Annotated in this window: 57 protein-coding genes, 3 tRNA genes and 2 pseudogenes (2 of these 62 cut by a window edge); 32 read left to right on the top strand and 30 right to left on the bottom strand. The window is 62.7% G+C overall.

Going from position 1 to position 55,879, the window contains the following annotated elements; all coding sequences use genetic code 11:
- The 3 genes in view from sucD to pcrA are tightly spaced (at most 50 nt apart) and all read right to left on the bottom strand, a layout consistent with a single transcriptional unit that may run on beyond the window.
- Positions 1–597: the 5' portion of a succinate--CoA ligase subunit alpha gene (gene sucD, locus HGQ17_RS08185; protein ID WP_168887454.1), read on the bottom strand. 375 nt of this gene lie to the left of the window's left edge; 597 of the gene's 972 nt are visible here — the first part of the coding sequence; its start codon is at positions 595–597; its stop codon lies beyond the left edge, outside the window.
- A gap of 11 nt (positions 598–608) precedes the next feature.
- Positions 609–1,772: an ADP-forming succinate--CoA ligase subunit beta gene (gene sucC, locus HGQ17_RS08180; protein ID WP_168887453.1), complete on the bottom strand. Its 1,164-nt coding sequence runs from the start codon at positions 1,770–1,772 to the stop codon at positions 609–611.
- A 50-nt stretch (positions 1,773–1,822) separates the two neighbouring features.
- Positions 1,823–4,339: a DNA helicase PcrA gene (gene pcrA / locus HGQ17_RS08175; protein WP_168887452.1), complete on the bottom strand. Its 2,517-nt coding sequence runs from the start codon at positions 4,337–4,339 to the stop codon at positions 1,823–1,825.
- Positions 4,340–4,605: 266 nt separating this feature from the next.
- On the opposite strand from pcrA, the gene HGQ17_RS08170 reads away from it, so the two are divergent.
- The gene (locus HGQ17_RS08170) at positions 4,606–5,232 is read left to right on the top strand and encodes a hypothetical protein (RefSeq protein ID WP_168887451.1); all 627 of its coding nucleotides are present in this window, start codon (positions 4,606–4,608) and stop codon (positions 5,230–5,232) included.
- On the opposite strand, the gene HGQ17_RS08165 is transcribed toward HGQ17_RS08170, so the two are convergent.
- Both HGQ17_RS08165 and HGQ17_RS08160 read right to left on the bottom strand, forming a co-directional pair.
- Entirely contained in the window at positions 5,205–5,888 is a 684-nt protein-coding gene (locus tag HGQ17_RS08165; RefSeq protein ID WP_168887450.1) for a hypothetical protein, read from the bottom strand. The two genes, HGQ17_RS08170 and HGQ17_RS08165, sit on opposite strands and share 28 nt — an antisense overlap.
- Positions 5,889–5,894: 6 nt before the next feature.
- Complete coding sequence (locus HGQ17_RS08160) at positions 5,895–6,398, bottom strand: hypothetical protein (RefSeq protein ID WP_168887449.1); 504 nt, start codon at positions 6,396–6,398, stop codon at positions 5,895–5,897.
- A gap of 116 nt (positions 6,399–6,514) precedes the next feature.
- On the opposite strand from HGQ17_RS08160, the gene HGQ17_RS08155 reads away from it, so the two are divergent.
- A complete protein-coding gene (locus HGQ17_RS08155) occupies positions 6,515–7,441 on the top strand; it encodes an acetamidase/formamidase family protein (protein WP_168887448.1) in 927 nt (308 codons plus the stop codon).
- A gap of 3 nt (positions 7,442–7,444) precedes the next feature.
- Here the strand turns inward: HGQ17_RS08155 and HGQ17_RS08150 are convergent, their stop codons facing one another.
- Positions 7,445–7,924, bottom strand: a complete 480-nt coding sequence (locus HGQ17_RS08150; protein WP_168887447.1) for a hypothetical protein — start codon at positions 7,922–7,924, stop codon at positions 7,445–7,447.
- Positions 7,925–8,598: 674 nt separating this feature from the next.
- Here HGQ17_RS08150 and HGQ17_RS08145 point away from each other — a divergent pair.
- Together HGQ17_RS08145 and HGQ17_RS08140 are read left to right on the top strand one after the other, a co-directional pair.
- Positions 8,599–8,674, top strand: a tRNA-Arg gene (locus tag HGQ17_RS08145).
- Between the two features lie 34 nt (positions 8,675–8,708).
- Positions 8,709–9,149, top strand: coding sequence for a hypothetical protein (locus tag HGQ17_RS08140; protein WP_168887446.1), 441 nt, complete (start codon positions 8,709–8,711; stop codon positions 9,147–9,149).
- An 81-nt stretch (positions 9,150–9,230) separates the two neighbouring features.
- Here HGQ17_RS08140 and HGQ17_RS15880 read toward each other — a convergent pair.
- The 6 genes and pseudogenes from HGQ17_RS15880 to HGQ17_RS08105 form a co-directional block, all read right to left on the bottom strand.
- Positions 9,231–10,319: pseudogene (locus HGQ17_RS15880) on the bottom strand (recombinase family protein); the annotation flags it as partial.
- 186 nt (positions 10,320–10,505) lie between these two features.
- Positions 10,506–10,721: a hypothetical protein gene (locus HGQ17_RS08125; protein WP_168887445.1), complete on the bottom strand. Its 216-nt coding sequence runs from the start codon at positions 10,719–10,721 to the stop codon at positions 10,506–10,508.
- Entirely contained in the window at positions 10,721–11,332 is a 612-nt protein-coding gene (locus tag HGQ17_RS08120) for a hypothetical protein (protein WP_168887444.1), read from the bottom strand. Before HGQ17_RS08120 ends, HGQ17_RS08125 begins: the two co-directional genes overlap by 1 nt.
- Positions 11,333–11,353: 21 nt before the next feature.
- Positions 11,354–11,800 (bottom strand): single-stranded DNA-binding protein, encoded by a 447-nt coding sequence (locus HGQ17_RS08115; protein WP_168887443.1) that lies wholly within the window; start codon positions 11,798–11,800, stop codon positions 11,354–11,356.
- A 95-nt stretch (positions 11,801–11,895) separates the two neighbouring features.
- Positions 11,896–13,695, bottom strand: a pseudogene (locus HGQ17_RS08110) (type IV secretory system conjugative DNA transfer family protein).
- The gene (locus HGQ17_RS08105) at positions 13,692–14,267 is read right to left on the bottom strand and encodes a hypothetical protein (RefSeq protein WP_229503412.1); all 576 of its coding nucleotides are present in this window, start codon (positions 14,265–14,267) and stop codon (positions 13,692–13,694) included. The pseudogene HGQ17_RS08110 and the gene HGQ17_RS08105 overlap by 4 nt, the downstream one beginning before the upstream one ends.
- A 98-nt stretch (positions 14,268–14,365) precedes the next feature.
- Here HGQ17_RS08105 and cmtR point away from each other — a divergent pair, with 98 nt between their 5' ends.
- From cmtR to HGQ17_RS08055, 11 genes are all read left to right on the top strand, one after another.
- A complete protein-coding gene (gene cmtR / locus HGQ17_RS08100) occupies positions 14,366–14,728 on the top strand; it encodes a Cd(II)/Pb(II)-sensing metalloregulatory transcriptional regulator CmtR (RefSeq protein WP_168887442.1) in 363 nt (120 codons plus the stop codon).
- Complete coding sequence (locus tag HGQ17_RS08095; RefSeq protein WP_168887441.1) at positions 14,725–16,719, top strand: heavy metal translocating P-type ATPase; 1,995 nt, start codon at positions 14,725–14,727, stop codon at positions 16,717–16,719. Before cmtR ends, HGQ17_RS08095 begins: the two co-directional genes overlap by 4 nt.
- On the top strand, positions 16,716–16,898 hold the full coding sequence (locus tag HGQ17_RS15875; protein ID WP_211090534.1) for an FAD-dependent oxidoreductase: 183 nt from the start codon (positions 16,716–16,718) through the stop codon (positions 16,896–16,898). The genes HGQ17_RS08095 and HGQ17_RS15875 overlap by 4 nt, the downstream gene beginning before the upstream one ends.
- Before the next feature lie 9 nt (positions 16,899–16,907).
- Positions 16,908–17,780: a flavin-containing monooxygenase gene (locus HGQ17_RS15870; protein ID WP_407670765.1), complete on the top strand. Its 873-nt coding sequence runs from the start codon at positions 16,908–16,910 to the stop codon at positions 17,778–17,780.
- 131 nt (positions 17,781–17,911) lie between these two features.
- Positions 17,912–19,003, top strand: a complete 1,092-nt coding sequence (locus tag HGQ17_RS08085; RefSeq protein ID WP_168887440.1) for an IS630 family transposase — start codon at positions 17,912–17,914, stop codon at positions 19,001–19,003.
- A gap of 285 nt (positions 19,004–19,288) precedes the next feature.
- Positions 19,289–19,957, top strand: a complete 669-nt coding sequence (locus tag HGQ17_RS08080) for a winged helix-turn-helix domain-containing protein (RefSeq protein ID WP_456093930.1) — start codon at positions 19,289–19,291, stop codon at positions 19,955–19,957.
- Positions 19,958–20,052: 95 nt separating this feature from the next.
- Positions 20,053–21,072: a sensor histidine kinase gene (locus HGQ17_RS08075; RefSeq protein ID WP_324615222.1), complete on the top strand. Its 1,020-nt coding sequence runs from the start codon at positions 20,053–20,055 to the stop codon at positions 21,070–21,072.
- A 165-nt stretch (positions 21,073–21,237) separates the two neighbouring features.
- A complete protein-coding gene (locus HGQ17_RS08070; protein WP_168887437.1) occupies positions 21,238–22,332 on the top strand; it encodes a DUF418 domain-containing protein in 1,095 nt (364 codons plus the stop codon).
- A 151-nt stretch (positions 22,333–22,483) separates the two neighbouring features.
- Positions 22,484–23,131 carry a DUF305 domain-containing protein gene (locus HGQ17_RS08065; RefSeq protein WP_324615221.1) on the top strand — a complete coding sequence of 216 codons (648 nt, stop codon included), beginning with the start codon at positions 22,484–22,486 and terminating at the stop codon, positions 23,129–23,131.
- 303 nt (positions 23,132–23,434) lie between these two features.
- Positions 23,435–23,785, top strand: a complete 351-nt coding sequence (locus tag HGQ17_RS15060) for a CueP family metal-binding protein (RefSeq protein WP_211090532.1) — start codon at positions 23,435–23,437, stop codon at positions 23,783–23,785.
- 252 nt (positions 23,786–24,037) lie between these two features.
- A complete protein-coding gene (locus HGQ17_RS08055) occupies positions 24,038–24,451 on the top strand; it encodes a four-helix bundle copper-binding protein (RefSeq protein ID WP_168887435.1) in 414 nt (137 codons plus the stop codon).
- A 910-nt stretch (positions 24,452–25,361) separates the two neighbouring features.
- Here the strand turns inward: HGQ17_RS08055 and HGQ17_RS15285 are convergent.
- Positions 25,362–26,291 (bottom strand): helix-turn-helix domain-containing protein, encoded by a 930-nt coding sequence (locus HGQ17_RS15285; RefSeq protein WP_229503411.1) that lies wholly within the window; start codon positions 26,289–26,291, stop codon positions 25,362–25,364.
- Positions 26,292–26,394: 103 nt separating this feature from the next.
- Between HGQ17_RS15285 and HGQ17_RS08045 the strand changes: the two genes are divergently transcribed.
- From HGQ17_RS08045 to HGQ17_RS08030, 4 genes are all read left to right on the top strand, one after another.
- Positions 26,395–27,261 (top strand): alpha/beta fold hydrolase, encoded by an 867-nt coding sequence (locus HGQ17_RS08045; RefSeq protein WP_168887434.1) that lies wholly within the window; start codon positions 26,395–26,397, stop codon positions 27,259–27,261.
- A gap of 270 nt (positions 27,262–27,531) precedes the next feature.
- A complete protein-coding gene (locus HGQ17_RS08040; RefSeq protein WP_168887433.1) occupies positions 27,532–28,215 on the top strand; it encodes a C40 family peptidase in 684 nt (227 codons plus the stop codon).
- 199 nt (positions 28,216–28,414) lie between these two features.
- Positions 28,415–29,209 (top strand): MurR/RpiR family transcriptional regulator, encoded by a 795-nt coding sequence (locus HGQ17_RS08035; RefSeq protein ID WP_168887432.1) that lies wholly within the window; start codon positions 28,415–28,417, stop codon positions 29,207–29,209.
- Entirely contained in the window at positions 29,206–30,069 is an 864-nt protein-coding gene (locus tag HGQ17_RS08030) for a DMT family transporter (RefSeq protein ID WP_168887431.1), read from the top strand. The genes HGQ17_RS08035 and HGQ17_RS08030 overlap by 4 nt, the downstream gene beginning before the upstream one ends.
- Positions 30,070–30,093: 24 nt before the next feature.
- Here the strand turns inward: HGQ17_RS08030 and HGQ17_RS08025 are convergent, their stop codons facing one another.
- From HGQ17_RS08025 to HGQ17_RS07990, 7 genes are all read right to left on the bottom strand, one after another.
- Positions 30,094–30,954, bottom strand: a complete 861-nt coding sequence (locus tag HGQ17_RS08025) for a hypothetical protein (RefSeq protein WP_168887430.1) — start codon at positions 30,952–30,954, stop codon at positions 30,094–30,096.
- 169 nt (positions 30,955–31,123) lie between these two features.
- On the bottom strand, positions 31,124–31,804 hold the full coding sequence (locus tag HGQ17_RS08015) for a hypothetical protein (RefSeq protein WP_168887428.1): 681 nt from the start codon (positions 31,802–31,804) through the stop codon (positions 31,124–31,126).
- A 139-nt stretch (positions 31,805–31,943) separates the two neighbouring features.
- Entirely contained in the window at positions 31,944–32,147 is a 204-nt protein-coding gene (locus HGQ17_RS08010) for a cold-shock protein (RefSeq protein ID WP_168887427.1), read from the bottom strand.
- Between the two features lie 215 nt (positions 32,148–32,362).
- Complete coding sequence (locus HGQ17_RS08005; RefSeq protein WP_168887426.1) at positions 32,363–32,890, bottom strand: HNH endonuclease; 528 nt, start codon at positions 32,888–32,890, stop codon at positions 32,363–32,365.
- A gap of 152 nt (positions 32,891–33,042) precedes the next feature.
- On the bottom strand, positions 33,043–33,933 hold the full coding sequence (locus tag HGQ17_RS08000; protein ID WP_168887425.1) for a C40 family peptidase: 891 nt from the start codon (positions 33,931–33,933) through the stop codon (positions 33,043–33,045).
- A gap of 192 nt (positions 33,934–34,125) precedes the next feature.
- Complete coding sequence (locus tag HGQ17_RS07995) at positions 34,126–35,034, bottom strand: C40 family peptidase (RefSeq protein WP_168887424.1); 909 nt, start codon at positions 35,032–35,034, stop codon at positions 34,126–34,128.
- Between the two features lie 239 nt (positions 35,035–35,273).
- Complete coding sequence (locus HGQ17_RS07990) at positions 35,274–35,993, bottom strand: metal-dependent transcriptional regulator (RefSeq protein ID WP_168887423.1); 720 nt, start codon at positions 35,991–35,993, stop codon at positions 35,274–35,276.
- 152 nt (positions 35,994–36,145) lie between these two features.
- Between HGQ17_RS07990 and serC the strand changes: the two genes are divergently transcribed.
- A complete protein-coding gene (serC, locus tag HGQ17_RS07985; RefSeq protein ID WP_324615220.1) occupies positions 36,146–37,270 on the top strand; it encodes a phosphoserine transaminase in 1,125 nt (374 codons plus the stop codon).
- A gap of 6 nt (positions 37,271–37,276) precedes the next feature.
- Here the strand turns inward: serC and HGQ17_RS07980 are convergent, their stop codons facing one another.
- Complete coding sequence (locus HGQ17_RS07980) at positions 37,277–37,594, bottom strand: DUF3027 domain-containing protein (RefSeq protein WP_168887421.1); 318 nt, start codon at positions 37,592–37,594, stop codon at positions 37,277–37,279.
- A gap of 11 nt (positions 37,595–37,605) precedes the next feature.
- A complete protein-coding gene (locus HGQ17_RS07975; RefSeq protein ID WP_168887420.1) occupies positions 37,606–37,989 on the bottom strand; it encodes a cold-shock protein in 384 nt (127 codons plus the stop codon).
- 66 nt (positions 37,990–38,055) lie between these two features.
- Here HGQ17_RS07975 and HGQ17_RS07970 point away from each other — a divergent pair, with 66 nt between their 5' ends.
- The 3 genes from HGQ17_RS07970 to HGQ17_RS07960 are packed head-to-tail and all read left to right on the top strand — an operon-like array spanning position 38,056 to position 40,687.
- Positions 38,056–38,280, top strand: coding sequence for a hypothetical protein (locus tag HGQ17_RS07970; RefSeq protein WP_168887419.1), 225 nt, complete (start codon positions 38,056–38,058; stop codon positions 38,278–38,280).
- Positions 38,281–38,337: 57 nt separating this feature from the next.
- Complete coding sequence (locus HGQ17_RS07965) at positions 38,338–39,069, top strand: response regulator transcription factor (RefSeq protein WP_168887418.1); 732 nt, start codon at positions 38,338–38,340, stop codon at positions 39,067–39,069.
- A gap of 49 nt (positions 39,070–39,118) precedes the next feature.
- Positions 39,119–40,687: a sensor histidine kinase gene (locus tag HGQ17_RS07960; protein ID WP_168887417.1), complete on the top strand. Its 1,569-nt coding sequence runs from the start codon at positions 39,119–39,121 to the stop codon at positions 40,685–40,687.
- Positions 40,688–40,694: 7 nt separating this feature from the next.
- Here the strand turns inward: HGQ17_RS07960 and HGQ17_RS07955 are convergent, their stop codons facing one another.
- The 3 genes from HGQ17_RS07955 to HGQ17_RS07945 form a co-directional block, all read right to left on the bottom strand.
- Entirely contained in the window at positions 40,695–42,224 is a 1,530-nt protein-coding gene (locus HGQ17_RS07955; RefSeq protein ID WP_229503409.1) for a DHA2 family efflux MFS transporter permease subunit, read from the bottom strand.
- 330 nt (positions 42,225–42,554) lie between these two features.
- A tRNA-Thr gene (locus tag HGQ17_RS07950) sits at positions 42,555–42,630 on the bottom strand.
- A gap of 63 nt (positions 42,631–42,693) precedes the next feature.
- Positions 42,694–43,674, bottom strand: coding sequence for a thioredoxin domain-containing protein (locus HGQ17_RS07945; protein WP_168887416.1), 981 nt, complete (start codon positions 43,672–43,674; stop codon positions 42,694–42,696).
- Between the two features lie 150 nt (positions 43,675–43,824).
- Here HGQ17_RS07945 and HGQ17_RS07940 point away from each other — a divergent pair, with 150 nt between their 5' ends.
- Genes HGQ17_RS07940 through HGQ17_RS07930 form a run of 3 tightly spaced genes read left to right on the top strand, consistent with a single transcriptional unit; the run spans position 43,825 to position 47,444 of the window.
- Complete coding sequence (locus HGQ17_RS07940; RefSeq protein WP_168887415.1) at positions 43,825–45,333, top strand: alpha,alpha-trehalose-phosphate synthase (UDP-forming); 1,509 nt, start codon at positions 43,825–43,827, stop codon at positions 45,331–45,333.
- A gap of 7 nt (positions 45,334–45,340) precedes the next feature.
- Positions 45,341–46,108 (top strand): trehalose-phosphatase, encoded by a 768-nt coding sequence (otsB, locus tag HGQ17_RS07935; RefSeq protein WP_168887414.1) that lies wholly within the window; start codon positions 45,341–45,343, stop codon positions 46,106–46,108.
- 10 nt (positions 46,109–46,118) lie between these two features.
- Entirely contained in the window at positions 46,119–47,444 is a 1,326-nt protein-coding gene (locus HGQ17_RS07930; protein WP_168887413.1) for a DUF4032 domain-containing protein, read from the top strand.
- Positions 47,445–47,463: 19 nt separating this feature from the next.
- On the opposite strand, the gene HGQ17_RS07925 is transcribed toward HGQ17_RS07930, so the two are convergent.
- From HGQ17_RS07925 to HGQ17_RS07915, 3 genes are read right to left on the bottom strand one after another with little or no spacing between them, the layout of a single operon-like run.
- Positions 47,464–47,769, bottom strand: coding sequence for a type II toxin-antitoxin system RelE/ParE family toxin (locus tag HGQ17_RS07925; protein WP_168887412.1), 306 nt, complete (start codon positions 47,767–47,769; stop codon positions 47,464–47,466).
- A complete protein-coding gene (locus HGQ17_RS07920) occupies positions 47,766–48,017 on the bottom strand; it encodes a ribbon-helix-helix domain-containing protein (protein ID WP_168887411.1) in 252 nt (83 codons plus the stop codon). Before HGQ17_RS07920 ends, HGQ17_RS07925 begins: the two co-directional genes overlap by 4 nt.
- Positions 48,018–48,056: 39 nt before the next feature.
- Complete coding sequence (locus HGQ17_RS07915; protein ID WP_168887410.1) at positions 48,057–48,830, bottom strand: IclR family transcriptional regulator; 774 nt, start codon at positions 48,828–48,830, stop codon at positions 48,057–48,059.
- A 64-nt stretch (positions 48,831–48,894) separates the two neighbouring features.
- On the opposite strand from HGQ17_RS07915, the gene aceB reads away from it, so the two are divergent.
- Positions 48,895–50,499 (top strand): malate synthase A, encoded by a 1,605-nt coding sequence (gene aceB, locus HGQ17_RS07910; RefSeq protein ID WP_168887409.1) that lies wholly within the window; start codon positions 48,895–48,897, stop codon positions 50,497–50,499.
- 3 nt (positions 50,500–50,502) lie between these two features.
- Here aceB and HGQ17_RS07905 read toward each other — a convergent pair whose 3' ends face one another.
- Positions 50,503–51,105 (bottom strand): hypothetical protein, encoded by a 603-nt coding sequence (locus tag HGQ17_RS07905; protein WP_168887408.1) that lies wholly within the window; start codon positions 51,103–51,105, stop codon positions 50,503–50,505.
- A gap of 195 nt (positions 51,106–51,300) precedes the next feature.
- Between HGQ17_RS07905 and tenA the strand changes: the two genes are divergently transcribed.
- The 4 genes from tenA (at position 51,301) to HGQ17_RS07885 (ending at position 54,930) form a co-directional block, all read left to right on the top strand.
- Positions 51,301–51,966: a thiaminase II gene (tenA, locus tag HGQ17_RS07900; RefSeq protein ID WP_168887407.1), complete on the top strand. Its 666-nt coding sequence runs from the start codon at positions 51,301–51,303 to the stop codon at positions 51,964–51,966.
- A gap of 43 nt (positions 51,967–52,009) precedes the next feature.
- Entirely contained in the window at positions 52,010–52,663 is a 654-nt protein-coding gene (locus HGQ17_RS07895; RefSeq protein ID WP_168887406.1) for an SDR family oxidoreductase, read from the top strand.
- Between the two features lie 41 nt (positions 52,664–52,704).
- Positions 52,705–52,778, top strand: a tRNA-Val gene (locus tag HGQ17_RS07890).
- Between the two features lie 112 nt (positions 52,779–52,890).
- On the top strand, positions 52,891–54,930 hold the full coding sequence (locus tag HGQ17_RS07885; RefSeq protein ID WP_168887405.1) for a threonine/serine exporter family protein: 2,040 nt from the start codon (positions 52,891–52,893) through the stop codon (positions 54,928–54,930).
- A gap of 100 nt (positions 54,931–55,030) precedes the next feature.
- Here the strand turns inward: HGQ17_RS07885 and HGQ17_RS07880 are convergent, their stop codons facing one another.
- A complete protein-coding gene (locus tag HGQ17_RS07880; protein ID WP_168887404.1) occupies positions 55,031–55,723 on the bottom strand; it encodes a uracil-DNA glycosylase in 693 nt (230 codons plus the stop codon).
- A gap of 73 nt (positions 55,724–55,796) precedes the next feature.
- On the opposite strand from HGQ17_RS07880, the gene HGQ17_RS07875 reads away from it, so the two are divergent.
- Positions 55,797–55,879 carry the start of a LytR C-terminal domain-containing protein gene (locus tag HGQ17_RS07875; RefSeq protein WP_168887403.1) on the top strand. It continues 580 nt past the right edge of the window, so 83 of the gene's 663 nt are visible here — the first part of the coding sequence; the start codon lies at positions 55,797–55,799; the stop codon falls past the right edge of the window.

Raw genomic sequence — 55,879 nt, 5'->3', positions numbered from 1 at the left:
GCCGATGACGGGGTCGCCACCGATGCCGATGGAGGTGGAGAAGCCCAGGTCCCGCAGCTCGTACATCATCTGGTAGGTCAGGGTGCCGGACTTGGAGACCAGTCCGATCGGGCCCTTTCCGGTGATGTTCGCCGGGGTGATGCCAGCCAGCGCCTCACCGGGAGTGATGATGCCGGGGCAGTTGGGGCCGATGATCCGGGTGACGGGCTTACCGTCGGCGCTGGTCTTCTGCTGGGCGTAGTTGAAGAACTTAGCGGAGTCCTGGACCGGGATGCCCTCGGTGATGACCACCAGCAGGCCGATGCCGGCGTCGATGGCCTCGATGGCTGCATCCTTGGCGAACTTCGGGGGCACGAATGCCACCGAGACGTCTGCGCCGGTCTTCTCCATGGCCTCGGTGACCGAACCGAAGACGGGCAGCTCGACGTCGCCGCCGTTGGCGTCCTTATGAGCAACGGTGGTGCCGGCCTTGCGGGCGTTGACACCGCCGACGATGTTGGTACCAGCCTTGAGCATCAGTGCGGTGTGCTTGGTGCCCTCGCCGCCGGTGATGCCCTGGACGATGACTTTGGAGTCCTTGTTCAGGTAGATAGACATATGCGCAATCCTTACTTGTTGGCCAGCTCGGCGGCCTTATCGGCGCCGCCGTCCATCGTGTCAGCGGTGATGACCAGCGGGTGGTTGGCCTCCTGCAGGATGCGGCGGCCCTCCTCCACGTTGTTGCCGTCCAGGCGGACGATCAGAGGCTTGGTGGCGGTGTCGCCCAGGATCTCCAGGGCCTTCACGATGCCGTTGGCCACAGCGTCGCAGCTGGTGATGCCGCCGAAGACGTTGACGAACACGGAATTCACCTGGTCATCGCCGAGGATGACGTCGAGGCCATTGGCCATAACCTCTGCGGAGGCGCCACCGCCGATGTCGAGGAAGTTGGCCGACTTCACGCCGCCGTGGGCCTCACCGGCGTAGGCGACAACGTCCAGGGTGGACATGACCAGACCGGCACCGTTACCGATGATGCCGACCTGACCGTCAAGCTTCACGTAGTTGAGGTCATTGGCCTTGGCCTTGGCCTCCAGGGGGTCCTCGGCGGACTCATCGACCAGCTCAGCGTGACCTGGCTGACGGAACTCCGCGTTCTCGTCCACGGTGACCTTACCGTCGAGGGCGATGATCTTGCCCTCACCGGTCTTGACCAGCGGGTTGACCTCCACCAGGGTGGCGTCTTCCTTCTCGAAGGCGCCCCAGAGCTGCTGGAAGACATCGGCCAGTGCGGGGACCTCCTCGGCAGAGAATCCGGCCTGGGTGGCGATCTCTGCCGCAGCGGCGTCGTCGATTCCCTTATTGGGGTCGAAGTTGTACTTGACCAGCTTCTCCGGGGAGTCCACGGCCAGCTGCTCGATCTCTACGCCGCCCTCGCGGGAGCACATGGCCAGGTAGTTGCGGTTGGCCCGGTCCAGCAGGATGGAGAAGTAGTACTCCTCAGCGATGTCGGCACCCTGGGCGATCATCACCCGGTGCACGGTGTGGCCCTTGATGTCCATGCCGAGGATGGCCTGGGCGTGTTCAAAAGCCTCATCGGGGGTCTTGGCGAGCTTGACGCCGCCGGCCTTGCCGCGGCCGCCAACCTTCACCTGAGCCTTGACGACGACTACGCCGCCAATCTGCTCTGCTGCTGCTTTGGCTTCTTCGGGGGTGGTGGCCACGATGCCGGCGAGCACGGGTACTCCGTGTGCCTCAAACAGATCGCGCGCCTGGTACTCATACAGGTCCACGGGTGGTGTCCTTCTGCGTCGAAGTCAACTCTTTATAGCAAAGGGCGGCTTCAGCCGACCTTCTCCACTGGAGCATATCGCAGGAGAAGCCGCTTCTCGCTCCCGGCGAAGCTGACCTTTGCCACGGTTTTATCCCCGGTGCCTTCGACACCGATGACCTCGCCGCGGCCGAATTTTGCGTGTTGCACCTGGTCGCCGGGTTTCAGACTGGGGATCTCCCGGTCCGGGTTGACCTGTTTGCGCACAGGTGAGGTCTTCGGCGGGGTGAATGTTACGCCGCCGGCTGATCCGCCACCGGTCAGCGAGGGTTCCGAACCCCAGCCGGTGCCGGTGCTGCCGCGGAATCCCGCAGAGCGGAACGACGACGACGCCCCGGACTGCTCCACCAGTTCCTCAGGGATATCTGCCAGGAACTGACTCGGCGGGTTGTATTGGACCTGTCCCCAGAGGCTGCGGGACTCCGCCCGGGTGAGGTAGAGCCGCTGTTCTGCGCGGGTGAGGCCGACATAGGCCAGGCGGCGCTCCTCGGCCATCTGCTCGGTGTCTCCCATGGAGCGCTGGTGGGGGAAGACCCCGTGCTCCATGCCTGTGAGGAAGACCACAGGGAATTCGAGACCTTTGGCGGTGTGCAGGGTCATCAGGGTGACCTGTCCCTGTTCGGCGGCCAGCCGCTGGGATTCGGCATCCGGGGCATCCGGGATGGCGTCGGCATCGGCGATGAGGCTGACCTGTTCGAGGAAATCGGCCAGGGCCGGCGTCCCGGCATCCCCCGAAGCATCCTGCGGATCCTCCGGGTCCCCGCTGCCGGGGTTACCGGGAGCGCTTGCGCGCGCCTCGTACTCCTTGAGTACGGCCACCAGCTCGCCGAGGTTATCGGCCCGGGATTCATCCTGCAGGTCCTTGGATTCGCGCAGGGCGGCCATCATGCCGGACTGCTCCAGGACAGCCTCGAGCACCACGGAGGGTTTCTCAGTGGTGGCCAGGGCCGCGACGTCGTCCATCATCCGCACAAAGGATTCGCAGGCCTTCGCCGAGCGTGCGGCCAGTCCGCAGTCCTCGGTGCGGCGAAGCGCCTCAAAGAATGTAGTGCGGTCCCGGGCGGCGAGCGCGGCGATAGTGGTCTCGGCCTTCTCTCCGATTCCGCGTTTGGGTTCGTTGAGGATGCGGCGGAGGTTGACGTCGTCGTCGGGGTTGTTGATGACGTGCAGATAGGCCAGGGCGTCTTTGATCTCTTTGCGGTCGTAGAACCGGGTCCCGCCGATGACCCGGTAGGGGATGCCGCGGTTGATCAGCCGTTCCTCAAGGGAGCGGGACTGGGCGTTGGTGCGGTAGAAGACGGCGACGTCGGCGGGCCGGAGCCCAAAGTCGTCACCGAGTTTGTCGATAGTCCGGGCGATCCATTCGGCCTCATCGGATTCCGAGTGGGCGGTATGCACGGTGACCTTGGGGCCGGTTCCGTTCTCGGTCCAGAGGTTCTTCTCAGCCCGGGAGGGGTTTTGGCTGATCACCGCATTGGCCGCCGAGAGGATGTTCTGGGTGGAGCGGTAGTTCTGCTCCAGTTTGATGGTGGTGGCCTCGGGGTAGTCCCGCTCGAATTCGGTGATGTTGCGGATATCCGCACCACGGAAGGCGTAGATGGACTGATCAGAATCGCCCACCACGGTCAGCTGACCGGGAGGGGTGTCCACATCGGGGTGGTCAGGTCCGGTGAGCTGGCGGATCAGTCGGTACTGGGCGTGGTTGGTGTCCTGGTACTCATCGACGAGCACATGGCGGAACCGGCGCCGGTAGTTGTCCAGCACATTCGGAAAGGCATCGAACATGTAGACCGTCTCGGCCAGGAGGTCATCGAAGTCATAGGCGTTGGCCGCCCGCAGCCGGGTGGAGTACTCCCGGAAGATAGTGGAGACGGCTTCACTGAAGGGCTCATTGGGCGCCTTGGCGCTGTACTCCTCGGCGTCGATGAGCTCATTCTTCAGCGCAGAGATCTTATTGCGAATGGCTCGGGGGTTGAAGCGTTTGGGGTCCAGCTGGTGCTCTTTGGCCATCTGGGTGACCAGGCGCAGGGAGTCAGCGGAGTCGTAGATGGTGAAGCTGGATTTGCGGCCGATGGTAGCGGCCTCGGCGCGCAGAATCCGCACACAGGAGGAGTGGAAGGTGGAGATCCACATGCGTTCGGCGGTAGAGCCGATCAGCTGGCCGATACGCTCCTTCATCTCCCGGGCGGCCTTATTAGTGAAGGTGATGGCTAGGATCTCGTGCGGGCGGGCGTCACCACTGCGGATGAGATGGGCAATCCGCCGGGTGAGCACCGCAGTCTTTCCTGAGCCGGCACCTGCGACGATCAGCAGCGGGGCGCCGCTGTGCAGCACGGCCTGCTGCTGTTGGGGGTTGAGCCCCGCGGTGGAGCCCTCGTCACCCTGGGAGCCCGGGGTGTTCTGGATAGGTTCCTCCAGCACGGCGGCTCCGGCGTCATCCGGGGGCACAGCGCCCTCTTGGGCCATAGGAGGCGCCTTCCGCGTGGTGGTTCCGGCCCGCTCTGATGGTGGTGTGAAGAGGAATTCCATATCCCCTCCAGTCTACGGGGCGCACCCGACATCGCTCGCGGTTCTCCACAGAGGGCGGGGCAGGCCGGACACCACTCGCGGTTCTCCACAGAGCCCGAGGGCGCAGGGCCTCACCTGGTGGGTCCACTCCCCGATCGGGCTACCTCGCCCTCACTTTTCGTAGGGTTATTGAGAATTCGTAGCCTTATATGCCTACGAAAACCCGATAACCCCACGAAAAGTTGCCCCCGGCAGCGGAGGCTCCGGCATCTGGGAAGATAGTGCCCATGGCAAAACGGCGGAAGAAGAACCGGGGGAACCCTACGCGGAACCGGGATAAGAACCTCAGCGAGAAGTTCGCCAAACCGGAGCCTGAATCTCAGGGCTCGCCGCGGATTCTGGTCTACGCGCTGCTGGGGATCGCCCTGTTCATGGGGCTATATCTGCATGCCTATGCGATGCCGCAGCTCTCCCATTTCGCCGATGGCCTCTCTATGCCCGGGGCCCGGATCACAGGGTACGACGACGCCGATATCCTCGCCCTGCAGTCCGCTTTTGAGGATGAGGCCGCTGGCCAGCTGAACTTTCTGCATAAGACCGCCGGGATCGTCTTCCCGGTGATGTTCTTCCTCGCGGTCTGGGCGACGATGGGGCTGCTGGCCCGCGGTACCTGGCGGTGGGCGGTTGTCGCCACTGCAGGCGGATTCGCCTCCCTGGACATCACCGAGAACATCCTGATCGACGCAGTTCTGGGTCAGAATCCGCCGGAGACCTCGATGACGGCCATGGCGTCAATCTTCACCCAGGTCAGCTGGGCTCTCTTGGCGGTGATCTCGGTAGTGGTGGTCGTCGTCGTAGTGCGTGATTACATCATCTCCGGCCGGGCTCAGCGCCCGGACAGGACCGTGAACTGAAGGACCAGCAGTACTGAGACCGCGGCGATAATCCCGATTGTCACCAGCGGGGTGTTGTCCCGCAGGCGCTTGCCAGGCTGGCTGACCACCGGGAGGTTCTCCGCCCGGGTCGATCCCTGAGGAGGTCGCTGACCCTGCAGACCCTCAGGCGGCGGGGTTTCGTGATCTGAGATCGAGGGCACCGGCTCAGCGGGCTCTGGGGTTTCCGGTGCAGCCTCCGGGGGCTCCACGGGCTCCGACTCCACAGGACTCGAAGTATCAGGATCCTGGGCCAGTGGGTCCTGAGGCTGTGCTGCCATCCAGTGGGATTCGGCCTGAAACAGGGCGGCGGCGAGGTCGAAGGCCCATGTCCACAGCCGCGCATCGGTGCCGACGATCTCAGTGTTGCTGTAGGCCAGGATCCAGTCGTCAATGACCTCAATGTGGAACTGGCCCCGGTTGCGCTGGATCTGCCGCAGCACCTCCGGGGTGAAGATCGCGCGGGCCTCGTGTTCGGCACCCTCGGCGCAGTAGAGGTGGAAATCCCACTCAAATTCCTCCGGCAGCGCGATCCGGTCGCGGCGGGACATCCGCTGGGGCAGACCGGTGAATCCAAAGCCCGAGCGCTTATCCCGGGAGTCCAGCAGCATCTGGTGGGCCGGGCGCCCCAGCCTCACGGCGATCTAGCCCCAGCGGTGGGTGGTGCTGTCCCGGCCGCTCTGGGTCACGTATTGATAGTTGCCGAACTCCACCATGGGGGTGGTTTCAGTGTGCAGCCGGTGCCGCGAGACCCTGCTCTTGCCGTGGTGGAAGATCATTCCCGGCAGCGGTGGCACGATCTCAGCGGGGTCATAGGTGAGCCCATTGGCCTGGGCGAAGCGGAAGAGCCGGTAGTCCAGCACGGGGCTGTAGCGCTGATAGTTCAGCACTGAGAAGATAACAGCACCGACGACGACGGCGCCGGCTACTACCCATAACCCTGTGGAGTCGCCGGTTGCGGCCATGAACACCGCGAAGAGCGCGACAGCGGCCATGCCCATCACTTTGACCTCGAAGGAGCTTTCGTCACGGACGATGCCGCGGGCGTTGAGTGTTGCCCGGTATTCCTTGGCCTCGGCACGGTCCACCGGTTCGGTGGGGGGCCGAGTGTCCGGGACGTTATTCGGGGGAGTCTCCGCGCTGCTCATCACGCCTAACCTAGCGCAGGGTGCTGATGTGCTTTCAAGCGGCTCCACTCAGTAAGGAGCCCGCAGGGGGATAGTCTGGCCGGTGACACCTCAGCCCTGAACGGAAAGTGATCACCATGACTCATTACGAGGTTCCCCAGGTCTATAACCGGCTCTGGACCACCGAGCATGAACCGGTGCTGCATATCGGCAGCGGTGACACTCTGAGCTTCGATGTGCTCGATGCCGCCGATGGTCTCTACCGGGACTATGAGAATGGTGGCCCCCTGCCGGAACGGGATCCATCCCGAGCCTATCCGCTGCGCGGGCCGATCATGGTTGCTGATGCCCAGCCCGGCGATGTCCTGGAGATTGAGCCCCTGGAGTTCTCCACTATGGGCTGGGGGTGGACCGGTTTCCGTCCCGGGGCGGGGTTATTGCCCGAGGACTTCGCGGAGCCCTTCGTCTATAAATGGGATCTCACTGCTGGGGACACCGCGACATTCTTGGATGTGGCCGATATTGCGCTACGCCCCTTCCTCGGAGTTCTAGGCTGCACACCGGATACGAGGGAAGGGCTCGGGGTCATGCCGCCGGGTCATTTCGGCGGGAATATGGATATCCGGGATTCGACCGCCGGAACCAAGGTCTACCTGCCGGTGCAGGTTGAGGGTGCCCGGCTGATGTTCGGGGATCCCCATGCAGCCCAGGGTGATGGGGAGGTTTGTGTCTCTGCCATTGAGGCCCCGCTGGAGGGAACATTGAAAGTCAGCCTGCATAAGGATCGGCGAATCAGTGCTCCGCAGTTCCGGACTCCGGGGCCCCTGCGGTCAGGGATTGAGGATGCTGGTTATTACGCCACCACTGGTATCGGCCCGGATCTCATGGAAGCCTCCCGGGATGCTGTCCGCGCAATGATTGATTATCTTGTGGCTGAATACAAGTTGGAGCCGCGGCATGCCTATGTGCTCTGTTCGGTGGTGGTGGATCTGAAGATCAGTGAAGTTGTCGACGCCCCGAACTGGGTGGTCAGCGCCTACCTGCCGTTGTCAGTTATGCGATAGTCCTCACTCTGGACGTTGCCCATCGATACCGGGTGGTGCACCGATCCCGGTTCGCTCGAGGTCTAGGCCCAAGAAGTCTGCTACCTGCTGCGCCTCAGCCAGCATGAGCTGCCTACCGTGGAACGGGACACCTCGAACGTAGGCAAGGTGGACCCTTAACCCCCCGGGCAGATCCACAAAGAGGACGGACTCTAGCAGCAGGGCACCGTCGTCGTTGGTCTCTGAGGCGTGGAGGCCGAGCCGCTGGATCTCTGCGGTGGTGAAGGTTTCGCGGGACAACGGACGCCGTAATCCGCTGAAGGACCTCACCACATGGCGGCCCGTGCTGCTTAGGACGGCGTACCGCCTGCCTGCATTCTGTGAGTAGAAGAAGACAAAGCCGGCGGCCAACACCACCCCGAAGAGCAGGATCCATTCGCGAGTGACCAACGCTGCGCCGATGAACAGACCAGAGAGAATCAGAGAACCTAATGCGCCCGTCATACTGTAATACCCACTGGTCAACCTGAGGCAGTCCTTTTCCTGCTGGAGCTGGAGTGGGGAGGCTTTGTGCTGGCTCACGGCGCTCCCACTCCGGTGCGGTGGAGATCCCGTCCGAGGAATTGGGAGACCCTGTTCGACTCCTCCAGCATGAGTTGCTCGCTAGGGGCAGAGGCGGTCGTGGCTTCGGCGAGAGTTATCTGTTTGCCGTCTGAGAGTCCGGCCTAGAGGGTGGAGCGCAGCACCCGCGCCCCACGCCCCAGATCGACTTCATCAGTATGGAGACCGATGTGGTGGATGTCCTGGTGACGAAACTGTTCGACACGGGCTTGGTGCCTCATGCCGCGGGTCACTGTGGTGCATGCGGCCCTGCTCAACAGAGTGCGCCGGACCTCATTCCCCCGAACGAAGAGAATCGCTAGTCCTACACAGAACAGGGTTGGGATCATCACGAGCCATTCACCAGTAATGTATCCCGCTAGTGCAATGAATCCGCCTACCGCGAGGCTTATAGCGGCCGGGACGGCGGCTTTCCTGCCGCTGACCAGTTCAAAACTTTCTGATGTCTCACGCCAGTCCACTCCTGAACCCCGTGACTGGCGCCCAGCCCCTGTGGAACCCATAGACGTATTGAACCATTAAGATGGGAGAGGCACGTCCGGCTCTGCCGGACCCACGCCTCCGTAGCTCAGGGGATAGAGCACCGCTCTCCTAAAGCGGGTGTCGCAGGTTCGAATCCTGCCGGGGGCACCAGTTGGTCCTTGTTCAAACCTGCGACGTTCGCGGTTTGAACTCCACTCTGGTCTCCACCAGCCTGCTTGCGACGCAGCGCGGTGGACTGGACCTCCGGGTTGAACAAGATGTCGAAGGGCTCACCGGCCTCCCCGTCCACGGCATCGGCCTCTGGGATGTAGAGCTTATCGAAGAATGCCTGGTTGGCTGCGCGGCGCAGCGAGTCATCGATGCTCATGTAGATCGCGTGGCAGTCACCAGCCAGGGCCAGGCAGTCCTCCAGATGGGCCTGGGCCTGTTCGTACTCCAGGGTGCCGGCCTCGATCTGTGCTTCCAGGAACGCCAGGCGCTTAGCGATCCTCTCCTGCTCAGTCTTCAGCAGCTCCAGCGGCACGGCTCCGGCGTAGTGAGCTTGAAGGAGCTTGGTCCGCTCCGCGATCAGATCCTCCCGTTCTCGGGTGTAGGCCTCCTGCTGCTGCTTGGTGGTGGCCTGTAACCGATCGAACTCCGAGGTCACCAGCTCCCGCAGCGCGGTCACGATGTGCTCGGGTATCTGGACCTGCTTGTAGTAATCCTCGACCGCACGCTCCACATCCGGGATGTACATGGCCTTCTGCTCGCAGTTGGTGCGCTTGGAGTGCCGCCCGGCACACATGAAGTAGGGGTAGATCACGCCCTGGCGGTTCTTGGCTTTGGTCATGATCAGCCGGGACCCGCACTGGCCGCAGTACAGGCTACCTTTGAGATAGTGATCATGGACCTGGGTCTTCTCTCCCGAGGCCCGGTGGGAGGACAGCACTGCCTGGACCCGGTACCAAATCTCGGTGGGCACCAGCGGCTCGTGCATCCCTTCATAGACCGTGCCCCGGAAGGACACGTTGCCCTTGTAGTACGGGTTCGACAGCATCCGGTGCACCGCAGAAAGGGAAGGAGCCTTCTTCGGGCGCTTCGGTGTTGGCACCGTGGTCAGACCACGGTCGATGAGTTCATCACGCAGGCTGGCGGTGGAGTAGTTGCCGCTGGCGTAGGCCTCGAAGGCCCACTTCACGATGGGGGCTCGTTCTGGATCAAGGTCAACGGTGCGCATCTCCCGGCCCAGCTCATCCTTCTTCACCACGTTGAGGTAGCCCATAGGAGCCTTGCCGTTGGTGCCCCCGGTGAGGGCCTTCTGGCTCATTCCCTTGGAGACTTCATTGGCCAGGTTCCGCGAGTAGAACTCTGCAATGGAGGACATGATGCCGTGCAGCAACATCCCCGAGGGTGTCTCATCGATGTTCTCTGTGGCAGAGACCAGCAGAACACCCGCTTCCTGCAACGCTAAATGGATAGCGACATCGTCAGAGCGCTTCCGCGCCAGACGATCCACCTTGTGCACGATGCAGTAGGCCACCTGATGAGCCTTGATGTACTCGATCATCCGTATCAGCTCAGGCCGGTCGGCCTTGCGGGCGGACTCACCGGCATCCACGAACTCTTCTACGATGATGGCGTTCAGATCACGGGCCTTGCGAAGGTTGGCTTCCCGCTGAGCCGGGATCGAGAACCCCTCATCCCGGCCGCCCTTGGAGGCTTGCTCCTTGGTGGAGACTCGCAGGTAGGACACCGCCAGGGTGGTGGTCTGGCCCAGCTGTTGAAGACTAGAGATGTCGGGCGCTGTAGTGGTCATTGTCGTGTTTCCTTCCCCGATACGGGCGGGGCCAACACGAGCAGCACCATGGGATGCCGCTGGTGCGGTGCGACTCGTAAACGGGAAACACGACATCAACAGGCTGAGTGGAGCCTGTCGAAGTAAGCCCTATGGGCCAGACATGACTGCGCACCGACAACCGAACCGTGTCCGGCTGCTGGCTTCTTACATGTCAGATTCTACTCCGGGCTCCGTCTCCGCCTCTACCGTGGTGGCGGAGTCATCGCCAGTCTGCTCGCCAGTGTGGGTAGTGCGGGCGCGGTCCAGGGCCATGCCGATGAACACCTGGGCCAGCCGGTGCAGGTCCGGGGTCTCCCGCGGCTGGGCCTCCACCCGCAGGTCCCGCATCCGCTCAGGCAGACGGTCTGAGGTCTGGCTCATCACCGGCCCCCTGGGTGGTCATCGAGGTGGCGAAAGAACTCGTCCTCGGCTTGGCGTCGCTGTGCGACTTGGGCCATCACGAAGTCCACGAACTCGCTTTCGCGGTCTTCGATGGTGAGGTCTTCTACCGGTGGGGCAGGTGCTTCTCCGGGCCAGGAGGTCTGCCGGGTCGGTCGGTCCCTGTCCAGCCGTGTGCCCGAGGCTGCGACCCACTCCCGTAGCCGGGCTCTGGCGTCTGCGAAGTCCCGGTGCCACCCAATGGGCGCTGAGGCGTTCTGTTCGGGGTCGTAGGCCCCGAGCCAGTGCAGGTGCAGGGCGGAGAGTTCCCACACCAGTTCCGGGTGGTGGTGCCAGAACGGTGGGATCACACTGGCCGGCAGCCCGTAGGTCCGCCGCAACCAGTGGACCCACTTGTTCAGTTCCAGCCATTCGGCTTCCAGTTCATCGGCGAAGAGCAGGTTCCAATTGATCGGCTTCGGCGGTTCAGGAAGGTCACCGCCGGGGGTGAAACCTGGCTCGAAGCCGGGGTCCGGTTCGTCACAGGCCGCGTCATAGGTGTCAGGGGCGTCGTAGTCCTCCGGCCCCGGGTCGTGTGGGGTGTGCTGATTCATAGCTCTGGCTCCTGGCCGGTGTCAGAGGCTGAGGTTGGGCGGTTCGGACTGCGGGCTCTGCCGTTGGGGTGCCTCGAACCCTGCGGCGTCGCGTTCGACACTGCGGCGGGGCGTGCGCTCCACCTCGTAGCGGGTGCGGGCCATGTCATGACCGATCCGGCGGGCCACGAACTCCTCACCGGGAGCGGTCAGCCCGTTGGCGTCGGTGTACTCGTATGCGCGCACGTAGCCTTCGGCGATGATCTTGTCGCCCTTGGCCAGACGTTCATGGCCCTGTTCGGCGGCAGCTTTGAAGGCCACCAGGTTGTGGAAGGTGGTGTCCTTCTGCGTAAAAGACCCATCGGCCTCGCGCTGGTAGTGCTCCTTGCCCACCTTGACGAACAAGCGCGGGTCACCGTTTTCGGTGTAGCTCAGCTGCGGTGCTGAGGCGATGAAACCGGAGAATGACTGCTGGGTATGGATCGCCATGACCAGGGCTCCTTATCTGCCACGGCCACCGCCTGGTGCAGGTGGCCTCTGCCAGACAGGTGCACCCCGCCACCCGAGACACAGCCCCCGGCGGGTTAGGTGCCTGGGTGGTGTTGGAGCATGGCTTCGATCTGTTCCCGGTCGGCCTTCAACTCGGTGGCCTCGGGTCGTTGGGTCCAGCGGCGCAGGTCGGTGATGATCGGCGGTGCGGTCCGCAGCAGGGTGACTCCGGTGCCGAAGGGTAGGGTCCTGATCCGGTCTGGTGACAGCACCGAGACCCGGCGAACTGAGCGTTGGTTGGAGCGGGTGCCGTGATCCCCGATGGTGGTTGAATCGGTGTACTCGTCGCGTTCTCCGATGAGGGTGGAGAGGTCTTGGAGGTCCCGGGAGTTCGATGCCCCGCCGAGGATGATTTTGACGATCGCGGCATCCTAGATCGCCCCGGCCTGGTTCTCTGACCACTTCTCCCGCGCCTGTGCCAACGACTGAAGTACCGGCAGAGTGGTGATTCCGGTGCCGCCACCTTCAGCCATCAACGTCGGCAGACTGGGTAGGGGTGCGAGGTTGCCGATCTCATCCAGCGCCAGCAGCAGCGGCGGGTCCAACCGTGCGCCGGGCGATCGGGCGGCCATGCGCCGGGCGGTTTCGACCAGGTCTTCGACGAACGCGGCGACCAGGGAGGCTGAGGCTCCGGCTCCTGCGCCGGTGGCCAACAGGAACAGGCTGCCCCGGTCCTGGATGAACTGTTCGGGGTCAAAGTCCTCCCCAGCCCTGGGTGAGACCGCATCCAACACCCGAGGATCAGACAACGCTGACAGCGCCAGGGAGACGCCCTGCCAGATGGAATCCCGGGTCTTCGGGTCAGCTTCCAGCATCGAGGCCAGCGAGTCATCCCACCCGGTCGCCGCCCTCAGGGTGCTGGAGAGGATGGTCACCGCCTCGGCGGCGGCTGAGGGGTCCAGAGTCCAGCGGAATAGCTCAGCCGGTGACCGATGATCCAACGCAGCCGCATGAAGGAGCGATTGGAGGGCAGTACGGGTCTTGCCTTCCCAGAACCCGCCAGATTCGACCCCGCCAGCGGACATGCCAGTCGCTGAAGCCAGCCCGGTGGCCCGGATCATCGCCGTCAGCGGGTCCTCACACCCCCGGATGGGCGACCAACGCATCCCCGCAGGGATGCCCTCTGCCAGGTGTTGGGGGTCGAAGACCGCCACCGGGCCGACCTTCTCCCTCGCCCGCAACGTCGCGGTGAGGTTATCCGGCCGGGTAGATGTCGTCACTACTGCCCCGGGGGCATCCAGGATCGCATTGATGACCACATGCAGGCCCTAACCGGATCGGGATGGGCCGATCAGCAGAATCGAGTCCTCCACCGAAGCCCACACCTGCTTGCCCGCAGAGGTCCCCAGCAGGTAGCCCACATCCTCCACGCGGGGCTTGACCAGAGAAGGCCGCAGCGTCTCAGCCCGGCGTAGCAGTGCTTTTGGTGTGGCGACTTTGGCGACGTCGGCACTGGTGGCGGTGCCTGCCAGCCGATGGGGGTCATTCTGCTTCTGCTGCCCCCAGCGGCGCACCCGCACCCACACCCACACCCACGCACCCGCCCCGGCCAGCCCGGCGAGCATCAACCCGGCAATGATCCAGTAGGCCACCGGGTGTAGGCCCTCAGCTGCCAGCGCGTTGGCAGGATCACCAGGGCTGAAGAGAACCCCGAGCCCGGCAGCTGGACCAGCATCGGGCATCGCTGCGCCGGTGATCCAGGCGGCGACAGTGCCAGCGGCACGCAGGATCACTGCAATGCCTGCGGTGACCATGAGCAGGATGATCAGGGCGTTGGTGACTTCATCACCCATACCCCCGGCTTGGTGAGACCCCGGAGTGATGCCCCGGGTCATGGCAGCCGCCTCACCAGTGTGGTCCCCGAGGACCGGCCGAAGACCAGCACCTCAGCACCAGCACGCAAGGTCGTCTTCTGCCGCCGGGTCAGACGGGTCTCGACCTCTCCGTCGTCATTGGCGGTGGTCTCGGTGACCACCAAAGCGATAGCCACGTCTTCACCGGGCAGGAACCCCGCACCCGAGACCCTGGCCGCAGCCGCCTTCCCGCTGGCCTTAGACCGTGCGCTCTCTGCCTGCTCCGCCTCGGGGTTTGGGGTGGTGGGTGTGCGCCTGCGGGCTCGGATGATGTCAGTAAAAGTGGAGCCGTCGGTTTCGTGAACCTCGATCCGCACCGTCTGTGTCCGGTCCTCAGTGACCGCGTCCAGCAGCTCGCCGAACCGGGCACGAGACCATGCCCCGTCTTCGGGTGCGGGGAAGTCCTCGCCATCCACGGTGACAGCTAGGGCCCCGGTGGGCTCGGTGACAGTGATGATCACATGAGGAAGCACCGCCGGAACATCAAGCTCTGTGTCTGAGGACTTGATCTTCTTCGCTCGGCGCGAGGGATGTCTGGTGTTGTCGTGGCTCATGCCCACCAGGTGCGCCTGCAACCTCCCGCGTACTGAAGGTAGCCTTCTGGTTAGGTCACTACTTGCTGACTAGTCATCGTTCGCTGTATGGTCAGTGTGTGCTGACTATTGCTTCTCGTCTTGATGTGATGAACCGGTTGGGCCGCGCTATGGCTGACCCCACCCGGTCCCGGATTTTGTTGTCCCTCCTGGATGAGCCGGATTATCCGGCCAAGCTGGCCCGTGACCTGGAGTTGACGCGGACGAATGTGTCGAATCATCTGGCGTGCTTGCGGGATTGCGGGATCGTGGTCGCTGAGCCGGAGGGCCGTCAGACCCGCTATGAGATCGCTGACCCTCACCTGTCGCGGGCGCTGAACGCTTTGGTGGAGACAACCCTGGCAGTCGATGAGGGTGCGGAGTGTCTTGACCCGGTGTGCCCGGAGGGGTGCTGCGCTGGCGGAGAGCAGGTGCAGCGATGAGCGTGGATGCCTGCGGGTGTGCTTCCCCCAGTGAGAACACGGCTTCTGCGGAGAGCACTAAAGAGCCTCAGTGGTGGGGGGATCGTCGTGTTCTGATTCCACTGGTCTCGGGGTTGCTGCTGGCCACAGGGTGGGTGTTGGAGTGGACCGGGGCAGCAGATCAGGACCCGCTTTCGACTGTGACGCTGGCGGTGTTCTGGGTCAGCCTGCTGTTGGGGGCTTCTCAGTTCGTTCCTGGTGCTTTACGGGCGCTGGTGGTGCGTCGCCGCCTGGGTATCGGGTTGTTGATGACGATCAGCGCCACTGGAGCGGTTGCGCTGGGTTACATCGAAGAAGCCGCAGCTCTGGCCTTTCTCTATTCCATTGCAGAGGCCTTGGAAGATCGGGCGATGGACAAGGCCCACTCCGGGCTGCGTTCCCTGCTGAACCTGTTGCCAGCCAGCGCCACCATCGTCGACGAGGCTGGCGATCAGCGGCAGGTGGCTGCCTCTACTCTGGTGCCGGGTCAGCTGATCCGGGTTGCAGCTGGGGAACGCCTAGCCACTGACGGGGTGGTCCGCACCGGACGTTCAGCCCTGGACACTTCAGCGATCACTGGTGAGTCGATTCCGGTGGAGGCTGGCCCTGGTGATGAGGTGTTGGCCGGGTCGATCAACACGACCGGGGTGTTGGAGGTCGAAGTCACCGCACCGGGAACAGACAACTCGCTGACCACAGTGGTCCAGTTGGTCGAGCAGGCTCAGGCGGAGAAGGGTGAACGTGCCCGGCTGGCTGATCGGATCGCCCGTCCCCTGGTGCCCGGTGTACTGCTGCTGGCGATTCTGATCGCGGCGCTGGGTTCACTCTTCGGAGACCCGATGGAGTGGGTGACCCGGGCAATCATCGTGCTGGTGGCCGCCTCACCATGTGCGCTGGCGATCTCGGTGCCGATCACCGTGGTCTCTGCCATCGGCGGGGGCAGCAAGCACGGGGTGATCGTGAAATCCGGTGCAGCTTTCGAGCAACTGGGATCTGTAAGTCACGTGGCTTTCGATAAGACAGGCACACTGACCCGTAACCGTCCCACCGTCAGCGCCGTGCTGACCGCACCCGGGCACACCGAGCAGCAGGTACTGACGTGGGCAGCAGCGCTGGAAGCTCACAGCACGCACCCCCTCGCGGTAGCCATCACTCATGCGGCGGCTGATGCCCCGCAGGCCACTGAAATCACTGAGCACCCTGGACAGGGCATCACCGGAGTTATCGGTGCCAGCCGGATCGCGGTGGGCAGTCCCCGGTGGCTTGATGCCGGGGCGCTGTCCGAAGAAGTCACAGAACTGGAACGGGAAGGCAGCACCGTGGTGGTCATCCACCATAATGGGGAGGCAGTCGGGGCTGTCGGTGTGCGGGACGAACTGCGCGAAGAAGCAGTAGAAGCGATCCAGCAGCTTACCCGTGCCGGGGTCAAGGTCACCATGCTCACCGGTGACAACACACGCACAGCCCATGCTCTAGCGGCTGAAGCCGGGATCACTGATGTCCGCGCAGAGCTGCGCCCAGAAGACAAAGCCGCCGCCATCACCGAACTGCGGGCAGGCAACCGGGTGGCAATGATTGGTGACGGCATCAATGACGCCCCCGCATTGGCCGCCGCAGATATAGGCATCGCCATGGGCGCCACTGGCTCCGATGCCGCAGTGGAATCAGCTGATGTGGCCTTCACCGGCGAAGACATCCGCCTGATCCCTCAAGCCCTGGCGCACGCCCGGCGCGGACGGATGATCATCAACCAGAACATCATCCTCTCCTTGACCCTGATCGCGGTGTTACCACTGTTGGCGCTCTTCGGCGTGATCGGCCTGGCCGCCGTCGTCCTCGTCCACGAACTCGCCGAGGTCGTCATCATTCTCAACGGGTTACGCGCGGCTCGCACCCGCCACTCTCACCCCTCATCACGTCCTGTTGTCTCCGCCAAGGCAGGAGCAGGCTCGGACCATCAAGTACAGCCATGAGTCCAGCAACGTACAAACATCTCGATGTGGCAGTTATCGGTGCGGGCCAAGCAGGTCTTGCACTCGGGTACTACCTGGCCGAAGCAGGAATGAGCTTCCAACTACTCGATGCGACCGACAAGGTGGGCATCTCATGGGCACACCGCTGGGACTCTCTGCGCTTGTTCACCCCTGTGTAGTACAACTCGCTGCCTGGATTCGACTTTCCTGGTGAACCGGGGACACACCCTGGCAAAGATAAGGTGGCTGACTACCTAGCCACATATGCCCAGCGGTACGCCCTACCCGTTCACCTCGACACCCGCATGACGAGATTGAACGGAGCGGCAGGGGATTTTCGGCTGCGCTTCGCAAGCAGGGAGCCCCTGAGGGCGAGAGCTGTTGTCGTCGCGACCGGGGCTTTCGGGTCACCCTTCGTGCCCGGTCTGGCCAACAGACTTGACCCGCAGGTCTTGCAGATCCACTCCGAGGACTATCGGAACCCAAGTCAGCTACGCGGTGACAACGTCTCTGTCGTCGGGGGTGGAAACTCTGGATTCCAAATCGCGTTGGAGCTCGCCAACCAAGGGAAGAGAGTTTCTCTATCCGAAGGTGCAGGTCTGCGTAGCTTGCCACAGCGTCTCCTAGGGCGTGATCTGTTCTGGTGGTTGACGACCACAGGTCTCATCGGCGTTGCTGGAAGTTCACGCCTGGGCCGTCGCCTGCGCGCGAATGAGCCGGTAATCGGCACCAGTCGTCGACGTCTCCGCAGGGCCGCGGTCAGTTTCCGACCAAGAACCGTGGAGGCCCACACGGATCGTCTCTCTTTCGAAGACGGCACGAATATCAAGGTAGACACAGTTGTATGGACTACGGGATATCGGCATGACGACACCTGGATTGATATCCCCGGTGCGCTCAACGAAAACGGCGCCCTTACCAACCAAGACGGCGTCACTCCTGTAGAGGGGCTCTACACATTGGGGCGTCCGTGGCAGCGCGACCGAGGGTCTTCATTGCTCGGCTATGTCCGCCGAGACGCTGAGAGGCTGGCCCATCGCCTCGCACGAGAGGCTTCGTAACGGCGACGTTCATTCGGCTACTGGTAGTTGCGAGGGTTGTAATTGACCGTCGGTAGAGGGTGGGATCAGCATCTTGACCTTCTAGTGGTGTGTCTCGTAAATAGTTAGGTCGTCTAGGGGTAGAATGGAGTATGTCTGCTCCAGCCCCGCCTCTTGTTATGTCCGACACTGATCGTGAAGTGCTTGCTAAGGTCGCCCGCTCTACTTCGGCAGCTCACCGGGAAGTCATCCGGGCCCGGGTGCTGTTGGCTGCTGCTGACGGGGCCGGCAACCGCACCATCGCTGCAGAGCACGGGATCTCACCGATGACAGTACGAGCCTGGCGCTCGGCGTTCGCCACTGAAGGCCTGAAGCATTGGGGCAAGGTGAAGAAAGGCCGGGGCCGCAAACCCTCCATTCCGTCAGAGACCATCGCTGAGATCGTGCGGATGACCACCAAGGTCACGCCCAAGGGCGAAACCCACTGGTCGACCCGCTCACTGGCCAAAGAGCTGGGAATCTCGCACTCGACAGTCCACCGGGTCTGGAGTGAGCTGGGGTTGAAACCTCACCGGGTTGATACGTTCAAAGTCTCCAATGACCCGGCCTTCGATGAGAAGGTCATTGATGTTGTCGGACTCTACCTCAACCCTCCCGAGCAGGCCGTGGTCCTAGCGATGGACGAGAAGTCCTCCGTCCAGGCCCTGGATCGCAGCCAAGCCTCGCTGCCGATGAAGCCTGGCCGAGGTGCGACGATGACCCATGACTATAAGCGCCACGGCACCACCACGTTATTCGCGGCACTGGATGTGCTCACCGGCAAAGTGATCGGCCAGTGCCTGCCCAAGCACCGGCACGAAGAGTTCTTAAAGTTCCTCAAAACGATCGACCGCGAGGTCCCTGATGACCTGGATGTCCATCTGATCTTAGATAACTACGCCACCCACAAGCACGCCAAGGTCAAAGAATGGACCAGGAAGCATCCCAGGTTCCATTTCCACTTCACCCCGACTTCCGCGTCGTGGTTGAACCAGGTCGAGCGCTGGTTCCGAGACCTGACCGAGAAGAACCTGCGCCGCGGGATGTTCCGCTCAGTACCGGAGCTCATCGACAGCATCGAAGAATATATGGAAGCCAACAACCAGGACCCGAAACCCTATGTATGGACTGCCACCGCCGAGTCAATCCTGGCAAAAGTCGCCCGAGCACGAGCCAGCCTCAACGAACAGGCAAACCAAAACTGAGACGGACCACTAGATGTGGTTGCTGAGGGTTTCGCTGGGTGGTGGGGCGCTACGCTTGGGTTCAACTCCTCTGTCGAGCACGAGACAGACTTTATAACAGTTCTGCATCATTGTCACAATTAGGTAACGAAATGCGCGTTGAAGCCAGGCTGTTTCGATCCGCAGCTGAGTTTTCGCGATTGATTGGTTCGGACAGCCATCGGGCGGGGCGTGCGTTCGGGGGTCTTCCTCTATGGTCTAGGAATGGCCTCTAGAACGAGAACTGAATTGCCAACTGTGCTCGTAGTGGACGATGAGGCGCCGCTGGTGCGCCTGGTCCAGGAGTATCTGCGCCGGGATGGGCTGTGTGTCGAGGCCACCGGAAACGGTCCTGACGCGGTGCAGATGGTAGCTGAGCTTGAACCGACCGTTGTGGTCCTCGATTTGGGGTTGCCTGGGATGGATGGGGTGGAAGTGTGCCGGCGGATCCGAACTTTCTCAGACTGCTATGTGATTATGCTGACGGCTCGCGCTGATGAGGTGGACCGTCTCATAGGTTTGTCGGTGGGCGCCGATGATTACGTGACTAAACCCTTCAGCCCGCGTGAACTGGTGCTGAGGGTCCGCGCTATGCTGCGGCGGTCGCGTCCTGAGTCGGCAGCAGAAAGGCACCGGCACAGGGCGGGAGCTCTGATGGTGGACACGAGCGCGCGCGAAGTGTGGCTTGACGACAGCCAAGTGGAGTTGACCCCGACCGAGTTTGAGCTGCTGTCAGCTCTGATCACTGAACCCGGGACCGCAAAGTCCCGCCGCGAACTGATTACCAAAGTCTGGGGTGAAGAGTGGATAGGAGATGAGCATTTGGTCGATGTGCACATCGGCAACCTCCGGCGAAAGATACATGACGACCCCGCTTGGCCTCGCTTCATTCATACCGTGCGTGGCGTGGGATATAAGTTGCGGACGGGCGAATGATGCCTGACCGGCAACCGTGGGGCGCCAGGCTTGGGGTCCGGATACTTCTGGCTGCCATTCTTGTCCTTGGGGTTGGGGCTCTGACAGCTTGGGTCGTGGCCCTTGCCATCGGACCAGCGATTTTCCACGAGCACATGCTTATGGTTGAGACTTCCAATCCGGACCCAGAGGTGGTGAAGCACGCTGAGGAGGCCTTCGACGCATCGTGGCAGCTCTCTTTGTTGTTGGCCCTGATTGCAGCCGGGGTAGCGTCCGTTTTGGTCAGTGCCTTTCTTGCCCGCCGCATCGCAGGCACCCTGAACAAGGTGCGTAGCGCTGCGATTCAGGTGGCGCAAGGCGTTTACAGTGCCCGAGTGCCAGAGGGCGCCATGGGTGCAGAATTCACCGAGATGATTTCGGCGTTCAATCGAATGGCTTCGGAACTCGACGAGATCGAACATACTCGAAAGCGACTTCTGTCTGACTTGGCTCACGAGATGCGAACACCTGTAGCCACCGTCGATGGTTATCTGGAGGCGATGCTCGACGGGGTGGCGGCCGCCGATTCAGAAATACTGACCATGCTGCGTGAGCAGACTGATCGTCTCAAGCGTCTCGCGGAGGACGTTTCACTGGTGAGCTCTGCCGAAGAACACCGATTGAGCATGGAGTCCCAGGCTATCTCGGTCGCTGAACTCGTCAGCGTCGCGCAGGGACAAGCCCGTAGCTTTTACGCAGCGCGTGACGTCGATCTGCAGATTGAGGAAGAGGCCGAGGAGGCCATGGTGGTCGGGGACCGTGACCGCCTTTCACAAGTTCTGACGAACCTGCTAGACAATGCCTTGCGTCACACGCAACCGGGTGATCAGGTCACTCTTCGAACCGGCAGCGACTCAGCGACGGTTCTTCTCAGCGTGGAAGATACTGGTCACGGGGTAGCGCCAGAGCACGTTCCTCACCTGTTCGAAAGGTTTTACCGTGTCGACACCGCCCGTGACCGCGCCCACGGCGGTTCCGGTATCGGGCTGACGATCGTGCGCTCCATCGTTGAAGCCCATGGCGGCACTGTAAGGGCCGAAAGCCGCGGACCGGGGCATGGTGCACTCTTTACAGTGGAGTTGCCGCGTCATGACTGACGCACAGCGCTGATCGGCCGTCCTCGATAGTTGATGAAGGTTCAATGAAGATTCGACCAAGGGGCCCTTGATTGAACCGTTCAGCTACGGCGGTTGTCTAGCCTAGAAGGTCGCGGAAAAGTTAGCGTGTACCGAAGACCGAATTCTGAGCCAGGGAGAGCGAGCTTGCCACCTAATAGCACGTCCTCCCTCGAGCAGAGCGAGGGGCCAGGCCCGTGGCGTCTCGCCGGACTGGACGCGGCTCGGGGTCTCGCCGTGGCGGGCATGATCGTCGTCAATGTCGGGCCTCGCGGCGGAGACAGCTTGGCCGAGATACTTTACCGCCTGCCTTACGGGCGGGCTTCGTTGTTGTTCATGCTCTTAGGGGGCATCGGGTTCTCCCTGCTGACCCGGCGAGCGCGGAGCGGAGAAACTCCAATACCGGCGGGACCTATCCTGTGGCGGGCACTGGTGCTGTTCGTGGGCGGGCTGCTCCTCCAAGCCCTGGACCACGGCGTCTCAGTGATTCTAGTGACTTACGCTGCCCTGTTTATCGTGGCGCTGCCCTTCACTCGGGCCGCCGGGGGCGTGCTGCTTGTTATTGCCGGATTCAGTGCCTCGCTCGGACCCATACTGTGGCTCGCGGTTCAGGAACGCACCGACAAGGCCTTCGACCGGGATCCGCTGACAGCCACCGATTCCCCCGGAGAGCTCCTGGCCGGCACTTTCATCACTGGGCCCTATCCCGTGGCAGTATGGGCTGCCCCGTTCCTCCTCGGGATGTGGCTTGGGCGGCGGGACCTGTCCAGTCAGCTCCTGAGCACCCGACTCATCAAGTGGGGCGCTGTGAGCGCCCTCGGAGCCAGGACAATATCGTTTGCACTCATTGTCTATATGGGTGAGCCCACCGGTCATCTGGTGTGGCAACGGCTGATCAGCTCTGTGGCTCATTCTCAGATGCCGCTGTGGCTGGTTGAAGGCACTGGCGCGGCCATCCTTATGTTGGGAGTGTGTCTGAAGATTGCTGACCGCTGCGTCCAAAGATGGCTGCAGCCCCTGGTGATGCTGGGGCAGTTGGCCTTCACTGCCTACGTGGGTCATCTGCTGATTCTTGCCCTCGCGGTCCGACCTGGGCCTGCGACCCTTCCTGAAGGGCTGGTGGTCAGTGCCCTGATCCTTGTCGCGCTTATAGTTTTTTCACTCACCTGGCGCCGGCTGGTCACCCGAGGGCCCCTGGAAGTGCTTCTGAGACCGCCGCGGCTGTGGCCGGCGGGCACGTGAGCTCCGAGTGCCCCGTATCAAGCGGGAGTGTAGCTTTTCTAAAGATCCTCTGAAGAACCCGCTTCTGGCAAGACTGGCGGCTTGATCCTCATGTCTACTGGAGGCGAACCAATTCAAAGGAGATCAAGGCATGAAGACTAGACTCAGTGCTGTGGCGGTCAGTGTGTTTGCGGTATCTGTTGCACTTACCGCTTGTGGAGGTCCCGCTCAGGACGCCGAAGACCCCGCCGACGATCCGGCTGCGCAGAACGAACAGACTGACCCTGCCAATGGCGGCGAGTACAACGATTCCGACGTCGAGTACGTTTCCGGGATGATAGTTCACCACCAGCAGGCGGTGGAAATGTCGGATATCTTGTTACAGACCGATGATGCCGATCCCGAGGTCTCGGCTTTGGCAGAAGACATCCGAGCCGCTCAGCAGCCCGAGATCGAGCAGATGGAATCGTGGCTTGAGACTTGGGGTAATGGACCCGACGGCGACCACGACGGCATGATGGGCGATGGTGGCCACGACGGCATGATGGGCGATGGTGGCCACGACGGCATGATGGGCGATGGTGGCCACGATGGCATGATGAGTGAGGAAGACCTCGCTGATCTAGAGTCTGCCGAGGGGGACGAAGCGTCCCGCCTGTTTCTAGACCAGATGATCATTCACCATGAAGGTGCCGTGAGTATGGCAGAAGACCACCTCGAAACGGGGGAGAATCCAGAGGCCCTTGAACTTTCAGAGAACGTCATCTCCGACCAGTCTGCAGAGATCGAAGAGATGGAAGAAATGCGCGACAGCCTCTGACCCATCACCCGCGCTCCTACAGAACTCGTCGAAACCCTCAGTACCTAGGAGGACCCCCACCATGATCTGGGCCAGTCACACCAGACGATTCAGCACGAGCGCTGCGGTCCTGGCAGCGATGGTGTTTGTTGCAGCATGTTCATCTGAAGACCCCTCAGCCCCTTCTGGGGGCAGCAACAGTGCGCTCTCAGCCTCCGGGCTGCAGGACGCCTCCGGACGTGAGGTTGTCGAGGAGCTGGAAAGGCTGCCGTTGGCGGAGCGGCCCACCGATTTTGTCGCACCGTAGAAACAGAAGCAGTTGTGATGATCGATGAGGATGGCAACGAATCATCGGTGCCCCTGCCTGAGGACGAGTTCTACCTTTCGGTCGCACCCTACGTGAATCAGACCCATGAGTGCTTCTTCCACAGTTTGACGACATGTGTCGGAGAGATGCGCGATGAAGAACTGGAGGTGACTGTCATTGAAGAGGCCACCGGCGAGGTCCTGGTCGACAAAACCGTGCAGACACACGACAACGGGTTCTTCGGGTTGTGGCTACCCCGCGACATAGACGCCGAACTCAGCATTGAACACGATGGTCTGACCTCGACCGCGCCGATCTCGACCGGAGAAGGCGATCCGACGTGCCTCACCTCGTCGCAACTCGCGTGAATCCGGTGCCCTGTGCCTCGCCACTGTAATGAGCCAACCGCCACCCAGAGCCGTTGACTCAACCGTCGCCGCCCTGAAGAGCCCTGAGGCGAGGTTCTTCACTCTATTTATCGCATGCACTCTCCCGTGCGCCCCGACATGAAGATTGTGTGAAGTTCGGCTCCGAACTGTTGTCCTTGTCACAACTGGCCAGTAGCGTCGAAATGGTCCGGGGCCCTCCGGCACTTGATCGAAAGATGAAGGAGCACAGCGATGACACACACCACCACAACCTCAATGATCGAAACACACCCCAACGGCACAACTGATCTTCACGTTCAGGAACTGGCCGACTGTATCGCGGCCTGTTTCGAATGCGCCCAGGCATGCACTGCGTGTGCTGATGCTTGCTTAGCAGAAGAGGTGGTCACCGATCTGCGTAACTGCATCCGTCTCAACCTTGACTGTGCTGATCTTTGCGCAACGACCGGCGCTGTCCTTAGCCGCCGGACTGGTCAAAACCTCACCACGGTCAAGGCAGCGATTGAAGCATGCAGGACCGCATGCGCAGAATGCGCCGCTGAATGCGAAAAGCACGCTGACATGCACGAGCACTGCCGAGTTTGCGCCGAAGCCTGCCGACGCTGCGAACAAGCCTGCACCGACCTCCTCTCGGTAATCAGTTAGCCCCGCACTGGCCGCAAACAACACTGGTGCTCAACGCCTATCGATTTCTCTCTCATTTGCCTTTGAGAATACAACCTCTGGCGACAGGTCTCAGCTTTGTTGGCTTGAGCGTTGTATGTGGCAAGGGGCAGAAGTAGCTGAGCATGGCTTAGGTGAGGAAGTTGAAGGCGCATTCGTATCGGCACGGTTCTGAGTTGGCGGGGCAGTTGACGACGTGATAGAGGGAGCTGATGAGCGGGTCTCCGAGTTCGATCATCTGCTGGACGCCATCCTTAATCTCGTTTAGTCGCGTCCTTAGCACCGGGTCTACCGCTGGTGTTTGTGTAGCTGCCCGATGCGCTCCTAACTTATCGAAGCAGGCGGCAAATGGAAGAAGGCGCATGATGAGCTGATCGCACATTTCGTCCGCTGCTATGGATCGTCTCCAAGGCCACTTCGAAGACCTCAATCTCGGCGAAGTTTTAGCTGTTCGATTGATTACTTTTCCAAAGCACGCCGAGTTCCGCCTCGGCTATACCGCCAACGGCACTGATCGCGCTGGGTCCGGCGGACGCTTCGCTCGCCGGAGGGCCGATGGTATCGCTGTGGCAATTACGGCCGGTCTGCCCAGCCGGCGCACATCGAGGTGATTGGCATTCTCGATGAAGGCGTCTGCGCCGATCATATCTGGGATGCTGTTGACAACGTACTCAAGTCACACTTACTGATGCCAATAACCAGGTCGTGGGAAGGGAGCACCGGGGACGAAGTTCTCCGCAGATTATCGCAAGCCATTTGTGAAGCTGTTTGAACAGTACGTCAAGGAGCAGGCTAACTACGACGCGCAATAGCATTCATCCAGCTGGTGGCAATAAGGGTCACCGCGCACCCCAGCGGAGAAAGTGCCCGTGTTGTCTTCTGATCCGACGTACTATCGCTTCCGGAAGTAGCTCCCACGGGATCGGATCGCCCCACCGTGGGCAACTACAGCAGATCGAACAGCGTCCTTGCCTGTCCCTAGCTTCGCAGCGACCTCTCGCAACGTCAGTCCCTCCGAATACAACCGGGCAGCGTCTGTCTGCCGCTGCTCGGACAGCGGCACCCGCCGAGCTTGCAGCCCTGCTTGGGCAGCAACTCGATTGACCGTCGCTCGATGTACCCCGAACCGTTCGGCAAGCTCCTTCACCGGCACCCCGGAGGCGTACCCCGCGGCCAGTTCCTGGCGATTCGCGGCACTCAAACCGGTTTGAGGACCACGCGAATATTCTGCCACCGGACCCTGCTCATCGTGATGCCGAGTAGCCTGGAGACGTGCCCGACGCCCCGACGATCCCCTGAGAACACTGCGGATCAGCGTTTTCACCGGGCTGCGGGGGTTTGAGAAGCATCCACGAAGGTGCACCATAGGCGCGATAGTCGACGTAATAGTGCGTTCGGGTACCGCCGATACAGATGAATCCGGGTCAAGGTTCGCTTCGCTGAGGCGTTCGCCGCTTTCCATGACTTGTGCCCGAATCCAGCGCAGCACTTCCACCTGCTCATGGGGCTTCTTGGGCATGGAGCGAAGTTTGACCCCGGCCACGTACTTCTCAAGGACTGTTTCAGGCGACTTTCCAGAACCCCCTTCGGCGAGCGCTGCCCGGAAGACTGTGTCGTCGACTTCCAGACCTCCCTCGCCAGTGACCAGAACCCCGCTGGCTGTGAGTCGGTCGAGCGCCTTCCGCTCCTTCTTGGTCATACCGTCAACTTCATCGGCGGACAGCAGGCCCAACTCAGCTTTGGCGAACAGTTCCCAGGCAGCCTTATTGCCCAATGCGGCAAGGATCTCCTGCCAACTCACGTGGTTATTTGGACTGGACATCCCACCATCCTTTCAAATCGGCGGGGCCGAATTACCGCAGATCATTGCTCTGCCTGGGATCAGAGCTCGTGACCATCAACCCACAGTGCCCTAGGGTGTGAGCATGGGCCAGCTGCGGCGGCCCACTGAACTGGCCCGCCTGGATTCCGGCAGGGTTGAGTACCGATTCGAAGAGGTCGGAGACCGCACCGTCCTCCTATTTCATGGCGGCCATATGCATGCCGGAATGGCTATGGGCGAAGCCGCCTTCACTGAGGTGGGGTACTCGGTCCTGGCCATTACCCGCCCCGGATATGGAAAGACCGACCTCCCGCTCCCCTGCTCTACCGCTGAGTTCGCCGACGTCGTCGTTTCTCTGTGCCAGCAGTTGGGGATCAATCAGCTCGCGGCCGTCGTCGGCATTTCAGCCGGCGGACCCTTCGCTACTGCTCTGGCCGCCCGGCATCCGGAGTTTGTGGAACGCGTTATTCTTCAGTCTGCAGTGGGGCCGTTGAGCTGGCCGGAATCGAAGACCCGTCGCGTGGGCCGGGTGATCTTCGGCCCACCCCTGGAGGGGCTGACCTGGACCATGGTGCGCATCCTCTTCAGGGGCATGCCTAATCGTGTCGGTCTGCAGATGATGGCCGGAGAGTTGTCCAACCTGTCCGGTCAGGAAGTATTGGCCGCCCTATCCGAGGCGCATCAAGCTCAAACGCTGGAGCTGTTCGGTCTGATGCGCTCCTATTCGGGTTTCCGCAATGACCTCAAGGTCATGCACCAGCCGACCGAAGACGAACCGCAGCAGCCGGCATTGGTGATCCACAGCAGACATGACGGCTCTGTGCCGTTTGCCCATGCAGAGGCCCTGCACGAATCGATGCCCAATAGTGAGTTGATCGAAAGCTCAGCGGTGTCGCATTTCCTCTGGTTCGATGACGACTGGACCCGTCTTACCGAGTACATCCGCGGCTTCCTCGGTCACGCTGAGTAACGCTCTGCAACTACGAAGCGTAATCATTTGTGACCATTCTGAGACCTACATCATCACTTAAACCCCAGGTCAGCGCGATTCCAGTTAACGCCACCTGAGACTTTAAGCACAAAATCGTTAGCCAAACGTTACAAACGTTATCTACCTGTTATACAGTTGAGGCCGCACTTTGAACGAGTCATGTGTTCAAAGTGCCGCTGTCGGCCTTCCCTGCATGCCGATAGCGACTACCGCTAACTACCGCCAATACGCAGGGAGAGGTACTACCGAATGACTGACAACGCGACTATCCCCACCCGCCGTGAGCGCCGCCAGGCCGCTATCAAGACTCGCCGCGCCGCAGTGGCCAAGACCACCGGCCGGGCAACTGTCACCGCTCTGGCTGTCTCCGGCGCCCTCATGGGCACCGGCGTTGCTGCCAATGCAGCCGCAGGCCCCACCGGCGGCGGCGAAGAGGTCCACTACGAGCAGGCCCAGCCTGCCGAGCAGCAGAGCTACCAGAGCTCCGGCTCCTACCAGGGCGCCGAGAACTCCTACGAGTCCCAGGGCGGCCAGCAGGAGACTCAGAACTCCGGTGTTTCCGCAGCCAGCGCCGACACCGGCCAGGTCTCCAACAACTCCGTGGTCAGCGCTGCCTACAACGGCATCGGCACCCCCTACAGCTGGGGCGGCACCACCACTGCCGGCTTCGACTGCTCCGGCTTCATCAACTGGGCCTACCAGCAGGCCGGTCACGGCAACCTGCCCCGGACCACCTACGGCATGGAGGCTTCCCTGACCCACGTCTCCAACCCGCAGCCCGGCGACATCGTGCTAGCCAACGGCTCCACCCACGGCGGCATCTACGTCGGCAACGGCCAGGTCATCTCCGCAACCCTCTCCGAGGGCGTCCGCGTCCACGGTATGCACGAGAGCTGGCACACCCCCAACGCCATCCTGCGTCCGGGCGCCTAATAAGTCTCACGCAGCGCATGAGTGAGGGGCTGGTCAGTTATCTGGCCGGCCCCTCACTCGCTTTTATTGGCCGCATCGTCTTGCCAGGCGGAAATGAGGGGCGAGCACACCACGATCCTGCGGCCTCCTGGGCATTACAGATGCAACACCATTTCACCCATTGTGTATAGTGTGCAACGTGATTTCTGATCGTCAAGGGTTGAGCTCTCGACTCCGCTCCCTCTTACCCGGACTGAAAGTCGGGCATGCCGCCGTCGTCGAGCTGATCATCGATGACCCCGTCTTTGTGCTTGATGCCACCGCGCAGGAGATCGCTCACCGGGCGCAGGTCTCGGCGGCAACCGTGGTTCGCGCAGTCCGCTCGGCCGGATTCACCGGTCTCCCGGATCTGAAAAAGACTCTTGCCCGGGTCTCCTATGAGGCCGCCAGTACCCCTTCGGCCACGCGAAGCCTCACCGAGGCCTCCACCACCGCAGAGCTGACTGATGTCATCATTGCCAGTCACGCCGAAAGCCTGCGGGCAGCCCATGGCACCTTGGATCAGGCCGCAGTCACCGAAGCCATCCGGACCCTGCGCTCAGCACGCCGAGTATTGGTCACCGCCTCCGGCACCTCGTTACCTGTAGCCACCGACGTCTCCTACCGGCTGACCATGTCTGGGTTGACCGTCCAGCACTCTGCAGACAACTACTCCTCAGTGCTGCTGGCCGGCCTCCTCGGACCTGAGGATGTTCTGCTGGCGGTCAGCCACTCCGGCCAGACCCCGCAGACATTGGATGTGGTGGAGGAAGCCCGCACTGGTGGGGCCACCATCATGGCGATCACCAGCTACTCCCAGTCCCAACTGGCCCGGCTCGCCGATATCCCACTGGTTGCCGTGGGTTCCACCGGGGCCGAGCAGCTGGTGGAGTCCTCCAGCCGGATCGCCCACCTCGCAGTGGTCGATGTTCTCCACTCAGCACTGACCCTGGATCTCAATACGGAGTCATCATGAGTGGTCTGGCTCTGGGCATGGTGCTGGCCGCCGCAGTTTTCCATGCTCTGTGGAACCTCGCCGCGAAATCCTCACAGGGGGACACCACCATCTTTGTGTGGATGTATTACTCCCTGGGCTGTGTTGTCACTCTGCCGTTCGGTATCGGATATGCGATCTACAGCGGCGCCAGCTACGGCTGGGAGCTGCCCCTAGCCACGGCGGTGACTGCGGTGATGCATATCGGCTATGCCATGCTGCTGCAGACCGGCTACCGGAAGGCCGATCTCGGTGTCGTTTATCCAGTGGCCCGCGGTGTGGGCCCGGTGCTGACGATTTTCGTGGCGGTCTGCTTCCTCGGTGAGCGGCCCGAGACTCTGGCCCTGATCGGTGGTCTGATCATCATCGGCGGCATCCTCATCGTCACGGGCAAGAAGCTCTTTCAACGTTCATCGGGTCTGGGCACCGGCCTGTTCTACGGCAGTGCCACAGGCGCAGCGATCGCCACCTACACTCTCTGGGACAATTTCAGCGTCAATACCCTGGCAGTGGATCCCATCCTCTACTTCGGGCTCAGCGGGGTTTTCCAAGCCGTACTGATGCTGCCCTGGGTGCTGCGAAAGCGCACCCAGATCGCCCCCACCTGGCGCAGCGACGGGCGCCGGGCCATGATCATCGCCGTACTCTCGCCATTGGCCTATATCTTGGTGCTCTACGCGATGACCTTCACCTCGGTCGCCCTGGTGGCGCCAGTACGCGAATCCTCGATCATCATCGGGGCACTGCTGGCCTGGTGGCTGTTTAAGGAGGAGGACCCCCTGCGCCGGATTCTCGGCGCCTGCGTGGTGGTCGGCGGTATTGCGCTCATCGCCATCAGCTGAGGACCGGGCCAGGAGCCCAGTTATCTACTGGTCCTCGGCGTCGTCGTCGTTGTCTTCTCCGCCTAATGGGGAATCCAGAGCGTCATCCATAAGGTCCTGGAATTCGGCATCGGCTTCATCCACCAGACCGGGCAGGTCCTGTTGGAAGTGCAGGTTAAACAGGTTGTAGGGCAGCCGCGCATCGTCCTCACCAACCTCGGGGAAGTTGACGTAGACCCTGGCCAGTTCACCATGCGGATCCTCTTCTGGATCAATAAAGTACTCGCTATATGGCCGCCCGTTGCGCCAGCTCGCTCCAGATTCGACTTCCTGCGCGATCGTCTCGGAGAGCTCCTCGGGGTCCCCCTCTGCGCAGATGACGCCACGGGGCAGATCATCATCATCCGGTGCCACCCCTACGGCAATTCCCCCGGTGATGGCTCCGGCAACTACATCCCCCAGGCAGTCCAGCTGCTCCTGGATCCGCTCATCATCGGTGGCACTGGTGTCGCTCTCGAGATCAGCATTCTGCCTGCCGTAGAGCAGCCGATCCTCCTCAGTGAGCACACGGGGCATGTACATACTGAGAAGCCTGGCCCCTTCGAAATCCAGCTCTGTCTCCAGGACCTCCTCACCTTCCCAGCCGAGGTCAGCGAACTCACTGCGCAGGCTTTCAGCATCGAACTCCCCGTAGAGGGCCCCAACCTGTTCTGGGGGCTGTCCAGCACTGACCGCCTGATCCACTGCCTCATAGAAATCGAACTCGATCCCATCGAGGTCATCAAGCATCAGATAGTTGGCGAGATCCCCAAATCTCACCGTGAGCTCATGGCTGGACCAGTTGAAGTCACGGACTCCCTCCTCGAGGTCTTCCTCGCTGAGTTCGTGGAACCACTCCGACCACATAACGGTCCTCCACCGCAGGGAGCTCCTCCAGCGCCTCAGCCATATTCGTGCTGCTGCCACCGCCACAACCAGAAAGTACGACGACGCCGCCCGCGGCCAGGAGGGAATTGATTGTCTTCTTCATCATCGGTTCCTGTCTCCACGGATCCAATCGGGCAGTCCGCCGCCGTCACCCCGGGTTCTGTGGGTGCGGCTGGGGTGGATGCTGCTGATACTGAGGATGCTGCGGCTGTGCGCCCCAGGTATGCGGCGGTCCAGCTACTCCCCCAGGCGGAATGTCGTAGCCCAATGGCGCGCCATATCCGGTGCGCTCCAGGTGAAGCCCGAGGAAGTAGGAAATTTCGCCGGCCTGATCCAACATAGGCTGCTTACCGCCCAGTCCTCCGCGGCGCTGCAGGCCGATGACGACCTCACGACCATCGCGCAGGACCACCGCCAGTGTGGAAATCCGGTAGCGGCTGGTGCCGTTCTTATTCCGGTGGATCTTCTCCTCGGTGTGCAGCAGGAGATGGTGGGCCTCGCTGGGGTGGAAACCGTCCTCCTCCTTGCTCAGACCCAGCCAGCGGAGCCTGCGGACCTCACTGGGTCCATGCTGGCGGATCGTAGCGTGGTATCTGGTCACCGTCGCGAGGAAGAAGGCACCGATTGCCAGGAAGAACAGCGGTGTGAACAGAATCCACCAGGGAGTGGGCATCCCGGGCGCCGCCTGATGCGCGAAGAAGATTGTGCCGGCGATGACCGTTCCGAATATCGCCCCGAAGAGTCCGATGGCTGCACCGATGCACCCATTGGCCGAGTTGCCGCTGCGCAGCTGAAGAGTGTGCTGATCCGACCCCTGGCGGATACGCATAACTGACCTCCGTAGTTCTTCCCGTTCCCACCTAAGAATAATGGTTAAGCAAAAGGACCGGCCCCTGCGGCTGTGGAAACAGCCGACCGGGACCGGTCCTTTTGGGAGTTCAGTTCATCGAACTCTCGAGGTGTCTTGCTCAGACAGGAGTGACATTCTCAGCCTGCAGACCCTTGGGGCCGCGAGCGGTTTCGAATTCAACCTGCTGGTTCTCCTCGAGGGAGCGGAAGCCTGATGAGTTGATCGCGCTGAAGTGCACGAATACGTCGTCCGAGCCGTCTGCGGGTGCAATGAACCCGTAGCCCTTTTCGGCGTTGAACCATTTGACAGTGCCAGTGGCCATGATTTTCCTTACTGTTCTTCTTTCGAGGCACCGATGACTTCACGGTGCCGATCTCCGATTAGCCGGCCAAGGCTGGTCAGAGCGGTGATGCGGCCACTTACTAAAACTGCTGAACAGGCAAAGCAATGAACGTATCTGTACACCAGCCTACGGCACCAAAGCCCACATACCAATAGTTTGGCCGCGGGCGGATCCTCACCTGCAGTCAGAACTACCTAGGCGGCGGCTGTGGCGGTCCTGACAACCCCGTTCCCCGTGTGATCCAGGAACGGCATCCATACCTCTCGGGGGGCGTCCAGTTCGGCGGGAAGCCACATGTGATGCGGTGGCGCCTTGGGGGTCACCAACAGTTCCCAGCCCAACTGCTCGAGTGTCTTATCCCCTTTGCGGACATTGCAGGGTCCGCAGCAGGCCACGAGGTTCTCCCAGCTGGAGTCACCACCTCGGGCCTTCGGGATCACGTGGTCCACAGTTGCCGCCGTCTTGCCGCAATAGCCGCAGTTTCGCTGATCCCGGCGGAGAATACCCCGACGCGAAGGAGCGGTGGGACGGCGTCGGACGACCCGGACGTATTTATGCAGCAGGATCACTGCTGGGCGGGGGATCAGGGCAGAGGGGGACGCGATGGGGCTTCCGTCCTCGGCGAGGATACTGGCCTTACCGCGCATCACGAGGACGGCAGCTCGGCGGGAGGTCACCACACTCAGCGGTTCGTAGCCCGCGTTGAGCACCAAGGTGCGCATATCAGATCCTTCGGTCTGTCACCGTCTTAGGCCTTTTCTACCAGATTCACTATAAACCCCGCGGTCAATTGCGCCTTAAGACACGAATGGGGTGTGACCACCGGTCCCCGGTGAATCACACCCCATCAGTGTGGATGACTAATAGCGCCGGATCAGGCCGGTCGCAGGATGGCGACCACGTTGTGCCATCCGTCTTGGTAGCCGTGTGTGGTCACTCCGCGGGAAGCCATGGAGCTGAGCATCTGGCCGTTACCGGCGTAGATGCCGGCGTGGTACTGGCTACGGATGCCGGTGGAGATCACGATGTCACCGGGCTGGGGAGTCGAAACCCGGGGGAGGCTGGCAAGCATGCCGTGCGTGCTGCGCGGCAGGCTGATGCCGTGCTGACGGTAGACCCAGTTGATGAAGCCGGAGCAGTCCATACCGCTCAGGGAGGAGCCGGCCCATACGTAGGGGGTGCCCAGGGCGGTGTAGCCGGTGCTGATAACGCTGGAGTTGGCAGCGGGCGCCTCCTGCTGCGGCTCTTCGTAAGTTTCGGTCTCTGCAGTGGCAGCGGTCTCGCCGTTGTTCTGCTGGTACTGCTGAGTCTCAGCGGGCTGCTCAGCGGTGGCCTGCTCCTCTGTGCCCCATGCCTGCTCGGTGGCGGGAGCTTCAGTGGTGGTCTCAGCGGTTACTGGCTGAACTGCGGGCTCCGGCTCCGGCTCGGGCTCCGGCGCGCTCTCAGTGGAGACTGCAGGACGCTCGAAGGTCAGCTGCAGGTTCTCGGAGGCGGTAATGCTGGTGGGCTGAGTGGCGGAGACCCGCTCGAGTGCGCCCTGTGCGTCGAGAGCGACAGTGGTGAGCGCCCGGCCCTCATCGGCGGGGGCTACTTCCACGGCTGCTGCGGAGACGGAGCTGGAGAGGATCAGGCCGGAGGCGCCGAGTACGACGCCGGCTGTACGGCCTGTCTTCGCGGCGCGGCCCTTGACGTCGAGGCGGGCAGCCATCTCGGCTGCCTCACGGCGCTGACGCCGGGTCTGGGTTGCGGTAGTGGTATCAGTCATCATCACGGTGTCGACTTTATAACAAAACGGTCTCGATGTCACATTTAGGTCACGGATACCGCAACCGAAGCCTCAGTGGAGCTTATGAGAAGCTGGGTGACCTGCACGAATAAACCCCTTAACCACCTGTGGGGCGCAACCCCTGTTCAGAGGTTACGCCCCACAGTGTGGAGATTCGTTATCTACCGGTGATCAGTTGGGCCGGAGGATGGCGTTGACGTTGTGCCATCCGGCATTGATGTCGTGAACGCTGATGCCGTTGGACACGGTCGCGGAGATCACCTGGCCGTTGCCGATGTAGATGGCACCGTGACTGCTGTTGTTGGCCAGAACGATGTCACCGGGCTGGGGACTGGACACTCGCGGGAGGGAGGCTTCCATGCCGTAGGTGGTGCGGGGGAGCCCACCGCGGCCTGCCCGGTTGTAAGCCCAGTTGATGAATCCGGAACAGTCGAAGCCGGCAGTAGTGGTTCCGCCCCACAGATACGGCACTCCGAGTCCGTCGTATGCGGCGGAAACGACAGAACCGCTACCACCGGAGCTGGGGGCAGGCTCAGAGGACTGCTCAGAGGCGCCGGAGTCATCGGAGCTGGCGGATTCGCCGCCGCCGTTGTTGCCCTCAGAGCTGGAGGAGGACTCCTGCTGGGAGGACTGCTCGGGCTGGCTCTCCTGCTGCGGCGCAGCCTCCTGCTGGGGCTCGCTCTCGGCGGGCTCCTCAGTTTCCTGGGCGGCAGCCTCGGCCTCAACCGGCTCAGGCTCCGGTTCCGGCTCGGGCTCGGGTGCGCTCTCAGTGGAGAATGCGGGGCGCTCGAAAGTCAGATCCACCTCGGGAGAAGCGGTCACGGAGCTCACGGCCGGAGCAGTGGTCCGCTCGATGCTGAACTCAGCAGCGTTGATGTCAACGGTGGAAAGCGCGCGGCCTTCAGATGCGGTTGCGTCGTCGTTGGCGCTTGCTGCCACGCCGGTGCCGATCACAAGACCGGCGGAAGCCAGAACCGCAGCTGCGGTACGGCCGGCAGTTCCGGCGGTATGAGCAGGGCTGCTGGCGGCCTCACGGGCTGCACGGCGTTCACGGCGCGAGATGAAAGTCTGTTCTGTCACTTGCTGGAACCTCAATCCCTGCGATGCGGTAGCTTTTGCGAACTTTCTCCGGCCGGCTGCAGGGTTATCTCTGCCAGCCCGAGTTCCTGGAGCATTTCGGACATCTGCCCCAAGCACGCAGACGACTTTATAACAGATTGATATAAAAGTCACGCTTAGGTCACGGAACACTTGGCAAACGTCACGAAAGCATTACGCCAAGCCCCGCCAGCATGCCGATCGAGGCATTTTCAGCCCGGCTACACCTGGTTAACAAAGATGTGTTGTGCCACCTCAAGTGGCAGTTCGACCTCGAGGTCACCCTCATCCTCATCGTGAACGGTCAATAGGGCATATGCCTCGGCCAGACCGGTGACCTCCACGCCCACGCCCGGGCGCAGTCCGACCTCGAGCAGCTGCTCGAGCACCTCGGGCTCCACCTGAATGGACTCCGCAAGCCGCTGAACCTTCCAGGAACTCGGGCCCTGGGCGGCGTCGTGATTCTCGGCGATCTCCCGGAGGGTCTTTCGAGCCAACAGTGCAGGATGGGCACCAGTATTCACCCCGAGCTCCTCCAGCCCGGGAATGGGGTTGCCGTAGGGGGATTCCACGGGGTCATCGAGGATTTCCACCAGTCGGCGCTCGACCCGCTCGCTCATCACATGCTCCCAGCGGCAGGCCTCTTCGTGGATATACGGCCAGTCGAGTCCGATCACATCGGAGAGCAGCCGCTCGGCCAACCGATGCTTACGCATGACCTGCACCGCCAGCTCCCGGCCGGTGTCGGTCAGCTCCAGCTGGCGAGATTCGGTGAGGTTGAGCAGACCATCACGTTCCATCCGCGCCACCGTTTGGGAGACTGTGGGTCCCGAATGCTCCAGGCGCTCGGCAATACGTGCGCGCAGGGGCACAATCCCCTCTTCCTCGAGGTCGAGGATAGTGCGCAGGTACATCTCCGTGGTGTCGATGAGATCGGTCAACGTCTGGCTCCTTGATACTGTGATCACCGTGGTCGCGGCGCCTGCCTCACGGCATTGCACCCCGCTCCCACGGACGGCTCGCCCCTAAGCATATCGGCGCCGGCGCCTGTGACCATTCCTTATATATACGTATGCCTCAACGAGGAGAGACTGTGGCCGCTGACGCCCCTGCACTGACCATTCCTGCTGAGTTGCTGCCCGCCGACGGTCGGTTCGGCGCCGGCCCGTCCCGCGTCCGCCCGGAGCAGGTCCGGGCTCTCAATGATGCCGGACCCCGGCTGCTGGGAACCTCCCACCGGCAGGCTCCTGTGAAGAATCTGGTGGGCAGCATCCGTGAGGGACTGCACACTCTGTTCAACCTGCCGGAGGGCTATGAGGTGGTTCTCGGCGTCGGCGGTTCCACCGCATTCTGGGATATCGCCAGCTTCGGGCTGGTGGAGTCCAAGGCCCAGCACCTGTCCTTCGGTGAGTTCGGCTCGAAATTCGCCAAGGCCACAGATAAGGCCCCGCATCTTGAAGCCTCCTCGATCCTGACCGCTGAGCCGGGGACCCGCCCGGTCCCGCAGGCCGAGGCCGCGGTGGATGTCTACGCCTGGCCGCAGAATGAGACCTCCACTGGTGTTGCTGCCCCGGTGCATCGGGTTGAAGGGGCCGACGACGACGCCCTGGTGGTCATCGATGCGACCTCGGCTGCCGGTGGGCTTGCGGTGGATATCGCCGAATCCGATGTCTACTACTTCGCCCCGCAGAAGAACTTCGCCTCCGACGGCGGGCTGTGGATCGCAGTGATGTCCCCGGCTGCAGTGGAGCGGGCGCAGCGGATTGCGCAGCAGCGCTGGATCCCGGACTTCCTCTCACTGACCACAGCGATCGACAACTCCCGGAAGAACCAGACTTACAACACCCCGGCCCTGGCCACGTTGGTCACCCTGGGGGAGCAGATCAGCTGGCTCAATGACTCCGGTGGGATGGACTTCGCCGCGGCCCGGACCGCTGACTCAGCAGGTCGGGTCTACCAGTGGGCCGAGGCTCACCGCAGCGCCGCCCCCTTTGTGCAGAAGCCCGAGGACCGCTCCGATGTGATCGTCACCGTAGACTTCGATGACAGTGTGGATGCCGCAGCCCTGGCCTCAACGCTGCGGACCAACGGGATTGTCGACGTCGAGCCCTACCGGAAGCTGGGGCGGAATCAGCTGCGGATTGCGACTTTCGTGGCCACCGATCCCGAGGACATCAGCGCACTGCTGTCCTGCATCGACTACGTTCTGGATCAGTAGGCGGGACTAGTCCTTTTCCTCTTCTTTAACGCGCTCGGACCAGGGTACCCATTCGGGGGCCAGCAGCGCGTCCTCACCGGGCAGCAGGCCTACCTCACAGACAGTTGCCTTCTTGCTGCGCGGGGCCCGAGCCAGTGTGGCGAACCATTCCCACCCCCGGTAGCCGGTCTTATGGGCGGTGAACCGGTGGGTGACCAGGCGGAGGTCGTCTGCAGTGGCTGAGACATGCTCACCGACCTCCCCGGGGCCCGCAATCTCCTCAACGGCAGTGCGAGCCTCCTCCACGGCGGCCGAAAGCGGCATATCCAGTGCATTGGACCTCATCGCGGTCCTCCTCAGGCGTCGAAATCGTCAGCGACCCGCCGCAGCAGGGCGGCGATCTTCTTGGACTGCTCCGGTTTGGGGTAGTGCCCCTTGCGGAGCTGACCGGTGGTGTTGTCCAGCAGGTTCACCAGGTCCTGGACCAGCTCGCCCATCTCCTCGGCGGGCTTGCGGTGCGCGCGGGCCACCGAGGGACCCTGACCGATGATCCGGACACTGAGCGCCTGCTTACCGCGGCGACCTTCAGCAATCCCGTACTCCATACGGGTCCCCGCCTTCACCGAGTTGGTGCCGGAGGGCAGGACCGAGGAGTGCAGGTAGACCTCCTGGCCGTCGTCGCCAGTCAGAAATCCGAAACCCTTTTCGGCGTCGAACCACTTCACTTTTCCAGTGGGCACTTGTGAAACCTCCTTGTGAGCGAATACTAGGGTACCTCCAGTCGCCAGCCGTATAGAATTTGGCCTATGAGTTCTTCGGCATCCCCGCTGCTGCGCGCCATTCTGGTGCTGGGCGTCATCGCCACTGCCGTGTCCTTTGCGGCTCTGCTGGTGATCCTCGGAATGTACTTCACCCCGAGTGACGCACACCCCGCTCTCTATGGGACTGCACTATGGGGCTTCCCGGTGGCCTTCGTGCTGATGTGCACCTATATGATGCTCTCGCTGGGTCGCCGTCGCCAGGCACACTGACCACTTCCACAGCTTTCTTTCAGCCCACGCCCAGGAACCAGGCGCACACTGGCATTCGTGACTGACAAAACTCCGGAAGCCAAACTGCTCGTCGTCGACGACGAACCCAATATTCGTGAACTGCTTGCCACCTCCCTGCGCTTCGCAGGATTCGATGTGGCCGCTGCCGCCAACGGCCGCGAGGCACTGGACACCGCCGAGGAGTTCCATCCGGATCTGGCGGTGTTGGACGTGATGCTGCCCGATATGGATGGCTTCACCGTCACCAGGCGGCTGCGGGCCTCCGGGAAGCACTTCCCCGTCCTGTTCCTGACCGCCAGGGATGACACCGATGACAAGATCACCGGCCTCACCGTCGGCGGTGACGACTACGTCACCAAGCCGTTCTCCCTGGATGAGGTGGTCGCTAGGATCAAGGCAGTTCTGCGCCGCACCGCTCCCTATGAGGACGAGGATGCGGTCATCACTATCGACAACCTTGAGCTCGACGACGACGCCCATGAAGTCCGTCGCAGCGGAGAGATCATCGACCTCTCCCCCACTGAGTTCAAGCTGCTGCGCTACCTCATGATGAACCCCAACCGGGTGCTGTCGAAGCAGCAGATTCTGGACCACGTGTGGGAGTACAACTTCAATGGGGATGCCTCCATTGTGGAGTCCTATATCTCCTACCTGCGGCGCAAGATCGACTCCGGGGCCGAGGGCGCTCCGGCGATCCAGACAAAGCGCGGCGTCGGCTATGTGCTCCAAACCTGGGAGCGCCGCCAGCGCACTCAGGGCCTAGGCTGAGCCGCTCAGCCCGGGCATTCCGGGCTGACTAGCGCTTACACTTGACCCCATGCATGTAATCTCCGCGATCGGGCGTGCCTGGCGGAGAACCTCCCTGCGCACGCAGCTGGTCGCCATCACCTCCGGGTTGCTGCTGATGACCCTGGTGGTGACCACCTTTGTGTCCGCATCCCTGTTTCGGCAGGAGCTGACCCGGAATATGGACGATGACCTGCGCTCGAATGCGCAGGCGCTGTCCAGTTACTTCTACAACATCCGGGCCGAGGAGGATCAGCCAGGCTGGGCGGAGTACCAGTCCATCTTCCGGTTCCACGGGTGGATGCTGGATGAAGAGGGTGAGCCGATTCCGGGGCTCTCGGTGCGCGCCTCGAACTCTGAGACCGCCGATATCCCGCAGCTGCCCCGGCTGACCCCGGAAGAGGCCGCTGAGCTGAACCTGGAGTCCTTCGAGGTGGATGGCACCCAGGAGCACTCCCGCGGATTCCGGGTGCAGGCACACCCCCTGCAGAACGGCGAGGAAACAGTCATCATCGCTCTGCCCCTGGAGAGCGTGGAGAACTCCGTGGAACGGGCCAGCTTCCTCGTGGCCACTATCGGCCTGCTGGCCACCCTGGGCGCATCAATCATCGCCTACTCCCTGGCCACCCGTGCCTTCCGTCCCCTGCTTCGGGTGGAGAAGACTGCTGCCGCAATCGCCGACGGCGACTTCTCCCAGCGTGTGCGCACCACCGCCCCACCGGAGACCGAGATCGGCCGGCTGGCCTCCTCGCTGAACGTGATGCTCGAGCATATCGAGACCGCATTCCAGGCGCAGGTGGCCTCCGAGCAGAAGATGCGTCAGTTCATTCAGGACGCCTCCCATGAGCTGCGCACTCCCCTGGTGACCATCCGCGGTTTCTCCGAGCTGTACCGCCAGGGTGGGCTCAGCGATAACCCCGAGGCCGTCGGCGCTGCCATGGGGCGGATCGAATCTGAGGCCACCCGGTTGGGGCAGCTGGTCGAGGACATGCTGACCCTGGCCCGGTTGGATGAGCAGCGCGCGCTGGAGATGGCTCCGATGGATCTGAACATCATCGCCCATGAGTCGGTGATGGATATGACGGTCAACGCCCCCGACCGCGAAGTGCAGGTCGTGGGACTCAATGACGACGCCCCCACACCGGCCCCCGTGGTCGCCGATGAGGGCAAGATCCGCCAGATCGTCACCAACCTCGTGACCAATGCCCTGCGGTACACCCCCGATGGGACTCCCCTGGAACTGGCCGTGGGCACTGAGACCGATGCCGAGACTGAGGAGCTGTTCTCCGTGCTGCAGGTCCGCGACCACGGCGAGGGGATCGACACGGAGGATGTGGAGAAGATCTTCGAGCGCTTCTACCGGGCCGATAACTCCCGCCAGCGCGAAACCGGCGGCACCGGCTTGGGCCTGGCGATCTGCGCGGCCATTGCCTCACAGCACGGCGGCAGTGTGCGTCATTCGGAGACCCCCGGCGGCGGTGCGACGATGACCCTGCGCCTGCCCAAGGCCGACGACCTCTCCAGCGACGACGAGCACGAGGTCGACCTCACCGAGGAGGAGCTGGAGCAGTTCCGCTCGGCCGCGCTGGGGAAAAGCTGACCCCCTACTAGGCGGCGTCGTCGTTCTCTTCTGCTTTGGTGGCGCGCAGGGTCATACCCAGCAGCAGGGTGCCGATGCTCAGCACTGCCGCGACCAGGAATGCCACGCTGAATCCGTCCATGGCGGCGGTATCGGGGTCAGCGCCGCGGGCGGCAGATGCGGCCGAGCCGATGCCGACCACGGCGACCAGTGCTGCGGTGCCGATGGCGGCGAAGAGCTGCTGCAGGGTGTTGAGCACCGCTGATCCGTGGGAGTAGAGGTGCTGGGGCAGCGGGTTCATCGCGGTGGTGAAGGCCGGGGTGAACAGCAGGGCCAGACCCCCGGAGAGCACAATATGCATCACCAGCACCATCCAGATCGGTGAACCCGGCTCCAGCAGGCTCAGGGCGAACATGGAACTGGCGAGGATGACTGCACCCGGGATGACCAGCGGGCGGGGGCCGACCCGGTCGTAGAGGCGGCCGACGAACGGTGCCATCAGTGCCATGAGCAGACCGCCGGGCAGCAGCAGGAGGCCTGTCTGCAGGGGTTCGAGCTCGTGGCCGGCCTCGTGCTGGAGGAACAGCGGCAGCAGGATGAGCGCACCGAAGAGCGCGACCATCATCAGCAGCATCATCAGCAGGGCGCGGGTGTACTGGGTGTAGCTGAAGGGTTTGAGGTTCAGCAGGGCGGATTCGGATTTCTGCAGCCGCAGCTGGAGGATCACGAACGCGGCCACGCAGACCAGGCCCAGCCCGAGCACGCCGATGGCGAGGGGGTCGACACCGGGGGCGGCTTCTTCGAGGTCCATATCCTCAGTGCCGTGGCCGCCGCCGATCTGGCTGATGCCGTAGACGATGCCGCCGAAGCCCGGCACTGCCAGCAGCAGGGACGGGATATTGATGCCCTTCTCCGCTGAGCCGGGGGTCTTGTCCAGATTCGGCCGCCCCAGGACCATCGCGAGGATGGCGATCGGCAGGATGACCCCGAACATCCAGCGCCAGTCGGCGATGGAGAGGATCAGCCCGGAGACAGTGGGGCCGGTGGCCGGGGCCACCGAGATCACGATGGCGATATTGCCCATGACCACACCACGACGACGCAGCGGGACCAGGGTCAGGACTGTGGTCATCAGCAGCGGCAGCATAATGGCAGTGCCTGCGGCCTGGATGACTCGTCCGGCGACCAGGAAGGGGAAGTCGGGTGCGAATGCGGCCAGGGCTGTGCCAGCGATGAACAGGGCCATGGCGGTGGTGAAGACCCCGCGCAGGCTGAAGCGCTGGATGATGTAGCCGGTGGTCGGGATGACCACGGCGAGGGTGAGCATAAAGGCGGTGGTCAGCCACTGGACAGTGGTCTCGTGGACACCGAACTCCTCCATCAGGGGATGGAGTGCGACGTTCATGATGGTCTCGTTGAGGATCATCACGAAGGTGGCTACGAGCAGGGCACCGATGGTGAGCTTATCAGCCATCGGCATCTTGTCGTCAGAGAGAGTCAGCGGCTGTTCGCCGGTGGGGTTTTCGGGCGCAGTGGGGCCTGAAGAAGATGAAGTCAAGGGAGCTCCTCAGAAAAAATCGAGCATCGTCTATCGTAAGCGAGCAACGGCCCAGGAACGAACTCGGCACTGGGCGCCGGACCCCGGGCTGATGAGGTACTTCACGCATCCCCGCAGGTCAGGCATCTTCGCATTCCGGCGAGGACTCCCCATGCGGTCGAGTGTGAAAATCATGTCGCTAAATCCGACGGCTCCGGCCGGGTTATGACAATCTTTGACGGCTCGATGCCGCAATCAGCCAGGCAATCACAGATCGCGCCCGTCGGACTCCAGAACAGCGGAAGCGCCCTGCCGAATGCTGGCAAGACGCTTCCGCTGTATGGAATTCTTTGGAGCCCCCTGCCGGGTTCGAACCGACGACCTGCTGATTACAAATCAGCTGCTCTACCAGCTGAGCTAAGGAGGCTTGCGGCTTAGCGCCGCTCTAGTCTAACGCCGAGCAGCTGAAACTGCCCAACTGAGGGGGAGATTACTCTCCCTCATCCTCTTCGGGTTCCTCTGCCTCAGGCTCCTCGGCGTCGTCGTCCTCGGTCTCAACCTCGGTGCCCTCGACATCAGCCTCAGTTTCGATGCCCTCGAGGTCGGACTCAATGTCCTGCTCGAGGTCCTGGCCGGTCTCCTCCTGGTACTCCTCCACAGCGGCGAGGATGTACTGACCGGTCTCCATGAACTCTTCGACGTGCACATCGTCCACGTAGATGGTCGGAGTCGCGCTGACGCCATTGGCTCCGGCCACTGCAGTGGTGTAGTTGACGAAGGCGCGGTAGTCACCGTTGTTCACGCAGTCGGAGATGTCCACGCCGTACTGCTCCTGAGCGCGCTGTGCCAGCTCCTCATTGCTGATGAAGTTCTGGTCCATATTCATCCGCTCAGCCGTGGTGGAACCCAGGAAGGACTGGTAGTTCTCCGGGGATTCCTCGGCCATGCAGGCAAAAGCATTCGCGGCCCGGGCGGAGTAGGGCGCCACGAACTCCACCGAACGGTACTCCAGGGTGATAGCACCGGAATCCACCCACTCCGTCAGCTCCTGGTGGTACTGAGCCTCAAACCCTGCACAGCCGGGGCAGGCGGCATCGGTGTAGATGATCACATGCGGAGGCTCACCCTCGGCACGCGGCTCAGCACCCGGAGGCGGGCCGGAGCCATCGTTAGTCTCCACGCCGTCGAGATCCTCGGAATCGATGTTGCCGATGTCCTCACCCTCAGCCAGCTCAGTGGAGGAGGTCAGCGTGAAACCACCCTGCTCATTAGCCGCCGAAGCCGACGGCCCCTCGGTGTAGTTACCGCCGCCACCGCGAGTGACAACCCAGAAGGTCAGCCCAGCGATGACCACTAGGGCCAGCACAACAACCGAAAGCCGAAGGGCCATGGAGCGGACTTTCTGCTTCCGCTCCTGCTCCTGCTGCATCTTGCGGGCTTTCTCGCGAGCCGTGGCGGTACTACGTGCCATAGAAGTTCTCCGTACGCGGTAGATCGGTGCTCAATGTGGGCAACAGATACCAGGGTACCGCGAAGAACCCCAGGTGGGCTGCGGGTGACCCAGCCCAAAATATGGTCCGATAGGGTGAAGGACAACGGACGTGAAAGGGGCACAGCGCAGATGAGCGTCACTGACAAGGCCGAATACGAATCCGGGTACGACTTTGTGGTGGTGGCCAACCGTCTTGCGGTCAACCGTGTCACCAACGAGGACGGCACCACCGGCTGGCAGCGCTCCCCCGGCGGCCTGGTCACCGCCCTGGCCCCCATTATGGCCACCTCCGAAGGCGCATGGGTCGGCTGGCACGGCGCCCCCGATGAAACCCTGGAGCCCTTCGACCACGAGGGCATGCACCTCCACCCCGTCCCGCTCAGCGACGAAGAGCTGGAGAACTACTACGAGGGCTTCTCCAACGGCACCCTCTGGCCGCTGTACCACGACGTCATCGCCCGCCCCCTGTTCCACCGGCACTGGTGGGACGCCTACCGGAAGGTCAACCAGCGCTTCGCCGAGGCTGCGGCCAAAGTCGCCGCCCGCGGTGCCACCGTGTGGGTACAGGACTACCAGCTGCAGCTGGTGCCGCAGATGCTCCGGGACCTCCGCGAGGACGTCAAAATCGGATTCTTCAACCACATCCCCTTCCCGCCCCCGGGCCTCTTCGCCCAACTGCCCTGGCGGCACTCGGTGATGAAAGGTCTACTGGGGGCAGATCTCATCGGCTTCCAGCGCGAATCCGACGCCCGGAACTTCCAGCGGGCCGTGCGCTACCGGCTGGGCCACTACATCAAGGCCGATCAGGTCTATGTGCCACTGGACTCAGAGACCGCCGCGCCCCTGGAGGGGTTCACCGCTGATCCCGCCCGCGGGACCGCGCCGCGGCAGCTGTCCTCCCCCGAATCGGGCACTTTCCGGCTCTCCGAGGCGAAGGCCTTCCCAATCTCCATCGACACCGACCGGATCGTGGAACTGTCCAATGATCCCAAGATCATCGCCCGGGCCGCCCAGATCCGGGCCGAGCTGGGCAATCCGGAGACCATCTTCCTGGGTGTGGACCGGCTGGACTACACCAAGGGCATCCGGCACCGGCTGAAGGCTTATGAGGAGCTACTGCAGGAGGGCAAGCTCGAGGTCGGGAAACACACAATGGTTCAGATCGCCTCCCCCTCCCGGGAGGGCGTGGAGTCCTACCAGGTGCTGCGCGATGAGATCGAACTGACCGTCGGCCGGATCAACGGCGAATACGACACTATGGGCCACACAGCAGTGCGCTATCTGCACCACTCCTATCCGGTGGAAGAGATGGTTGCCCTCTACCTCGCCGCCGATGTCATGCTGGTCACCGCCCTGCGCGACGGAATGAACCTCGTAGCCAAGGAATATGTGGCCGCACGGAAATCCGGCACCGGAGTGCTGGTGCTCTCCGAGTTCACCGGGGCCGCCGATCAACTGCGCCAGGCCCTGCTGATCAACCCCCACGACATCGATGAGCTCAAAGCAGCCATGGTCCAGGCCACCGCCCTGGACCCGGAGGACGAGAAGAAGCGGATGCGTTCCCTGCGCCGCCAGGTGGTCTCGCATAACGTCAAGCGCTGGGCCGAGGACTTCCTCGCCCGGCTGGATCAGCTGTAGGAGCCGCGTGAGCATTCCCGAATCCCTGAACGAGGCACTGGAGAAATTCGCCGCACGGGGCAAACTCCTGGTGTGCCTCGACTTCGACGGCTGTGTGGCCGAATTGGTCGCCGATGCCGATTCCGCCCGACCAGTCCCGGAGAACGCCGCGGCCATCGAGAAACTGGCAGAGCTCGACGACGTCGTCCTCGCCTATGTCTCGGGCCGCCCCCTGGAGACACTGCGCGAACTGGCAACCCCCCCGGAGGGAACCCTGCTGTTCGGCTCCCATGGGGCTGAGCGCTGGTTGGGTCCGGACTCCCCCGGCCTGGAGTTGACCCCCGCGCAGGAGGCAGGGCGCATCGAGATCCTGGACACCCTGGAGGAGATCGCCGCTGATCACGAGGGCGCCTGGGTTGAGCACAAACCCGCAGGCGGGGCCATCCATGTCCGCCATATTGAAGACATCGAACTCGGCGAGCGCATCCTGGATGAGGCCCGGGCGGCGATGGCGACTATCGACGGGGCCAGCTCCAAGGACGGCAAGCGGATCCTGGAGGCCGTCGTCGTGAAATCCACCAAAGGTGAGGCCATCGAGGAGCTGCGCGCTGCGACCTCACCGGATGCAGTGTTCTTCGCCGGTGACGATGTCACTGATGAGCATGGTTTCGCCGTCCTGGGCCCCCAGGATGTGGGAGTCAAAGTCGGTTCCGGTGAGACCAAAGCCGGTCATCGGATCGATGCCCCGGCGGCCCTGGCCGATGTGCTGAACCGGCTGGCCGCCCTGCGCGGCTAAACTGTGGGTCATGTCACCTAGCCGCGGGCTGAGCCTCACCGCCTCTGGAACTATTCCGCAGGAGCTGCTGAACCTTCCCTGGCACCTGCCCCTGGTGCAATGGCCCGACGACGTCCTGGCCGCCCTGCCGCGAGGCATCTCCCGGCATATTGTGCGGTTTGCCTATCTGGGCGGTTCGATCATTGCGATCAAAGAGACCTCGGAGCGCTCAGCCCGACATGAGTACCGGATGCTGCGCCAGCTGGGTCGATTGGGCGCCCCCTGTGTGAAACCGGTGGCTGAGGTCACCGGGCGCACCAGTGAAGCCGGCGAGGAGCTCTCCCCTGCCCTGGTGACCCGGCATCTGCGGTTCTCCCTGCCCTACCGTGCGGTATTCAACCAGATGATGCGCAAGGAGACCCTGCAGCGGCTGATCGACGCCCAGGCCCTGCTGATGGTGGAGCTGCACCTGCTGGGGTTCTACTGGGGGGATGTCTCCCTGTCCAACACGCTCTTCCGGCGCGATGCCGGCAATTTCAAGGCCTATCTGGTCGATGCCGAGACCGGGGAGCTGCATCCTGAACTCTCCAATGGTCAGCGGGAATACGACCTCGATGTAGCCCAGGTCAATATCGCCGGTGAGCTGATGGACCTCATGGAGGGCGGTTTCGTCGATGAAGGGGTCGACCCCGTGGCGACCTCGACCCAGTTCATCGACGCCTACCGGGGGCTCTGGCAGGAGCTGACCGGAGATACTGCCTTCAACGCGGATCAGCAGTGGTTGGTGGAGGAGCGGATCCGCCGGCTGAATGAGCTGGGCTTCGATGTTGAGGAATACGACATCCGTTCTGCCGCCGAGGACGGTCAGCTTCTGCTGCGCCCGAAAGTTGTGGAGCCGGGCCATCACCAGCGCCGGCTGATGGCGCTGACCGGGCTGGATGTTCAGGAGAACCAGGCCCGGCGGCTGCTGGCCGATATCGACTCCTACCGGGCGGCGAACCACCCACAGAGTGATGAGTCGGTGGCTGCCCATATGTGGAGCCAGGAGATCTTCCAGCCGCTGATCGCCAAGGTGCCCAAGGATCTGCGGGACAAGCTGGAGCCAGCCGAGATCATGCACCAGCTCTTGGACTACCGCTGGCAGCTCTCCGAGCAGGAGGCTCGGGATGTTCCCCTGGATGAGGCGCTGACCAGTTTCATCGAGACCGAGCTGCGCAAGTACCGGGATGAGGCGGTACTGATGGTCAACCCACCCACTGATGTCATCCGGCAGCTAGAACTGGGCGCCAGCCGCTCCCCCATCGACGACGACGAATCCCCCGAGGACAACCAGGACGCCTCAGCCTGGTACTCCTGAACGCTAGTCAGCCAAGCACTCAGGCCCCGCCATCGCTCGGCCAGGACTGTGGCGACTGGGCCGTATGGAGGATCCGCAGAATGTGCACCGTCTGATCCCGGTAGACGTAGAAAATGCTGTAGGGAAGAGGCTTCAGTGAGGCTCGCCGAACTTCCTCCCGCCCCTCGACCAACCGGCTGCTGCGCGGGTATGCCTTCAGCCGGTCAAAGGTGTCTGACATTCTTCGCGTGAAGCGTGTCAGCGCCGTCTCGCCGCCTGCCCGGTAACGATCTTTGATGTCCTGGAGGTCTTGAAGGGCGAGTTCCCGGAGGATCAGCCGGGTCATACCCGCATGAACTCCTCACGGAAGTCCTCCCAATCCACGCCCCCAGTTGGGTTCTCGTCCAGCTCTGCCAGGGCCTGGTCAATTTTACGGAGCTCTTCTTGGGAGGGGTGATACTTCGGCACCTCGAGATAGGCGCGCACTGCTTCCTGGATGAGGTCCGAGCGCGAGCGATGCTCATGCTTTCGAGCGGTTTCCACAGCCTCATAGAGCGGTTCCGGCAGGGTCACTGCAATCTTTCTTGAAGCCATACGCCACCTCCTGGGTATGACACTATCCTACCGCCATCTTTACCCGCGGGTGAGTTTGCGGGCGATTTCGGCGGCGGTGCGGGTCATCAGAGGGGTGGCGTGCCGGATGAAGGCATCGGTCATTCGCGCGGTGGGCCCCGAGACTGACAGCGCCATCCGGGTGGGGCCCTGCGGGATCGGCACTGCCAGGCAGCGCACGCCAAGCTCCTGCTCCTCGTCGTCGATCGCGTAGCCCTGGGCCGAGATCACCGGCAGCTGATCCAGCAGTGCCTGCGGTTTGGTCAAGGTCTTCGGGGTTATCGCCTGCATTCCCGTAGACCGCAGGACCTCTCGGACCCGGTCCTCAGGCAGGGTGGCCAGCATCGCCTTACCCACCCCAGTGGAATGCAGATAGGCCCGGCGTCCCACCTCAGTGAACATCCGCATTGAATGCGGTGAGGGCACCTGGGCGATATAGACCACCATCTCCGATTCCATGGCCGCCATATTCACGCTCTCGCCCAGCTCCGCGACCAACGACTGCATCTGCGGCACCGCCAGACTGCCCAGCTGGCGGGTCGCACCCTCCCCCAGGGGCACCAGATTCGCCCCCAGGGCGTACTCCTTATTCGGCAGCTGGTGGACCACCCCGATATGCATCAGCGTGTGCAGCAGCCGGTGCACGGTGGGCCCCGCCAGCCCGGAGACCGACTTCAGCTGCCCCGCCGTCGCGCTGCCTCCGCTTTTGACCAGGGCATCCAACAGCCCAAAAGCACGCTCCACCACCTGCACCCGGTCACGTTTCTGGTCCGCATTGTGGACTTCTTCTTTCATAGTGCGGATTCTATGGCATAGAACTGAGATCGTCACCGGCCACCATCAGCGCAAAGGAGCAGCTGTGAGCATCACCGTCGAGAAACCCTATGAAGCCGAGGGCACTGAGCTCATCATCACCGAGGAGGCACTGCAGTTCATCGAGGAGCTGCACAACCGCTTCGCCAGCACCCGGGATGAACTCCTGGAGAACCGGGTCACCGCCCAGCAGGAGGCCGCAGCCTCCGGAACCATGGACTTCCCAGCAGAAACCGCCGAGATCCGCGAGGGCGACTGGACCGTAGACGCGCAGCCAGCCAGCCTCGCCGACCGCCGCGTAGAGATCACCGGACCCCCGGCCCCGGCCAAGATGGCCATCAACGCCCTGAACTCCGGAGCCAAGGTCTGGCTGGCCTGCCTGGAGGACGCACTCTCCCCCTCCTGGGGCAATCTCATCGAGGCCCAGAAGAACCTCTACGAGGCCGCCCGGGAGACCCTGCAGTTCACCTCCCCCGAGGGCAAGGAATACAGCCTGCGCACCGATATCGACCTGCCCGTCGTCGTCGTGCGTCCCCGCGGCTGGCACCTGCCGGAGAAGAACATCCTGGTCAACGGCAAACCGGCCATCGGCTCCCTGGTGGACTTCGGGCTGCATTTCTTCCACAACGCCCAGGTGCTGGCCGAGAAGGGCACCGGCCCCTTCTACTACCTCGCCAAACTCGAGCACTACCGCGAGGCCCGGCTGTGGAACGAGATCTTCAGCTTCGCCGAGCAGAAACTGGGCATCCCGCACGGCACAGTGAAGGCCACCGTGCTGATCGAGACCATCCCCGCGGCCTTCCAGATGGACGAGATCCTCTACGAACTGCGCGAGCACGCATCCGGGCTCAACGCCGGACGCTGGGACTACCTCTTCAGCATCATCAAGTACTTCCGGGCCTCCGGGGAACAGTTCGTCCTGCCCGACCGCGCCCAGGTGGGGATGACCCAGCCGTTTATGCGCGCCTACACCGAGCTGCTGGTGGCCACCTGCCATAAGCGTGAGGCCTTCGCCATGGGCGGGATGGCAGCCTTCATCCCCAACCGCCGTGAACCCGAGGTGACCGCCAAGGCCATCGAGAAGGTCCGCGATGACAAATCCCGTGAGGCCGGCGACGGTTATGACGGCTCCTGGGTGGCCCACCCCGATCTGGTCGACCTCTGCGCTGAGGAGTTCACCAAGGTCCTGGGTGAGAACCCCAACCAGATCAGCCGCAAGCGAGACGACGTCAACGTCACCGCCGAAGACCTGCTGAACATCGGGGCAGCCGAGGGCGATGTCACCGAGGCCGGGGTGCGGATGAACCTCTATGTGGCGGTCTACTACACCGCCGTCTGGCTCTCCGGCAATGGTGCGGTGGCCATTCACAACCTCATGGAGGACGCCGCCACCGCCGAGATCTCCCGCTCCCAGGTCTGGCAGCAGATCCACAATGGGACCGTCACCGCCGATACCTCAGTCACCGTGACCACTGAACTGGTGGAGAAACTGCTGGGTGAGGAAGTCCAGCGGCTGCGGGAGGAGATCAACGACGACGCCACCTTCAGCAAATACTTCGAACCGGCAGCTGGCATCATCAAGGACCTCGTGCTCAACACCGAGCACTATGAGGACTTCCTGACCTCACCGGCCTACGAGATCCTCAACTGAGGATCAGAGGTCATGCTGTTTGAAGAGGCGCTCATCGGGATCGGTGAGCGCCTCTTCCAGTAGGGCCCGATTCACCTTCAGCGCCTGGAGGTCCTTCTTCACGACCTGGTCCCGGGTCTTGGCCACCGCCTCGGCAATAAGACTCACCTGGGTCTTGAACTCCTCGGCATGGCGGGGTTTAGCCGAATCGGGCAGCCCCATGAACAGCTCCAGGGCGCGGGGCAGATGCCGGTTGATGGTGTGATAGACCGCATCCTGCTGCTCAGGCAGCCGCTGCAAGGTTTCCCACCGCTGGACGATCTCCTCCAGCCCCACCACAGTCATCCGCAGCTGGCCATGGGTGGCCGGCGGGAACTGATTGGACTTATTCCGAATAGTGGATTCGATCTCCTCCAGCCGAGTGGTCAGCGTCTTCTGAGTGCTGCTCAGCTGCTCGGCGCGACGGCTGATACTGATTTCGCGGCCGTACATCATCCCGTAGGTTCCGGCCGCCGCGGCGCCGCCGACCACCGCCCCTGCTGCCAGGGCCCAGGGATTGGGCAGCATCAGGATCAACAGAATGGCGAATCCGACCAGGAAGGCCGCGGCTGAGGCTGAGTACTTCACCAGGTCAGCCTATCGAGACAGTCTCAAAGCTCCCCTAAGACAAAAAAGGGGGACCAGCCCGCACCAGGCTGGTCCCCCTTGGAGCGAGTTGTCTCTCTCGCTTTGTCGCACCCAAGTGATGCCTACCTTACATACGACTCAGATGATTACGCAACACATGATTTGCGAAATTTGGGGAATTGTATTGTGAGACACATGACATCCCTCTTCGAGCGCCTCAAGACCGCAGCTGCCGATGCCTGGCAGGCCTATACCCACCACGAGTTCATCAACCAGCTCGAGGCTGGCACCCTGCCCCAGGCCGCCTTCCGCCATTACCTCGTGCAGGACTACCTCTTCCTGCTGCAGTTCTCCCGGGCCTACGCCCTGGCGGCCTATAAAGGCCAGACCTTCGCCGATGTCGCCAAAGGCCAGGCGGGACTGTTGGCCAGCCTGGAGGAATCAGAACTGCATGTCCGACTCTGCGCCGAATGGGGCATCAGCCGCGAGGAGATGGCAGCAACCCCTGAACACCCGGCGACCGTGGCCTATACCCGCTACGTTCTCGACACCGGGATGCGCGGCGACCTCCTGGACCTGCATGTGGCCCTCTCCCCCTGCGTGGTCGGCTACTCCGAGATCGGCAAGCGCCTGGCACCGGCGATCCAGCAGCAACCTGATCATCCCTATGCAGAGTGGATCTCCGAATACGCCTCCGAGGAGGTCCAGCAGCTGGCCGCTGAGGCCATCGGTTATATCGACCATCTCGGTGAGCGCTTCCTCTCCGAGGCCCGGTTCGAAAACCTCGCCCAGATCTTCGCCACCGCCACCCGGATGGAAACCGCCTTCTGGCAGATGGGACTGGACCTCGGTCAGGAATAGCTCAAGGCAGGAATAGACACAGCCAAAATGTGTTGTGGCGAATATGGCTGAGCAGAACAAAGTTGTCATTGTTGGTGGACACGGCAAGATCGCGCTGTTGGCAGCGCCGAAGCTAATCGAGGCCGGATTCGAGGTCGAATCCCTGTTCCGGAACCCGGAGCATACCGATGAGGTCGCTGCCACCGGGGCGAAGGCAACTGTCCTGGATATCGAGAACGCCGATACCGCCACCCTGGCCGAGACCTTCGCCGGTGCGGCAGCGGTGGTCTTCTCCGCCGGTGCTGGCGGCGGCAATCCCGCCCGCACCAAGGCCGTGGACCACGAGGCCGCCATCCGGACCATGGATGCAGCCGCCCAGGCCGGCATCAGCCGGTATGTGATGGTCTCCTACGCCCGCTCGGAGACCGATATCCACACCCTGGACCCGGAGAACTCCTTCTACCCCTATGCTGCGGCCAAGCACCACGCGGATAACTACCTGCGCGGCACCGAACTGGACTACACCATCCTGGGCCCTGGGAAACTGACCCTGGAACCTGCCAGCGGGAAGCTCACCACAAGCCCCACCGAGACCTTCGAGACCTCGCGGGAGAATGTCGCCGAGGTGATCCGTTATGTTCTGGCCGAGGATGCCGCCATCGGTGAGACCGTGAACTTCTTCGACGGAGACACCCCCATCGCGGAGATCTTCGGTTAGGAATCTGGCACCTGAGGGTGCTAGGATTTTACGGTTCATCCGGATCCGTAGCTCAGTTGGTTAGAGCGCACGCTTCACACGCGTGAGGTCGATGGTTCGAATCCATTCGGATCCACAGAATGGGGCAATCTGCCCCGGCCCACCTGAATCTCAGGTTTTACATTTTCTTCACTTGCTAGACCCGCCCCGGCGGGTCTAGACGTGGTTGTATGGTTTCAGGAGGTGTGATGCCGGAGCGGGAAGCCCACTCCCAGGATTCCGTAGAGCGGAACGACGACGCCGTCGTGCCCCATGCGCAGGATGCCGATTCCCCCGGCACTGATCACACTGAACCCATTGATCCGGTCCTCTCCGAACCCTCCACCGACACTGCCCTGATCCCGGTGGTCAAACCCTCCCAGGAGGGTCAGGCCGAGGAGGAGGATGAGGGCTTCGTGAAGTCCTTGACCGGCTCACTGGCCGCCACCTGGGCATCGGCAGCCAAAGAGGCACATCTGGAGTGGCAGGAATACGATGCCGAGGCCGCTGCCCGGGTTGCCGAGGAGGCTGAGGCCGCCCAGGCTGAGAGCACCCGGCATGCCTACTCCGATGACTTCTCCCTGGCCGAGACCATCGAACCGCCGACCACCACCTCGGCGAGCCCACCGGTTTCCACCACCACCGGCCCGCAGCCGACAACCGGTCAGCTGAGTCTGCCGATCACTGGTCCTTCCACCCCGCTGCCGGCTGAACCCATCCGTCGTCGTTCCGTCCTGCGGCCCTCCTGGCTGCGCGGGAAGAAATCGGAGACCCGCACACCCACCAAGGCCCGGGCCGGGGATCTGCTGGAGAAGGCGGGGCTGGACCGCAAAGTCTTCGACCGGCGGCTGAACCCGCAGCATGTCTTCAACAAGATCATGCAGACCGAGAAGCCCACCACCGGGCAGGAGTCCATTGTGGACCGGCTGGCCGGGACCCCCTATGCGAATCCGGTGCAGGCCGATGCGCATGTGGAGACCGAGGAACTGGCCACCATCTCCTTTGTGCTGGACCTCGGTGAGGCCCTGTTCCGCTATGGTGCTGGCGCCCTGGAGGTGGAGACCTCGATCATCGCGGTCACCGCAGCCTTCGGTATGCGCAATACCGATGTGGATATCACCAACCAGTCGATCAGCCTCAACTGGGCACCTGATGACCACATTCCTTATTCCCGGGTGCGCGTGGTGCGCTCCTGGTCGAATAACTTCAACGCGCTCTCGGCGGTGCACCGTCTGGTCACCGATATCACCTCTGGCCGGATGACCCGGACCGAGGCCGAGCAGCGGCTGGAGGAGATCACCCGGGAGCCTAAGCCCTACCCGCGGTGGCTGATCACCCTCTCGGGTGCGATCTTTGCCAGCTTCTTCGCCAGCTACCTCGGGGCACCCATTCTGGATGCCACCGCCGGTTTCGCCGCCACCCTCTGTGTGCTGTGGCTGACCCGGCAGTTGGCTGCCTGGCGGGTGCCGGAGTTCTTCACCCTGGCCGCCGGCGGGTTCGTCGCCTCCGCGGTGGCGATGACGGCCTTCGCCATGGACGCCGATGTCACCCCGTCCATGGTGGTCGCCGGTGGACTGATGATTCTGCTGCCCAGTGTCCGGATTGTCGGTGCACTGCAGGATGCGATCAACGGATTCCCGCTGACCTCGGCCGGGCGTATCGTCTCCTCGATGATGGCCTTTGCCGGTATGACCGCCGGCATCATGGCCGCGGTGATCGGCGCCGACCTTTTGGGCATCACCCAGGAGGAACTGGCTCAGGGGCTGGACCGCATCTATCCTCCGCTGGTGCTGATCGCTCTGGTCTTCGTGGCCTGTTCAGCCGCGGCCATTGTGGAACAGACCCGACCGATTCTCATCCTGCCCACCGGGGCCATCGGCGCCCTGGGCTTCTGCGCCCTCTATGCGGCAGAGCTGATCGGCCTCGGCGACCGGTTCACCCCGGTGATCGGCGGTGCCGTCGTCGGTGCTCTGGGCAGGATTGTGGCCCTGAAGCTGGGCGCCCCTCAGCTGGTGGTCGCAGTTCCGGCCATGATGTTCATGCTGCCCGGGCTCATGGTCTTCCGCGGGATGTACCAGATCGCCATTGAGAACAGCACTGCCTCCATGATGGGTGGGCTCTTCGAACTCTTCAACGCCCTGATCATCATCATGGCCATCGCCGCCGGCATTGTGCTCGGCGATGTGTGCATGCGTCCGCTGACCTCGCAGCTGCAGTCGAACGAGCGTTCCCGCGCCCGCAACCGTTAAACGGCCCTGAGGCCGGCGATCTGCTTCGCTCAGCTCAGTCGCAAGGCTTCTTCGCCTTGCTTCCCTCGCTTCCCTTGCAGCTCATCCCGCCCAGAACCGTTTAGGTGTTTAACGCCCAGTTGATGGGCTCCGCGCCCAGGTTCTGCAGTGCCTGGTTTGTCCGGGAGAAGGGGCGGGAGCCGAAGAAGCCTCGGTAGGCCGAAAGCGGGGAGGGATGCGGGGAGACGATCACCTCGGTATGTGATCCCGCATTGAGGATCGGCTGCAGCTGGCGGGCCTGGGCACCCCAGAGGATGGAGACCAGGGGCTTGCCGCGGTCCACCAGGGCCCGGACCGCATGCTCGGTGACCGGCTCCCAGCCGATGCCCCGGTGGGAGGCCGGCTGACCCGCTGAGACTGAAAGTGCCCGGTTGAGCATCAGCACCCCCTGCTGGGCCCAGGCGGTGAGATCCCCATGCGGGCTCGGCGGGATCCCCAGATCAGTTTCCAGCTCCTTGAAGATATTGTTCAGCGACTTCGGCAGCGGCCGCACATCGGAGGCCACCGCAAAGGACATGCCAATCGGATGCCCTGGGGTCGGATAGGGGTCCTGACCGATGATCAGCACCTTGACCTCATCGAAGGGCTGGCGGAAGGCCCGCAGGATATTCTCCGGGGCCGGCAGGATCTGTTCACCGCCGCGTCGTCGTTCCTTCAGCTGTTCACCTACGGCGGCCAGCTGGTCGGATACCGGTTCCAAGGCACGCTCCCACCCGGACTCCAAGGGGGCAATCAGCTGCTCTGAGACGCTCATTGCACCCACTTTAAGGCACTTCTTCTGCGCGGATATCCGTTCCCAGGCCCCGTCTGAGACGTAGGATGGCCCTATGAGCCAGTTCCCCCACGATGAGTTCGACAATGTCGCCCCGTATAAGTCGGACGAGGTCGGCAAGCACCGGGCCCCGGGCGC

This window comes from Nesterenkonia sedimenti (assembly GCF_012641515.1).
GTDB classification, from domain to species: domain Bacteria; phylum Actinomycetota; class Actinomycetes; order Actinomycetales; family Micrococcaceae; genus Nesterenkonia; species Nesterenkonia sedimenti.
The sequence above is the reverse complement of the archived record's forward strand: the minus strand, read 5'-3'. Positions and strand labels throughout refer to the sequence as shown.

What these genes read in the sequence shown, in the direction of transcription:
- HGQ17_RS07925 (WP_168887412.1), bottom strand. Translation starts at nt 47,769, where the DNA reads ATGACCCGGCTGATCCTCCGGGAACTCGCCCTTCAAGACCTCCAGGAC.
- HGQ17_RS08160 (WP_168887449.1), bottom strand. Translation starts at nt 6,398, where the DNA reads ATGAGCAGCGCGGAGACTCCCCCGAATAACGTCCCGGACACTCGGCCC.
- HGQ17_RS08005 (WP_168887426.1), bottom strand. Translation starts at nt 32,890, where the DNA reads ATGCGCACCTTGGTGCTCAACGCGGGCTACGAACCGCTGAGTGTGGTG.
- HGQ17_RS08030 (WP_168887431.1), top strand. Translation starts at nt 29,206, where the DNA reads ATGAGTGGTCTGGCTCTGGGCATGGTGCTGGCCGCCGCAGTTTTCCAT.
- HGQ17_RS07980 (WP_168887421.1), bottom strand. Translation starts at nt 37,594, where the DNA reads ATGAGGTCCAATGCACTGGATATGCCGCTTTCGGCCGCCGTGGAGGAG.
- HGQ17_RS08010 (WP_168887427.1), bottom strand. Translation starts at nt 32,147, where the DNA reads ATGGCCACTGGCACTGTCAAATGGTTCAACGCCGAAAAGGGCTACGGG.
- HGQ17_RS07885 (WP_168887405.1), top strand. Translation starts at nt 52,891, where the DNA reads ATGCCGGAGCGGGAAGCCCACTCCCAGGATTCCGTAGAGCGGAACGAC.
- HGQ17_RS08120 (WP_168887444.1), bottom strand. Translation starts at nt 11,332, where the DNA reads ATGAATCAGCACACCCCACACGACCCGGGGCCGGAGGACTACGACGCC.
- HGQ17_RS07920 (WP_168887411.1), bottom strand. Translation starts at nt 48,017, where the DNA reads ATGGCTTCAAGAAAGATTGCAGTGACCCTGCCGGAACCGCTCTATGAG.
- HGQ17_RS07915 (WP_168887410.1), bottom strand. Translation starts at nt 48,830, where the DNA reads ATGAAAGAAGAAGTCCACAATGCGGACCAGAAACGTGACCGGGTGCAG.
- HGQ17_RS08015 (WP_168887428.1), bottom strand. Translation starts at nt 31,804, where the DNA reads ATGCGTATCCGCCAGGGGTCGGATCAGCACACTCTTCAGCTGCGCAGC.
- HGQ17_RS07930 (WP_168887413.1), top strand. Translation starts at nt 46,119, where the DNA reads ATGTCACCTAGCCGCGGGCTGAGCCTCACCGCCTCTGGAACTATTCCG.
- HGQ17_RS08085 (WP_168887440.1), top strand. Translation starts at nt 17,912, where the DNA reads ATGTCTGCTCCAGCCCCGCCTCTTGTTATGTCCGACACTGATCGTGAA.
- HGQ17_RS08095 (WP_168887441.1), top strand. Translation starts at nt 14,725, where the DNA reads ATGAGCGTGGATGCCTGCGGGTGTGCTTCCCCCAGTGAGAACACGGCT.
- HGQ17_RS08025 (WP_168887430.1), bottom strand. Translation starts at nt 30,954, where the DNA reads ATGTGGTCGGAGTGGTTCCACGAACTCAGCGAGGAAGACCTCGAGGAG.
- HGQ17_RS15285 (WP_229503411.1), bottom strand. Translation starts at nt 26,291, where the DNA reads ATGTCCAGTCCAAATAACCACGTGAGTTGGCAGGAGATCCTTGCCGCA.
- pcrA (WP_168887452.1), bottom strand. Translation starts at nt 4,339, where the DNA reads ATGGAATTCCTCTTCACACCACCATCAGAGCGGGCCGGAACCACCACG.
- HGQ17_RS15875 (WP_211090534.1), top strand. Translation starts at nt 16,716, where the DNA reads ATGAGTCCAGCAACGTACAAACATCTCGATGTGGCAGTTATCGGTGCG.
- HGQ17_RS08045 (WP_168887434.1), top strand. Translation starts at nt 26,395, where the DNA reads ATGGGCCAGCTGCGGCGGCCCACTGAACTGGCCCGCCTGGATTCCGGC.
- HGQ17_RS08040 (WP_168887433.1), top strand. Translation starts at nt 27,532, where the DNA reads ATGACTGACAACGCGACTATCCCCACCCGCCGTGAGCGCCGCCAGGCC.
- tenA (WP_168887407.1), top strand. Translation starts at nt 51,301, where the DNA reads ATGACATCCCTCTTCGAGCGCCTCAAGACCGCAGCTGCCGATGCCTGG.
- HGQ17_RS07895 (WP_168887406.1), top strand. Translation starts at nt 52,010, where the DNA reads ATGGCTGAGCAGAACAAAGTTGTCATTGTTGGTGGACACGGCAAGATC.
- HGQ17_RS08055 (WP_168887435.1), top strand. Translation starts at nt 24,038, where the DNA reads ATGACACACACCACCACAACCTCAATGATCGAAACACACCCCAACGGC.
- HGQ17_RS07945 (WP_168887416.1), bottom strand. Translation starts at nt 43,674, where the DNA reads ATGGCACGTAGTACCGCCACGGCTCGCGAGAAAGCCCGCAAGATGCAG.
- HGQ17_RS08125 (WP_168887445.1), bottom strand. Translation starts at nt 10,721, where the DNA reads ATGAGCCAGACCTCAGACCGTCTGCCTGAGCGGATGCGGGACCTGCGG.
- HGQ17_RS07880 (WP_168887404.1), bottom strand. Translation starts at nt 55,723, where the DNA reads ATGAGCGTCTCAGAGCAGCTGATTGCCCCCTTGGAGTCCGGGTGGGAG.
- HGQ17_RS07970 (WP_168887419.1), top strand. Translation starts at nt 38,056, where the DNA reads ATGAGTTCTTCGGCATCCCCGCTGCTGCGCGCCATTCTGGTGCTGGGC.
- HGQ17_RS07940 (WP_168887415.1), top strand. Translation starts at nt 43,825, where the DNA reads ATGAGCGTCACTGACAAGGCCGAATACGAATCCGGGTACGACTTTGTG.
- HGQ17_RS08000 (WP_168887425.1), bottom strand. Translation starts at nt 33,933, where the DNA reads ATGACTGATACCACTACCGCAACCCAGACCCGGCGTCAGCGCCGTGAG.
- HGQ17_RS15060 (WP_211090532.1), top strand. Translation starts at nt 23,435, where the DNA reads ATGATCGATGAGGATGGCAACGAATCATCGGTGCCCCTGCCTGAGGAC.
- HGQ17_RS08105 (WP_229503412.1), bottom strand. Translation starts at nt 14,267, where the DNA reads ATGAGCCACGACAACACCAGACATCCCTCGCGCCGAGCGAAGAAGATC.
- HGQ17_RS08115 (WP_168887443.1), bottom strand. Translation starts at nt 11,800, where the DNA reads ATGGCGATCCATACCCAGCAGTCATTCTCCGGTTTCATCGCCTCAGCA.
- HGQ17_RS08170 (WP_168887451.1), top strand. Translation starts at nt 4,606, where the DNA reads ATGGCAAAACGGCGGAAGAAGAACCGGGGGAACCCTACGCGGAACCGG.
- HGQ17_RS08155 (WP_168887448.1), top strand. Translation starts at nt 6,515, where the DNA reads ATGACTCATTACGAGGTTCCCCAGGTCTATAACCGGCTCTGGACCACC.
- HGQ17_RS08150 (WP_168887447.1), bottom strand. Translation starts at nt 7,924, where the DNA reads ATGACGGGCGCATTAGGTTCTCTGATTCTCTCTGGTCTGTTCATCGGC.
- HGQ17_RS07960 (WP_168887417.1), top strand. Translation starts at nt 39,119, where the DNA reads ATGCATGTAATCTCCGCGATCGGGCGTGCCTGGCGGAGAACCTCCCTG.